General features: G+C 55.3%; 56 protein-coding genes, 4 tRNA genes, 1 other RNA gene and 1 riboswitch (2 of these 62 cut by a window edge). Of the genes, 35 read left to right on the top strand and 26 right to left on the bottom strand.

What is annotated here, in order from left to right; genetic code table 11:
* Positions 1-387 carry the 5' portion of a curli major subunit CsgA gene (gene csgA / locus L2Y28_RS07860; RefSeq protein ID WP_003858043.1) on the bottom strand. The gene continues 69 nt to the left of window position 1, outside the view, so 387 of the gene's 456 nt are visible here — the first part of the coding sequence; it begins with the start codon at positions 385-387; its stop codon lies off the left edge, out of view.
* A 39-nt stretch (positions 388-426) separates the two neighbouring features.
* The gene (gene csgB, locus L2Y28_RS07855) at positions 427-882 is read right to left on the bottom strand and encodes a curli minor subunit CsgB (RefSeq protein WP_022647701.1); all 456 of its coding nucleotides are present in this window, start codon (positions 880-882) and stop codon (positions 427-429) included.
* Positions 883-1,625: 743 nt separating this feature from the next.
* On the opposite strand from csgB, the gene csgD reads away from it, so the two are divergent.
* The 4 genes from csgD to csgG are packed head-to-tail and all read left to right on the top strand — an operon-like array spanning position 1,626 to position 3,973.
* Complete coding sequence (gene csgD / locus L2Y28_RS07850; RefSeq protein WP_006809293.1) at positions 1,626-2,276, top strand: biofilm master transcriptional regulator CsgD; 651 nt, start codon at positions 1,626-1,628, stop codon at positions 2,274-2,276.
* 4 nt (positions 2,277-2,280) lie between these two features.
* On the top strand, positions 2,281-2,670 hold the full coding sequence (csgE, locus tag L2Y28_RS07845) for a curli production assembly/transport protein CsgE (RefSeq protein ID WP_003858052.1): 390 nt from the start codon (positions 2,281-2,283) through the stop codon (positions 2,668-2,670).
* A gap of 26 nt (positions 2,671-2,696) precedes the next feature.
* Positions 2,697-3,113, top strand: a complete 417-nt coding sequence (gene csgF, locus L2Y28_RS07840; protein WP_003858054.1) for a curli production assembly/transport protein CsgF — start codon at positions 2,697-2,699, stop codon at positions 3,111-3,113.
* A gap of 26 nt (positions 3,114-3,139) precedes the next feature.
* Positions 3,140-3,973 (top strand): curli production assembly/transport protein CsgG, encoded by an 834-nt coding sequence (csgG, locus tag L2Y28_RS07835; protein WP_022647700.1) that lies wholly within the window; start codon positions 3,140-3,142, stop codon positions 3,971-3,973.
* Between the two features lie 43 nt (positions 3,974-4,016).
* Here csgG and L2Y28_RS07830 read toward each other — a convergent pair whose 3' ends face one another.
* The 4 genes from L2Y28_RS07830 to ghrA all read right to left on the bottom strand — a co-directional run bounded on the left by L2Y28_RS07830 (position 4,017) and on the right by ghrA (position 6,930).
* The gene (locus tag L2Y28_RS07830; RefSeq protein ID WP_072202167.1) at positions 4,017-4,499 is read right to left on the bottom strand and encodes a DUF1097 domain-containing protein; all 483 of its coding nucleotides are present in this window, start codon (positions 4,497-4,499) and stop codon (positions 4,017-4,019) included.
* Between the two features lie 96 nt (positions 4,500-4,595).
* On the bottom strand, positions 4,596-5,150 hold the full coding sequence (locus L2Y28_RS07825) for a molecular chaperone (RefSeq protein WP_022647698.1): 555 nt from the start codon (positions 5,148-5,150) through the stop codon (positions 4,596-4,598).
* A 19-nt stretch (positions 5,151-5,169) separates the two neighbouring features.
* On the bottom strand, positions 5,170-5,907 hold the full coding sequence (locus tag L2Y28_RS07820) for a phosphatase (RefSeq protein WP_022647697.1): 738 nt from the start codon (positions 5,905-5,907) through the stop codon (positions 5,170-5,172).
* Between the two features lie 84 nt (positions 5,908-5,991).
* Positions 5,992-6,930, bottom strand: a complete 939-nt coding sequence (gene ghrA, locus L2Y28_RS07815; protein WP_022647696.1) for a glyoxylate/hydroxypyruvate reductase GhrA — start codon at positions 6,928-6,930, stop codon at positions 5,992-5,994.
* A gap of 229 nt (positions 6,931-7,159) precedes the next feature.
* On the opposite strand from ghrA, the gene L2Y28_RS07810 reads away from it, so the two are divergent.
* Both L2Y28_RS07810 and L2Y28_RS07805 read left to right on the top strand, forming a co-directional pair.
* Positions 7,160-7,247 (top strand) — tRNA-Ser (locus tag L2Y28_RS07810).
* Positions 7,248-7,291: 44 nt separating this feature from the next.
* Positions 7,292-7,428: non-coding RNA, RtT sRNA (locus L2Y28_RS07805), on the top strand.
* 109 nt (positions 7,429-7,537) lie between these two features.
* Here the strand turns inward: L2Y28_RS07805 and L2Y28_RS07800 are convergent.
* Complete coding sequence (locus L2Y28_RS07800; RefSeq protein WP_032622131.1) at positions 7,538-8,443, bottom strand: LysR family transcriptional regulator; 906 nt, start codon at positions 8,441-8,443, stop codon at positions 7,538-7,540.
* Positions 8,444-8,552: 109 nt separating this feature from the next.
* Between L2Y28_RS07800 and L2Y28_RS07795 the strand changes: the two genes are divergently transcribed.
* The 3 genes from L2Y28_RS07795 (at position 8,553) to L2Y28_RS07785 (ending at position 10,336) form a co-directional block, all read left to right on the top strand.
* Positions 8,553-9,413: a pirin family protein gene (locus L2Y28_RS07795; protein ID WP_022647694.1), complete on the top strand. Its 861-nt coding sequence runs from the start codon at positions 8,553-8,555 to the stop codon at positions 9,411-9,413.
* A gap of 20 nt (positions 9,414-9,433) precedes the next feature.
* A complete protein-coding gene (locus L2Y28_RS07790; protein ID WP_003858068.1) occupies positions 9,434-10,111 on the top strand; it encodes an isochorismatase family protein in 678 nt (225 codons plus the stop codon).
* 137 nt (positions 10,112-10,248) lie between these two features.
* Positions 10,249-10,336 (top strand) — tRNA-Ser (locus L2Y28_RS07785).
* A gap of 213 nt (positions 10,337-10,549) precedes the next feature.
* Here L2Y28_RS07785 and L2Y28_RS07780 read toward each other — a convergent pair.
* The 5 genes from L2Y28_RS07780 to efeU all read right to left on the bottom strand — a co-directional run bounded on the left by L2Y28_RS07780 (position 10,550) and on the right by efeU (position 17,052).
* Positions 10,550-12,055: a sodium:alanine symporter family protein gene (locus tag L2Y28_RS07780; RefSeq protein WP_022647693.1), complete on the bottom strand. Its 1,506-nt coding sequence runs from the start codon at positions 12,053-12,055 to the stop codon at positions 10,550-10,552.
* Positions 12,056-12,471: 416 nt separating this feature from the next.
* Positions 12,472-13,263, bottom strand: coding sequence for a phosphate starvation-inducible protein PhoH (gene phoH, locus L2Y28_RS07775; RefSeq protein ID WP_017384762.1), 792 nt, complete (start codon positions 13,261-13,263; stop codon positions 12,472-12,474).
* A gap of 499 nt (positions 13,264-13,762) precedes the next feature.
* Complete coding sequence (efeB, locus tag L2Y28_RS07770) at positions 13,763-15,046, bottom strand: iron uptake transporter deferrochelatase/peroxidase subunit (protein ID WP_022647691.1); 1,284 nt, start codon at positions 15,044-15,046, stop codon at positions 13,763-13,765.
* A 3-nt stretch (positions 15,047-15,049) separates the two neighbouring features.
* A complete protein-coding gene (gene efeO / locus L2Y28_RS07765; RefSeq protein WP_022647690.1) occupies positions 15,050-16,177 on the bottom strand; it encodes an iron uptake system protein EfeO in 1,128 nt (375 codons plus the stop codon).
* A 41-nt stretch (positions 16,178-16,218) separates the two neighbouring features.
* Entirely contained in the window at positions 16,219-17,052 is an 834-nt protein-coding gene (efeU, locus tag L2Y28_RS07760; protein WP_022647689.1) for an iron uptake transporter permease EfeU, read from the bottom strand.
* Between the two features lie 251 nt (positions 17,053-17,303).
* Between efeU and L2Y28_RS07755 the strand changes: the two genes are divergently transcribed.
* Complete coding sequence (locus L2Y28_RS07755; RefSeq protein ID WP_022647688.1) at positions 17,304-18,488, top strand: NupC/NupG family nucleoside CNT transporter; 1,185 nt, start codon at positions 17,304-17,306, stop codon at positions 18,486-18,488.
* A 70-nt stretch (positions 18,489-18,558) separates the two neighbouring features.
* Here L2Y28_RS07755 and L2Y28_RS07750 read toward each other — a convergent pair whose 3' ends face one another.
* A complete protein-coding gene (locus L2Y28_RS07750) occupies positions 18,559-18,978 on the bottom strand; it encodes a DUF3574 domain-containing protein (protein WP_022647687.1) in 420 nt (139 codons plus the stop codon).
* A gap of 72 nt (positions 18,979-19,050) precedes the next feature.
* Positions 19,051-20,559 carry a sodium/proline symporter PutP gene (gene putP, locus L2Y28_RS07745; protein ID WP_022647686.1) on the bottom strand — a complete coding sequence of 503 codons (1,509 nt, stop codon included), beginning with the start codon at positions 20,557-20,559 and terminating at the stop codon, positions 19,051-19,053.
* A 422-nt stretch (positions 20,560-20,981) separates the two neighbouring features.
* On the opposite strand from putP, the gene putA reads away from it, so the two are divergent.
* Entirely contained in the window at positions 20,982-24,944 is a 3,963-nt protein-coding gene (gene putA, locus L2Y28_RS07740; RefSeq protein ID WP_022647685.1) for a trifunctional transcriptional regulator/proline dehydrogenase/L-glutamate gamma-semialdehyde dehydrogenase, read from the top strand.
* Between the two features lie 101 nt (positions 24,945-25,045).
* Positions 25,046-25,441, top strand: a complete 396-nt coding sequence (locus tag L2Y28_RS07735) for a lysozyme inhibitor LprI family protein (protein ID WP_022647684.1) — start codon at positions 25,046-25,048, stop codon at positions 25,439-25,441.
* Here the strand turns inward: L2Y28_RS07735 and rutR are convergent.
* Positions 25,438-26,076, bottom strand: a complete 639-nt coding sequence (rutR, locus tag L2Y28_RS07730; protein WP_022647683.1) for an HTH-type transcriptional regulator RutR — start codon at positions 26,074-26,076, stop codon at positions 25,438-25,440. The two genes, L2Y28_RS07735 and rutR, sit on opposite strands and share 4 nt — an antisense overlap.
* Before the next feature lie 245 nt (positions 26,077-26,321).
* Between rutR and rutA the strand changes: the two genes are divergently transcribed.
* From rutA to rutG, 7 genes are read left to right on the top strand one after another with little or no spacing between them, the layout of a single operon-like run.
* On the top strand, positions 26,322-27,413 hold the full coding sequence (gene rutA / locus L2Y28_RS07725; protein WP_022647682.1) for a pyrimidine utilization protein A: 1,092 nt from the start codon (positions 26,322-26,324) through the stop codon (positions 27,411-27,413).
* Positions 27,413-28,102 carry a pyrimidine utilization protein B gene (rutB, locus tag L2Y28_RS07720; protein WP_022647681.1) on the top strand — a complete coding sequence of 230 codons (690 nt, stop codon included), beginning with the start codon at positions 27,413-27,415 and terminating at the stop codon, positions 28,100-28,102. Before rutA ends, rutB begins: the two co-directional genes overlap by 1 nt.
* An 11-nt stretch (positions 28,103-28,113) precedes the next feature.
* On the top strand, positions 28,114-28,500 hold the full coding sequence (gene rutC / locus L2Y28_RS07715; RefSeq protein ID WP_015570870.1) for a pyrimidine utilization protein C: 387 nt from the start codon (positions 28,114-28,116) through the stop codon (positions 28,498-28,500).
* Between the two features lie 7 nt (positions 28,501-28,507).
* Positions 28,508-29,308 (top strand): pyrimidine utilization protein D, encoded by an 801-nt coding sequence (gene rutD / locus L2Y28_RS07710; RefSeq protein ID WP_022647680.1) that lies wholly within the window; start codon positions 28,508-28,510, stop codon positions 29,306-29,308.
* A 9-nt stretch (positions 29,309-29,317) separates the two neighbouring features.
* Positions 29,318-29,908 carry a malonic semialdehyde reductase gene (locus tag L2Y28_RS07705; protein WP_022647679.1) on the top strand — a complete coding sequence of 197 codons (591 nt, stop codon included), beginning with the start codon at positions 29,318-29,320 and terminating at the stop codon, positions 29,906-29,908.
* Between the two features lie 9 nt (positions 29,909-29,917).
* The gene (gene rutF / locus L2Y28_RS07700; protein WP_022647678.1) at positions 29,918-30,412 is read left to right on the top strand and encodes an NADH-dependent FMN reductase RutF; all 495 of its coding nucleotides are present in this window, start codon (positions 29,918-29,920) and stop codon (positions 30,410-30,412) included.
* A 21-nt stretch (positions 30,413-30,433) separates the two neighbouring features.
* Positions 30,434-31,750, top strand: a complete 1,317-nt coding sequence (gene rutG, locus L2Y28_RS07695; protein WP_022647677.1) for a pyrimidine utilization transport protein G — start codon at positions 30,434-30,436, stop codon at positions 31,748-31,750.
* Positions 31,751-31,852: 102 nt separating this feature from the next.
* On the opposite strand, the gene L2Y28_RS07690 is transcribed toward rutG, so the two are convergent.
* Both L2Y28_RS07690 and L2Y28_RS07685 read right to left on the bottom strand, forming a co-directional pair.
* Positions 31,853-32,773, bottom strand: coding sequence for a DMT family transporter (locus L2Y28_RS07690; protein WP_022647676.1), 921 nt, complete (start codon positions 32,771-32,773; stop codon positions 31,853-31,855).
* Positions 32,774-32,889: 116 nt separating this feature from the next.
* Entirely contained in the window at positions 32,890-33,060 is a 171-nt protein-coding gene (locus L2Y28_RS07685) for a general stress protein (protein WP_001273664.1), read from the bottom strand.
* 391 nt (positions 33,061-33,451) lie between these two features.
* Here L2Y28_RS07685 and wrbA point away from each other — a divergent pair, with 391 nt between their 5' ends.
* Both wrbA and L2Y28_RS07675 read left to right on the top strand, forming a co-directional pair.
* Positions 33,452-34,048: an NAD(P)H:quinone oxidoreductase gene (gene wrbA, locus L2Y28_RS07680; protein WP_022647675.1), complete on the top strand. Its 597-nt coding sequence runs from the start codon at positions 33,452-33,454 to the stop codon at positions 34,046-34,048.
* Positions 34,049-34,066: 18 nt separating this feature from the next.
* Positions 34,067-34,294 carry a YccJ family protein gene (locus L2Y28_RS07675; protein WP_022647674.1) on the top strand — a complete coding sequence of 76 codons (228 nt, stop codon included), beginning with the start codon at positions 34,067-34,069 and terminating at the stop codon, positions 34,292-34,294.
* Positions 34,295-34,326: 32 nt separating this feature from the next.
* Here L2Y28_RS07675 and agp read toward each other — a convergent pair whose 3' ends face one another.
* Positions 34,327-35,568: a bifunctional glucose-1-phosphatase/inositol phosphatase gene (gene agp, locus L2Y28_RS07670; RefSeq protein WP_022647673.1), complete on the bottom strand. Its 1,242-nt coding sequence runs from the start codon at positions 35,566-35,568 to the stop codon at positions 34,327-34,329.
* Positions 35,569-35,673: 105 nt separating this feature from the next.
* Positions 35,674-36,174 (bottom strand): DedA family protein, encoded by a 501-nt coding sequence (locus L2Y28_RS07665; RefSeq protein ID WP_022647672.1) that lies wholly within the window; start codon positions 36,172-36,174, stop codon positions 35,674-35,676.
* 158 nt (positions 36,175-36,332) lie between these two features.
* Positions 36,333-36,502, top strand: a riboswitch (M-box (ykoK) riboswitch).
* A gap of 60 nt (positions 36,503-36,562) precedes the next feature.
* On the opposite strand from L2Y28_RS07665, the gene L2Y28_RS07660 reads away from it, so the two are divergent.
* Complete coding sequence (locus L2Y28_RS07660) at positions 36,563-37,564, top strand: magnesium transporter (protein ID WP_003858115.1); 1,002 nt, start codon at positions 36,563-36,565, stop codon at positions 37,562-37,564.
* A gap of 42 nt (positions 37,565-37,606) precedes the next feature.
* Here L2Y28_RS07660 and L2Y28_RS07655 read toward each other — a convergent pair.
* Positions 37,607-37,694: transfer RNA gene (locus L2Y28_RS07655), tRNA-Ser, on the bottom strand.
* A 384-nt stretch (positions 37,695-38,078) separates the two neighbouring features.
* On the opposite strand from L2Y28_RS07655, the gene L2Y28_RS07645 reads away from it, so the two are divergent.
* Complete coding sequence (locus L2Y28_RS07645; RefSeq protein WP_050483678.1) at positions 38,079-38,822, top strand: hypothetical protein; 744 nt, start codon at positions 38,079-38,081, stop codon at positions 38,820-38,822.
* Between the two features lie 17 nt (positions 38,823-38,839).
* The gene (locus tag L2Y28_RS07640; RefSeq protein ID WP_022647669.1) at positions 38,840-39,367 is read left to right on the top strand and encodes a LuxR C-terminal-related transcriptional regulator; all 528 of its coding nucleotides are present in this window, start codon (positions 38,840-38,842) and stop codon (positions 39,365-39,367) included.
* A 31-nt stretch (positions 39,368-39,398) separates the two neighbouring features.
* Here the strand turns inward: L2Y28_RS07640 and L2Y28_RS07635 are convergent, their stop codons facing one another.
* The gene (locus L2Y28_RS07635; protein ID WP_022647668.1) at positions 39,399-41,012 is read right to left on the bottom strand and encodes a mechanosensitive ion channel family protein; all 1,614 of its coding nucleotides are present in this window, start codon (positions 41,010-41,012) and stop codon (positions 39,399-39,401) included.
* 173 nt (positions 41,013-41,185) lie between these two features.
* Between L2Y28_RS07635 and L2Y28_RS07630 the strand changes: the two genes are divergently transcribed.
* The 3 genes from L2Y28_RS07630 to L2Y28_RS07620 are packed head-to-tail and all read left to right on the top strand — an operon-like array spanning position 41,186 to position 44,054.
* Positions 41,186-42,193: an ABC transporter substrate-binding protein gene (locus L2Y28_RS07630; protein ID WP_023330131.1), complete on the top strand. Its 1,008-nt coding sequence runs from the start codon at positions 41,186-41,188 to the stop codon at positions 42,191-42,193.
* Complete coding sequence (locus tag L2Y28_RS07625) at positions 42,190-43,221, top strand: iron ABC transporter permease (RefSeq protein WP_022647666.1); 1,032 nt, start codon at positions 42,190-42,192, stop codon at positions 43,219-43,221. Before L2Y28_RS07630 ends, L2Y28_RS07625 begins: the two co-directional genes overlap by 4 nt.
* The gene (locus L2Y28_RS07620) at positions 43,218-44,054 is read left to right on the top strand and encodes an ABC transporter ATP-binding protein (RefSeq protein WP_022647665.1); all 837 of its coding nucleotides are present in this window, start codon (positions 43,218-43,220) and stop codon (positions 44,052-44,054) included. The genes L2Y28_RS07625 and L2Y28_RS07620 overlap by 4 nt, the downstream gene beginning before the upstream one ends.
* Here the strand turns inward: L2Y28_RS07620 and L2Y28_RS07615 are convergent.
* A tRNA-Ser gene (locus L2Y28_RS07615) sits at positions 44,041-44,128 on the bottom strand. The two genes, L2Y28_RS07620 and L2Y28_RS07615, sit on opposite strands and share 14 nt — an antisense overlap.
* A 144-nt stretch (positions 44,129-44,272) precedes the next feature.
* Positions 44,273-45,901, bottom strand: a complete 1,629-nt coding sequence (locus L2Y28_RS07610) for an ABC transporter substrate-binding protein (protein ID WP_022647664.1) — start codon at positions 45,899-45,901, stop codon at positions 44,273-44,275.
* 270 nt (positions 45,902-46,171) lie between these two features.
* On the opposite strand from L2Y28_RS07610, the gene yccA reads away from it, so the two are divergent.
* Complete coding sequence (gene yccA / locus L2Y28_RS07605; RefSeq protein WP_003858127.1) at positions 46,172-46,831, top strand: FtsH protease modulator YccA; 660 nt, start codon at positions 46,172-46,174, stop codon at positions 46,829-46,831.
* Positions 46,832-46,919: 88 nt separating this feature from the next.
* Positions 46,920-47,249, top strand: coding sequence for a sulfurtransferase TusE (gene tusE / locus L2Y28_RS07600; protein ID WP_003858129.1), 330 nt, complete (start codon positions 46,920-46,922; stop codon positions 47,247-47,249).
* Here tusE and yccX read toward each other — a convergent pair.
* Complete coding sequence (gene yccX, locus L2Y28_RS07595) at positions 47,246-47,527, bottom strand: acylphosphatase (RefSeq protein WP_003858131.1); 282 nt, start codon at positions 47,525-47,527, stop codon at positions 47,246-47,248. The two genes, tusE and yccX, sit on opposite strands and share 4 nt — an antisense overlap.
* A gap of 93 nt (positions 47,528-47,620) precedes the next feature.
* Between yccX and rlmI the strand changes: the two genes are divergently transcribed.
* Both rlmI and hspQ read left to right on the top strand, forming a co-directional pair.
* Entirely contained in the window at positions 47,621-48,811 is a 1,191-nt protein-coding gene (gene rlmI, locus L2Y28_RS07590; protein ID WP_022647663.1) for a 23S rRNA (cytosine(1962)-C(5))-methyltransferase RlmI, read from the top strand.
* Positions 48,812-48,871: 60 nt separating this feature from the next.
* Complete coding sequence (gene hspQ, locus L2Y28_RS07585) at positions 48,872-49,189, top strand: heat shock protein HspQ (protein WP_003858136.1); 318 nt, start codon at positions 48,872-48,874, stop codon at positions 49,187-49,189.
* 32 nt (positions 49,190-49,221) lie between these two features.
* Here the strand turns inward: hspQ and L2Y28_RS07580 are convergent, their stop codons facing one another.
* On the bottom strand, positions 49,222-49,635 hold the full coding sequence (locus L2Y28_RS07580) for a CoA-binding protein (RefSeq protein WP_006809337.1): 414 nt from the start codon (positions 49,633-49,635) through the stop codon (positions 49,222-49,224).
* A 171-nt stretch (positions 49,636-49,806) separates the two neighbouring features.
* Here L2Y28_RS07580 and L2Y28_RS07575 point away from each other — a divergent pair, with 171 nt between their 5' ends.
* Positions 49,807-50,469, top strand: coding sequence for a DUF2057 family protein (locus tag L2Y28_RS07575; RefSeq protein ID WP_022647662.1), 663 nt, complete (start codon positions 49,807-49,809; stop codon positions 50,467-50,469).
* Positions 50,470-50,549: 80 nt separating this feature from the next.
* Positions 50,550-51,008 (top strand): methylglyoxal synthase, encoded by a 459-nt coding sequence (mgsA, locus tag L2Y28_RS07570; RefSeq protein WP_003858146.1) that lies wholly within the window; start codon positions 50,550-50,552, stop codon positions 51,006-51,008.
* 53 nt (positions 51,009-51,061) lie between these two features.
* Here the strand turns inward: mgsA and helD are convergent, their stop codons facing one another.
* Positions 51,062-53,116, bottom strand: coding sequence for a DNA helicase IV (gene helD / locus L2Y28_RS07565; RefSeq protein ID WP_022647661.1), 2,055 nt, complete (start codon positions 53,114-53,116; stop codon positions 51,062-51,064).
* 122 nt (positions 53,117-53,238) lie between these two features.
* Between helD and L2Y28_RS07560 the strand changes: the two genes are divergently transcribed.
* Together L2Y28_RS07560 and yccS are read left to right on the top strand one after the other, a co-directional pair.
* Positions 53,239-53,685, top strand: a complete 447-nt coding sequence (locus L2Y28_RS07560) for a YccF domain-containing protein (RefSeq protein WP_022647660.1) — start codon at positions 53,239-53,241, stop codon at positions 53,683-53,685.
* An 18-nt stretch (positions 53,686-53,703) separates the two neighbouring features.
* A protein-coding gene (yccS, locus tag L2Y28_RS07555; protein WP_022647659.1) for a YccS family putative transporter crosses the window boundary here: on the top strand, positions 53,704-55,377 show its 5' portion. Its footprint extends 489 nt past the window's final position; the window shows 1,674 of its 2,163 coding nt (coding positions 1-1,674); its start codon is at positions 53,704-53,706; the stop codon falls past the right edge of the window.

The following is a 55,377-nucleotide window of genomic DNA, read 5'->3' as shown; positions in this document are numbered from 1 at the left end:
TGTCTGGTCTACCGCCGCGCCGTTGCCGCCGCCGAACTGTTTCACGTTGATAACAGAATCTTTGCTATTCCACTGGTCGATGGTGGCGCTGTTACCAAAGCCTTTTTGCAGCAGATCGATAGAACTGTCATCAGAGCCCTGGCCAACGTCTGCGCCGTTACCGCCACCATGCTGGGTAATGGTCAATTCAGAATCTCGGGCGTCCGTCTGCAAAGCAAGCGCGGAGTTACCGCCGCCGTACTGGTAAATGCTCAGGGTTGAGTCAGGGCCGTTATTGCCGCCACCCCAGCCACCACCGTGACCGCCGCCAAATTGTGGTACCGCACCTGCGAAAGCACTGCCAGAAACTACGATTGCTGCAATAACTGCCACTTTGAAAAGTTTCATGGTAAACCCCCATCGGATTGATTAAGGCGTCACACATCGCTAGCGTTGAATAACGCGAATAGCCATTTGCGACTGTCTCTGTACTACAACTGCTGTTTTCTGCGTACCATACTGCGTTATATTCGCCCTGTTACCCGAGCCTTTCTGGATAATCATGGCGGTGTTGCCAAAAGCGCCCTGCTTAATACTCGCATCGTTGCCGTTGCCGGTCTGATCGATATAAGCAAGGTTATACGTCCCTGACTGATCAACATTCGCGCGGTTATTCCCGCCCTCCTGGGAAATAACGGACAGCAATTTAGAACCGCCCTGGCGTACATCAACATTATTTCCTGAACCCTGTTGACCAATAATGGCTGCCTGATTGTATGAAGCTTTACTTAATTCATTTATCGCAAAATTATATTCAGAACTGGCTAAATCTGAATCACCTGCGATTACAAACCCAGGCGCACCCAGTAATGTAAACATCATAAACAACGTTTTGTTTTTCATGCTGTCACCCTGGACCTGGCTATAAAAAAGGTATTCCTTACTCCGTTAACGCGATTCGTTTTGTTAACGCCGCGTTACGGAAAAGAGTATGTCTGCCGAAACATGTTTAATATCTCACCCGTGCGCCTTATTTTTATATTCCCCTTCACCTCAAAGTCGTAAATCTCGCCTGAAACGACGGGATACTCGCCTAAAGCAGAAACCAAAAATGTCTTCCTGCGCTTGTACAACAGCGAGACAGGCTGTCCAACCTGTACCGGCTTCTTCAGACAAAAACGACAATGCCCTTTGTCACGCGCGTGACACGAAGCAAGTTTTCTTAAGAAAAAATTCCGGCTTAGGGAAGTCTTATGTTTTTAGCAGAGTTCATACTTTTTACCGGCTGGCTTACAATAATAAAAAACCAGATAATACAACTCATTATAATATACCGTATGGTTTTTAAAATCTGTGCACGTTTATACACCTGTACAACTTTCCCCTTATCTTAAAATCTATTAACCCTGCAAAATACACAAATAAATATCGAATTTTACATTCTGTTACACGATTAACACTTGCTTTAAAGTTTGCAATAGCTAGATTGAAAACAGCAGTACGTTATTTGTTTTTAATTTTACCGCCTCCTTTGGAGGAAGGTTTTTTAACTACACACAGCAGTGCCACACCTGCAGTACTTCTGGTGCCCTTTTCAATAATACGAGGGCAACTGCCGGGTGTCATAAATAACGTGGGGTTTCATCATGTTTAATGAAGTCCATAGCTTACCCGGTCATACATTATTGTTGATCACAAAACCTTCCTTACAAGCGACAGCGTTATTGCAGCATTTAAAACAATGCCTGTCACTTAACGGGAAACTTCATAACATTCAACGTTCTTTTGATGATATCGCTCCTGGCAGCATCATTCTTCTCGATATGATGGAAGCGGATAAAAAACTGATCCATTACTGGCAAGATAATTTAAGCAGGAAAAACAATAATATCCGCGTGTTGTTATTGAATACGCCTGATGAGTATCCTTTCCGCGAAATTGAGAGCTGGCCGCATATTAACGGCGTGTTTTACGTTACAGAAGAAGAAAACCGTGTCGTGGAGGGTTTGCAGGGCATATTGCGGGGGGAGTGTTATTTCTCGCAAAAACTGGCCAGCTACCTCATTACCCACTCCGGAAATTATCGCTATAACAGTTCGGAATCGGCCCTTCTGACGCACCGTGAGAAAGAGATCCTGAACAAACTGCGTATTGGTGCTTCAAATATTGAAATCGCCCGTTCGTTATTTATAAGCGAAAATACGGTTAAGACGCATCTTTATAATCTTTTCAAAAAGATAGCTGTTAAAAATCGCACGCAGGCGGTGTCGTGGGCAAACGATAACCTCAGGCGTTAATAGCATGAAACGCACCCTAAGTTGGATTGCCGCCGCAGGCATTATGCTTGCTGCCGGAAACCTTCAGGCTGTTGAGGTGGAAGTTCCTGGACTGTTGACCGACCACACCGTCACCTCTGTCGGACACGATTTTTATCGTGCCTTCAGCGATAAGTGGGAAAGCGATTATCCGGGTAATTTAACCATCAACGAACGGCCCAGTGCGCGGTGGGGAAGCTGGATCACAATAACCGCTAATCAGGACGTTATTTACCAGACTTTTTTATTCCCAACGAAAAGAGACTTCGATCAGAACGTCGCTTTCGCACTGGCACAAACAGAAGAAGCTATTAACCGCCTACAGTTAGATAAAGCCCTTTTGAGCACAGGCGATTTAGCAAAAGATGAGTTCTAGCAACGACACCTATTTCGGAGGCTGTAATGCGTCTCGCACACACAGTGATTTCGTTAATGCTCATTGCGCCGTTGAGTTGGGCCGGAAATATGACATTCCAGTTCCGCAACCCTAATTTTGGCGGCAACCCGAATAACGGAGCCTTTATGCTTAACCAGGCGCAGGCTCAAAATTCCTATAAAGACCCCAGCTATGACGATGATTTCGGTATCGAAACCCCGTCAGCTCTGGATAATTTTACTCAGGCCATCCAGTCGCAAATATTAGGTGGCTTATTAACCAACATTAATACCGGAAAACCCGGCCGGATGGTCACTAACGACTTTATCGTCGATATTGCCAATAAAGACGGGCAGCTTCAGTTAAATGTGACAGACCGAAAAACCGGTAAGACGTCGACAATCCAGGTTTCCGGTTTGCAGACCAGTTCAACTGATTTCTAAACAACCCCGAAATAAGGACAATTATTATGCAGCGCTTTTTTATTTTAGTTGCAGTGTGCTTATTAAGCGGTTGTTTAACTGCCCCGCCAAAAGAAGCCGCTAAACCCACCCTAATGCCCCGTGCCCAGAGCTATCGGGATCTGACGCATCTGCCGGGCCCTACCGGGAAGATATTCGTCTCGGTCTATAACATTCAGGATGAGACGGGCCAGTTCAAACCGTATCCGGCCAGTAACTTCTCCACGGCCGTACCGCAGAGCGCCACCGCGATGCTGGTTACCGCCCTGAAAGATTCGCGCTGGTTTATCCCGCTGGAACGCCAGGGGCTGCAAAACCTGCTTAACGAACGAAAAATCATTCGTGCTGCACAGGAGAATGGTACCGTTGGCGTCAATAACCGCATGCCGCTACAGTCTCTCACCGCAGCCAATGTCATGGTGGAAGGCTCGATTATCGGCTACGAAAGTAACGTGAAATCGGGCGGCGCGGGTGCCCGTTACTTTGGTATCGGGGCCGACACGCAGTATCAGCTGGATCAGATTGCCGTCAACCTGCGCGTGGTTAACGTGAGCACGGGTGAAATTTTATCCTCCGTGACCACCAGCAAAACGATTCTCTCATATGAAGTGCAGGCGGGGGTATTCCGCTTTATCGACTACCAGCGTTTGCTGGAGGCTGAAATTGGCTATACCTCTAACGAGCCGGTCATGCTGTGTCTGATGTCGGCCATCGAAACCGGGGTGATTTTCCTGATTAATGACGGCATCGATCGCGGCTTGTGGGATCTTCAGAATAAAAGTGACGTGAGTAATGCGGTGCTGGTGAAATACCGTGAGATGTCGGTTCCGCCGGAGTCATGATTGGCGGCGTATAAAAAGGCGAGATTTTCGTCTCGCCTTTTTTTTATTTACTTACCACAGGAACGTTCTGGCTCTTCTCGCGTCGGGCTGCAAGCCAGAGACCGCTGTTCTTCATAGCGTAGCCAAACAGTAATCCCAGCATGAGCGAAGGGACCACCAGCTTCCAGTCCCCCTGGCCTGCAAAGGTCGCGCAGGCACCCATGAACGTGCCGGGCACAAAGGACAACAGCAGATGTTTTGCCTGAACGCACATCAGGAAAGCCACAATACCGGTCATGACGTACCCCAGGATTTCCACATGCGGCGCCAGCGCGCTGCCCTTCATAATGATCAGCGCCCAGACCACGCCACTCAGTAACGTGCTGCCTGAAATAAAGAGCCCTTTAAAACCACCCTGCGGACAGGCGAAATAGGCCGTGCAGCCAAGAAAACCGGCCCAGCTCAACAAACCGAGAGATACCGCCACCCAACCCCAGAGGCCGGAGAGGATGCCAGTCGTGATTGCAATACAAAGTAATATGTTCATGGTGCGCATCTTAGCAGATGCGCACCCTAGAAATGAGATCAGAAGCACGTTACGTGCAAGTTGAAATGTATCGTTGCAGGATTTTTGTGATTTAAATCACTCTTCACTCTCTTCTTCCAGCTCATCCCACATGGCAGCGATAGCGTCACGCGTCAGCGGAGCCAGCGTTCTCCAGAACGGGGAGGTGGCGTGGGCTTCAACTTTACCCAGGAAGGTTCCGACCCACGGCAGCAGATACGTTTCGAACAGGGTTTCAATCGCCTCATTCTCATCATCACCTGCTTTATCTTCAATCCATGAGGCCGCCAGCAACAGGGTACCGATATGATCGGCAGGCATATCCGTCAGCGGCATGCCGCGTTCTGAAAGAAACGCCCGAACTTCCGCTTCGGTCGCACCTTCCTGCCAGGCAGAACGATACGGCGACACGCGACACTCTTCCCCCACGAACAGCGCGTTGTAATCCGTTGAAATCTGCTGCATATCGCAACTTTTTTGCAAGCGTTCCAGCAACTCATCCTGTTCCAGCGGCCAGCTCTGCGCCAGTTTACCTTCACGAATCAGGGTAAACAGCGGAACCAGCAGCGGATCCTGCGGCTGGCGGTAATATAAGGTGCCCAGCACGCGGCAAAGGATGGAAAACTCATTCATGTTTTTATTCCGTTATTAATTAAAGATCGGCAAATTCATCAATCGGCGCCATACCGCGCGACTCAAGGAAGTCGAGCATACGACGCGGCGTGACGTTCAGGATCTGTTCTTCCGGGAAATTCACGTCCCGCAATATTTTCAGGCACTCGCTGAAATCACCCAGCGTGAAGGCCGTGTGTGAATCAGAGCCCAGCGCCACCATTCCGCCCGCGTCACGCACGGCCGCCGCAACGTCGCGGCAGTTGGCCTCACTGCCCTTACGCGAATGCACGAACGAGGAGTTGTTGATCTCCAGCGCCACGCGGTGCTTCGCTGCGGCCTGTGCCACGGCCTGAATATCGATCGGGTATTTCGGATTTCCCGGGTGGCTGATAATGTGCACATTGCCGCTGGCAATGGTGGCAATCATCGCCGCGGTGTTGGTCTCTTTATCCTGGGGCGCAAAGACCGGCTCGTGGAAGCCGGCGAGGATCAGATCTAACGAGGTCAGCATCGGGCCGGTGCAGTCAATTTCCCCGTCGGTATTTTTGATGTTCGCTTCGATGCCGCGCAGTATCCCGATACCGTCAACCAGACGTGGCCAGATACGCATATTCACAAAATGCCAGTAGTGCGGCGCATCCGCCATATCCGGACCGTGATCGGTTATCGCAAACAGCTTGATGCCTTTCAGCTTCGCCTGAGCGATATAATCATGGAGGTTACTGTAAGCGTGAGTACTGGCGACGGTGTGCATATGCAGGTCAACGGGATACATCTTTCTCTCCTCTGCGGTTTTTCCAAAGGATAGCAGTTATCAGCGGCGAATATTAGCAAAAACCCGGCGAACGCCGGGTTTCTCTCAGTAGCCTCGCTGTCTGTCGACCTGTCCGGTCACCGCGTTGCCCTTCTCTATTTCGCTGATGGTATGCGAGATATACGCCACGGCCTCCGCCGGGCGCGTCACGGCCGCAATATGGGGCGTCATCGCCATGCGCGGATGTGCCCAAAGCGGGCTGTCTGTCGGCAGCGGTTCGCGGCTATACACATCCAGCATTGCGCCTTTCAGTTTACCGCTATCCAGCGCTTTCAGCAGATCGTCTTCCACAACGTGTACCCCGCGCGCCAGGTTCATTAAGTAGCTATCTTCTGCCAACTGGTTGAGGAGCGTGCCATTGATAATGCCGACCGTTTCCGCCGTATTCGGCAGCAGGTTAATGAGAACGCGTGTCCCTTTCAGGAACGCCGTGAGTTCGTCCAATCCGGCAAAGCTCTCGACGCCCGGATAATCCTTACGGCTCCGGCTCCAGCAGCGCAGTGGGAAGCCCCACGGGGCGAGCGCTTCGGCGACTTTCGAACCCAGCACACCCGCCCCGAGGATGCCGATGGTGAAATCTTCACGCTGATAATCCGGGAGAGGTTCCCAGTGGGATTGCTGTTTAAACGCCTGATAATCGTCGAAGCGGCGGAACCAGTGCAGCACCTGGCTTACGGCGTATTCCTGCATCTGCTCCCCCATACCGGTATCTTCCAGACGAAACAGGGGAATATCTTCCGGCAGCATTTCAGGGTGAGCCTTCAGCTTACTGAGAATGGAATCCACCCCCGCACCAAGAGCAAACACCGCCTTCAAACGGCGTCCCTGTAGCATTTCGACCGGGGGATGCCAGACCAGCGCGTAGTCGGCATGTTCATTATCGCCCTGTTTCCATTCGCGAACGCGTGCGCCAGGCAGTGCCGCCGTGAGCGCCTTAATCCAGTAAGCCGTATCAAAAGTGGGGTGATAGAAGATAATATCCATAGTCATTGCCTTTTAGTGCGCTGTTTTATTTTCATTTTCAACTGGCTTGTCAGCATAACAAATTTATCGCTAAACCGCGTTGCTGATAAAAGAGGCGCTTTTTGCACATTTCGAAATCAGGTTGCCTGAAGTTTGTCTAAACACGCTAAATTACTGAAAAAGTGGGTTGACGGCAGTACGGCTTTTCCTTACATTAGCGCCCGTCCCGACAACAACGGGATGACAATATGGTGAGGTGTCCGAGTGGCTGAAGGAGCACGCCTGGAAAGTGTGTATACGGCAACGTATCGGGGGTTCGAATCCCCCCCTCACCGCCATATTCAAGACGAGAGCTCGTACGAAAGTACGGGCTTTTTTCTTTTATATTCTCTGCAAGGGGGGGATGAGAACCCCCGACCGGGGTTCGACAACTGGCGCAGCCAGTTGGACAGACTGAGAGCGTAGCGAACAGGCTGCCCGAAGGGCGAGCGAAGCGAGTCAATCCCCCCCTCACCGCCATATTTGAAGAAGAGCTCGCATGAAAATGCGGGCTTTTTTCTTTTATATTCTATTCGCTCCCTGCGCTCTTTATGTCGGGTGGCGCTACGCTTACCCGACCTACGAAAAGCTAGTCCTCAACCATCTTTGCATACTCTTCGGTGAGAAAATCCACCAGCGTCCTGACCGATGGCAGCAGGCCGCGCCGGGAAGGATACACCGCATGGATCACTTCCCTTCTGGGTTCCCAGGCATTCAGCACCCGAACAAGCTCACCTGAAGCCAGCTGATCCTTCACCATCAAAATGGGCAACTGTACCACGCCCACGCCCGCCATCGCTGCCTCCCGCAGCGCCAGCATATCGGTAGTCACCAGGCGCGGCGTGAAGTGAATGTCTGCTTTCGCCCCCTCCGGCCCGCTCAGCTCCCACTTATGCAGGTGTTTACCAGCGCCCATACTTAAACCCGGCCATTCGCTGAGCTCAGAAGGCATCGCCGGATTGCCCATCCGTTCAATCAGTGTCGGCCCGGCAACCAGACAGTGACCCCTGTCCGCCAGCACCCTTAATACCAAATCGCTGTCATCAAACGGGCGCGGACGAACGCGGATCGCCACATCCACCCCCTCCCCCACCAGATCGACCCGGCGGTTGGTGGCTTCAAGCTGGAGGTTAATTCCCGGATAGCGCGCCATAAACCTCGCCAGCATGGGCCCCACGTGAACGTGCAGTAGGGTTACGGGGCAAGTGATCCTGACCATACCGCGCGGCTCAGCCTGTAAAGCAGCCACCGCCTCCTCCGCAGCTTCAGCCTCCACCAGCATGGCTTTACAGTGCTGATAGAACGTCTGCCCCACTTCAGTCACCGCAAACTGCCGCGTGGTACGTTGTATCAACCGAACACCCAGGCGTTCTTCCAGCTGCGCAATCCGACGGCTCAGTTTCGACTTTGGCTGATCGAGCGCCCGCCCCGCCGCCGCAAAGCCGCCATGCTCCACCACCTTCACAAACCATACGAAATCATTGAGATCCTGCATACGCCCCCATTGTTCCATTTACGGAACAGTGAATGTCATTTTTGCTATCTACCGGGATATTAACCCTGAATATAAGCTAATTACATCAACAGGACATCAGGAGTTAATCATGAAAAACGTAACAGGCGTGTATACCGCACCTCGTCCGCACTGGGTCGGTGATGGTTTTCCGGTTCGTTCGATGTTTTCTTACCAGACGCACGGCGAACCGCTGAGCCCGTTCCTGCTGCTTGACTACGCCGGACCACATACCTTCCCGGCGGATGGCGCAAAACGCGGCGTGGGCGAGCATCCTCATCGCGGTTTTGAAACGGTGACCATCGTCTACTCAGGCGAAGTTGAGCACCGTGATTCCACCGGCAGAGGCGGCGTTATTGGTCCAGGCGATGTGCAGTGGATGACGGCAGGCGCAGGCATTTTGCACGAGGAGTTCCACTCCAGCGCGTTCTCGCAGAAAGGCGGTGAACTGAAAATGATGCAGCTGTGGGTCAACCTGCCCGCCAAAGACAAAATGGCGACGCCTGGCTACCAGAGCATCACTCAGGCGGATATCCCGGTGGTCACCCTGCCGGATAACAGCGGAACAATGCGCGTGATTGCTGGCCGCTTTGGAGAGGTAACCGGCCCGGCGCATACCTTCTCACCGCTTAACGTATGGGATCTCGCGCTGCACCAGGGCAGCCACCTGACGCTCAATCAGCCCGAAGGCTGGAGCACGGCGCTGGTTGTTGTTGAGGGCAGCGTGACGGTGAACGGCACCACGCCTGCGGGTGAGGCGCAGCTGGTCGTGCTGAGTCAGAGCGGCGACAAGCTGCATCTCGAAGCCAGCAGCGATGCCAAAGTGTTGCTGATGGCCGGGGAGCCACTGAATGAACCCATCGTGGGCTATGGCCCGTTTGTGATGAACAGTAAAACCGAAATCGCCGAAGCTATTCGCGATTTCAACTCCGGCCGCTTTGGCCAAATCTAAACGTAATAAAGGTGCGCATTATGTCTACCCCTGCAAACTTCAACGGTGCACGTCCCGTTATTGACGTCAATGATGCCGTTATGCTGCTTATCGATCACCAGAGCGGATTGTTCCAGACTGTTGGAGACATGCCAATGCCTGAGCTGCGCGCTCGTGCAGCAGCGCTGGCAAAGATCGCCTCGCTGGCGAAGATCCCGGTGATCACCACGGCATCGGTTCCACAGGGACCGAACGGCCCGCTTATCCCGGAGATCCACGCCAATGCGCCGCACGCACAGTATGTGGCACGCAAGGGTGAAATCAACGCCTGGGATAATCCGGAGTTCGTGGCGGCGGTGAAAGCCACCGGACGCAAAACGCTGATTATCGCGGGGACGATTACCAGCGTTTGCATGGCCTTCCCGTCCATCAGCGCGGTGGCGGACGGATATAAAGTGTTTGCGGTGATTGATGCCTCCGGCACCTACAGCAAAATGGCGCAAGAGATCACCCTGGCGCGCGTGGTGCAGGCAGGCGTGGTACCGATGGACACAGCGGCAGTGGCCTCAGAGATCCAGCGCACGTGGAACCGTGAAGATGCGGGAGAATGGGCAGAGGTGTACACACACATCTTCCCTGCCTACCAGCTGCTGATCGAAAGTTACAGCAAAGCGCAGGACGTCGTGAAAAACAGCGAAGTGCTCGATTCGCAGCGTTGATCCTGCGCGGTGCGCCATAAGCTGATTAAGGCTTAACCGAACAGGCACGAATGCAGAAAATCTGCTTGACCGCTTTCGCGCAACTCCCTATAGTAGCGCCCCGTTGCCCCCCAAGCGGTCAGGCAGCAAAACAATATGGTGAGGTGTCCGAGTGGCTGAAGGAGCACGCCTGGAAAGTGTGTATACGGCAACGTATCGGGGGTTCGAATCCCCCCCTCACCGCCATATTTTAAGAAGAGCTCGCATGAAAATGCGGGCTTTTTTTTCGCATGTTGCACGTCTGCGGGGGGATGAGAACCCCCGACCGGGGTTCGACAACTGGCGCAGCCAGTTGGACAGACTGAGAGCGAAGCGAGTCAATCCCCGCCGGTGCGGGTGATACCGCCTCACCCATAAAAAAAGCCCGCGCATAAGCACGGGCCCGTTTTAAACTATTCCTCAGTTATTCAACTTCCCCGCCGGCTGCTTTCCTTCAGGAGAAGAAACCTGCCCCGGCAATCCCCCCTCTTCATCTCTGCGCTCCCCCAGCCAGTAATCCGCATTTTTAATCCCAAGCCGAACCGGATCAAACTGTGGATCAATTCCCTGCGCATTCTGGGTTTCATAATCCTTCAGGCTGGCAAAGGCTTTTTTATGCAAGAGGACAATGGCAATAATGTTGAGCCAGGCCATCAGCCCTACCCCGATATCCCCTAATCCCCATGCCAGATCCGCGGTGCGGATTGTGCCATATACCGTGGAAGCCATCAGACATAATTTAAGCAGGAATGTCAGCCATGGACGGTGAATTTTACGGTTGATGTAGGCGATATTGGTTTCAGCGATATAGTAATAGGCAATGATGGTGGTGAAGGCAAAGAAGAATAGCGCGATGGCGACAAAGTAATTACCAAAGCCCGGCATCATACTTTCCATCGCTGTCTGCACATAGCCAGGACCCGCCGCCACGCCTGCAATACCGGTATAAAGGGCTGCGCCGTCGACGCCCTGAACATTATAAAGCCCGGTGATCAACAGCATAAACCCGGTCGCGGAGCAGACAAACAGCGTGTCGATATATACGGAGAACGCCTGAACCAGCCCTTGTTTCACCGGATGACTTACGGCTGCTGCCGAGGATGCATGTGGCCCGGTGCCCTGCGCCGCCTCGTTGGAATAGACGCCGCGTTTAACGCCCCACATGATAGCCTGGCCCAGAATAGCGCCAAATCCCGCTTCAAGGCCAAAAGCACTTTTCCAGATCAGCAGGATAACAGCAGGCAGTTTTTCAATATTGATCGCGATAATAACGCAGGCAACAATAATATAGCCGAGCGCCATAAACGGAACGACCATACTGCTAAAGCTGGCGATCCTTTTTACACCACCGAAAATAATGAAGCTTAACAGTACAGCCAGTATTGCCGCCGTAACGTTTGGGTTAAGACCGAAGGCAATATCCAGGCTGGCGGCAATTGAGTTTGCCTGTACGCCCGGAAGTAATAAACCGCAGGAGAAAATGGTCACAATAGCAAATAACCATGCGTACCACTTCACCCCCAACCCTTTTTCAATATAAAAGGCAGGTCCCCCACGATATTCGCCGTTAATTTTTTCTTTATAAACCTGACCTAACGTGGATTCAACAAAAGCAGAGCTGGCGCCTAAAAATGCCACTACCCACATCCAGAAAAGCGCACCGGGGCCACCAAAGGTAATGGCGGTCGCCACACCGGCGATATTCCCTGTCCCTACGCGGCCCGCCAGCGTCATCGTCAACGCCTGAAACGATGATACGCCGGCATCGGTAGCCCCGCCCTGAAACATCAGGGTAATCATATGTTTTATATGACGTAATTGTAGAAAACGACTACGCAGTGAGAAATAGAGACCGACACCCAGACATAAAAATATTAACGCAGGGCTCCAGATAACACCGTTAATTGCACTAACCAGTTCGTTCATGTATGACCCTCAGCGTGATGTTCCAGAGGAAACGATCCCCTGGTGTGTTTCTTCTTAGAATTTAATTTGAACAAGTACGAAACATAGATAATTACCCAAAAGACACCAACTTAATTTTTACTGCTTAGTCATGTTCTGTGACAATATTCACGTTTAATTTTCACCTAACAATTAGCGCGATCATTATATTCACAGGTATTTTGTGGGTATTGTAAATACATATCACATTTTTGCGACCTGTATAAAAAGCGTTCGCAGCAAATTAACAGTAATATTATTACCGCAAAACGGTGCGTAAATGCCGTTGAATGCTATAGGAAATAAATATGATTTAAAAAAAGCCATGCGAACAGAGGGAATAAAAGAAGCTTCCCGGCATGACGCCGGGAAGAAATGACTTAAAATGTGAAATGATCTTAGTCGGAGTACACTTCCAGCGTTCGTTGACACAGCGCTGAGCGGACGCAGTCCTCTTTTGTGAAGCGGACCACCCCTATCATCTCATCTTCCTCAAAACGTGACATGGCATCGCTCAGGCCGGACTTCACGCCCGACGGCAGGTCACACTGGGTAATATCGCCGTTGACGATAACCGTCACGTTCTCCCCGAGGCGCGTTAAAAACATCTTCATTTGCGCAGCGGTCACGTTCTGAGCCTCGTCAAGAATAACGACCGCATTTTCAAATGTACGTCCGCGCATATAGGCGAACGGCGCGATTTCCACCTTGCCAATCTCTGGTCGCAGGCAGTACTGCATAAAGGAAGCGCCCAACCGCTTCACCAGCACGTCATAGACGGGCCTGAAGTACGGGGCAAACTTCTCAGAAATATCGCCGGGCAGGAAGCCCAGATCTTCATCCGCTTGCAGTACCGGACGGGTAACGATGATCCTTTCCACGTCCTTATGAATCAGCGCCTCCGCCGCTTTGGCGGCACTGATCCAGGTTTTCCCGCATCCGGCTTCCCCGGTTGCAAAGATGAGCTGTTTACTCTCGATAGCATTCAGGTAGTGCGCCTGAGCTTCATTCCGCGCCACTATTGGCGATGCATCGCGGCTGTCCCGCGCCATGCCAATGGATTCTACGCCGCTCATCTGCACAAGCGAGGTGACCGATTCTTCTTCACGCTGTTTATGGCTACGTGAATCCCGTCTCAGCACACGTTTTGCTTCGCGACGAGCTTTGATCACTGCTTTCTGTCTTCCCATGGATAGCACCTTGAGTTGTTGGTATTCATCACACGCGCCAGCATCGGCACGATTATGCGCACGAACATCAGAGGGTTGGCTTCCTTGTAAGCCATTGCTTGCATTACCGGATGACGATACAGAACGGCTACGCGCACCGTTATGCACGTCGGTAGAAATCGTATTTAGAGGTGGAGGGGAGAATTTTGTGGTGAGGAAATCGCTGCCGGAGTCTGAGCCTCCGCGCCGGGTGCTGCGGTTGATGTGTTTACCTTGTCCAGTACAGGACGCAACCATTCGCGATCTCCATAGTGAGTCAGTATCACTGCCGGGAACTACCGCTGTCTTATCTTAAGTACATCAGGAATTATCATAAATGCAACATTTATTTTACCTAGATGCAACCTTTAAGACTGCTCCTGCAGCGGAATCAGTCTCATATATGAATATTACAGAAATATAACAACAAGATAGTCATATGGAAAAATAATGTCCCCGCGAACTGTCGCAGGGACGATTATCAGGCTTCTATCAGACCCTGAGCGAGCCAGGTCTTCGCGTCACGCGCGCCGGGCAGGGCAAAGAAATAGCCGCCGCCGATGGGCTTGATGTACTCCTCCAGCGCTTCACCGTTGAGCCGCTTCTGCACGGTGAGGAACCCTTTCTCCAGATCGTGCTGATAGCAGACAAACAGCAGTCCCATATCAAGCTGACCGGAATTGGTCACCCCCAACGAGTAGCTGTAGCCCCTGCGCATCATCAGACTGGACTGGGTCTCTTTGGTGCGAGGATTAGCGAGACGAATATGGCTGTCCAGCGCGATGACATCTCCGTTCGGATCGCGGGCGTAGTCGGGTTCATCGTGCTCGTGCTTCATGCCGAGCGGTGCGCCGGTTTGCTTATCGCGGCCGAAGATCGTCTGCTGCTCTTTCAGCGGCGTGCGGTCCCAGAACTCCACGTGGAACTGAATGATACGCACCGCCTGATAGCTGCCACCCACCGCCCAGGCCGGTTCGCCCTGATCCTCCGTCACCCAGACCACGTTTTTCATCAACACGGTATTGCTGCTGTCCGGGTTGGCGGTACCGTCTTTGAAGCCCAGCAGGTTGACCGGCGTCTCTTTCCCTTTACTGCGCGCGGCGTGGTCAGAGATAAAACCTTCCCGCTTCCAGCGCACGCTGAGCAGATCCGGAGTGTGCTTGATGATATCGCGCAGGGCGTGGATCACCGTATCCTGGGTATTGGCGCAGATCTGCAACAGCAGATCGCCGTGGCACAACGCCGCGTCGAGAGAGTCATTCGGGAATCGCGTCATTTTTTGCAGCGCTTTCGGCTTCTGCTTCGCCAGACCGTAGCGATCATCAAACAGCGATTCCCCCACCGACACGGTGATGGTCAGATTATCGGGAGCGATAAACGCCCCGAGGATCCCGGAATCCATCGGCGGCAGGCGCGGATTCGGTGTTTCCGGTGCCGGACCGCCCGCCGTAAGGAAGGCAATGCGCGTGGTCAACAGCCTGAACAGACGCTCAAGGTCTGCCTTATCACTCGCCAGCGAATCGAAAGCCACCAGCATCATCGAGGCCTGCTGCGGCGTCAGGATTCCTGCCTGGTGCTCACCATAAAATGGCTGCGTTTCCATACGCGCATCCGGGGAGAGCGTGCCGGGGGCACTTTGCGGTTTTGCCGCATGCGCCACCGGACAGCCGCCCGCCAGGGCAAACGCGCCGCCCAGCGCCCCTACCCCTTTTAACAACCGACGTCGGGAAGGTTCCGCCACGTCGTACTCATCATGCTTGTTCATCGCTTAGTCCAGACCCAGAACGCCACGCAGCAGGGAGAGATCTTCCGCCAGCGTCGTAATCGGGCCTTTCAGCGCGTTACGGTCAGCATCGGTCAGCTTGTCGTAGGTTTCGAACCCGTCTTTGGTACGGTATTTCGCCAGGATGGCGTCAACTTTCTTAAAGTTGGCATCCACTTTCGCCAGCAGTTCGCCGTTCTCTTTTTGCAGCTGGGGCCGCAGCAGATCGACAATTTTTTGTGCGCCGTCGACGTTTGCCTGGAAGTCCCACAGGTCGGTGTGGCTGTAGCGATCTTCTTCGCCGCTGATTTTGCTCGCGGCCACTTCTTCAATCAGACCCGCAGCACCACCCACCACTTTCGACGGCGGGAAGGCCAGCTCGCTGATGCGTTTTTGCAGCTCCAGCACGTCGCTGTTGAGCTGATCGGCGTATTTCTCCATCCCTTTGGTGGAGCTATCGCCAAACAGGGCTTTTTCCAGGCGGTGGAAGCCGGTGAATTTCGGATCGGCGGCCTTCTGCTCGTAGTCATCTTCGCGGGCGTCAATGCTGCCATCGAGGTCAGAGAACAGCTCGGCAATCGGCTCGATGCGCTCGTAGTGCTGACGTGTAGGCGCATACAGGGATTTCGCTTTTTCGATATCGCCCGCTTTCACCGCGTCGGTAAAGGCTTTGGTGCCTGCCACCAGGTCAGCCGTCTCTTTGGTGACGTAGGCTTTATAGGCGGTAATGGCGTCGCCGAGGCTCAGCAGCGCGGTGCCTTTGGCCGCGTCCGCCGTCGCTGCGCCTTTGACGATCAGCTTACCTTTCGGGTTAGTCAGCAGGCCGCAGGTCATGTCATATTCCCCCGGCTGAAGATTAGCGGTCATTTTCTGGCTGAAGCCAGGCGCGATATTTTCACGCTCTTCTACCACCATCACGCCTTTCAGGATCTCCCACTCCAGCGCTTTCTGGCTGTGGTTTTGAATAATAAACTGGGTTTTACCGCTGTTAACCGTGATGGTCATCGGCTCGCACTGTTTATCGTTGACGGTGACTTTTACCTGCGGAATATCTGCTGCCTGAGCGGCGAAGGCAGACGCGAACAGCGCTGCCACACCAACCTGTAACGCGCTACGACGGAATTGAATAGCCATGTCTCTTCCCTTTAAAGTATGTTGTAACTAAACAAAGCGCTTCACGGCGCAGTACGCGACGGCTGAGCGCTGGGGCGCGATGGCATGAAGAACAGCACCAGCGCCGGAATAAGATAGATAAAGTACATCGCCACCTCGCTGACGCTCGGCGTTTCCTGATAGCCGAAGATACCTTCAAGGAGCGTGCCGGTCAGTGAGTGGGTGGAGAGAACGTTACTAAGATCAAACGCCATGTCCTGGAAGTGGTTCCACAGGCCCGCTTCATGGAAGGCGCGGATCGCCCCTGCCGCCAGCCCCGCGGCCACCAGCAAAATAAACAGGCTGGTCCACTTGAAGAACGCGCCCAGGTTAAGACGAATTCCGCCCCAGTAGAGCAGGAAGCCAAGCACAACCGCCGTGGCCAGCCCAAGCATCGCGCCCAGCGGCGGCCAGATGCCCACGTCCTGCTGAAAAGCCGCGAGCAGGAAGAACACTGACTCCAGGCCTTCACGCGCCACGGCGAAAAAAACCATCATGATCAGCGCCCAGCCGTGGTGGTTGCCTTTTTGCAGGGCGTTATCCACCGCCTGCTCAAGCTGTACCTTCACGTTACGGGAAACTTTGCGCATCCAGAACACCATCCAGGTGAGGATCACCACCGCTATTACGGCAACAATGCCTTCAAAAAGCTCTTGCTCTTTCTGAGGAAATTCTCCTGTGGTTTCGTTGATAAGAATACCCAGCCCCAGGCAGAGCGCCGCGGCCAGGAAGACGCCAACCCACATCACGCCGATCCAGCGTCCACGCTGGGTGCGCTTCAGATAACTGGCGATAAGGCTAACAATCAGGGCCGCTTCAAGGCCTTCACGTAACATAATGAGAAAAGGAACAAACATGCAGACACCTTAAATGTTTATCGCGGTCAACTGATGCAAAGAAAGGTAAATTCTTGTGATAGTGATTATCATTACGGCTACAAGAAAAACAAGCGAAATATGTGGAGTTTTGATGACCAGATGTAAACGCATTGCGGAATAATAATTGCCTGAGTAACCGTTGCGTTTATAAGGTATAACGAAAATGCCCATTTACGGTTAACCGGGGCTGTGGCTAAATGTCCGCCTCGAAAACCAACTGAAAATAAACCATGTTTAAAATTGTCCATTTCCTGCTGGCGCTGGTGATTATTCTTGCGCTTGCCTGGCTGGTGAGTTTCGACCGCCGAAAAATTCGCATTCGTTTCGTTTTACAGCTGATCGTGATTGAAATCGCGCTGGCATTCTTTTTTCTGCATGCAGAAAGCGGCCTGTTCATTATTAAACATGTCTCCGGTTTCTTTGAATCACTGCTTAAATTCGCTGCCGAAGGGACGAATTTTGTCTTTGGCGGGATGGGTGAAAAAGGGCTGGCGTTCATTTTCCTTGGCGTGCTCTGCCCCATTATTTTTATCTCGGCGCTGATTGGTATTCTGCAGCACTGGCGTATTCTGCCGATCTTTATTCAGGTTATCGGGACGCTGCTGTCAAAACTGAACGGCATGGGCAAGCTGGAATCCTTTAACGCGGTGAGCTCACTGATACTCGGTCAGTCGGAAAACTTCATTGCCTACAAGGGCGTGTTGGGCGATCTCTCCTCACGCCGCCTGTTTACGATGGCTGCAACGGCGATGTCGACGGTTTCGCTGTCGATTGTCGGTGCCTATATGACCATGCTCGACGCCAGATTTGTCGTCGCGGCACTGATCCTGAACATGTTCAGCACCTTTATTATCCTTTCGGTCATTAACCCGGCCCGCCCGGAAGCCGAACCCGATATCAAACTGGAAAAGCTGCATGAATCCCAGAGCTTCTTTGAAATGCTGGGCGAATATATTCTGGCCGGTTTTAAGGTGGCGATGATTATTCTGGCGATGCTGATTGGCTTTATCGCCCTTATTAGCGCCGTTAATGCCCTCTTCTCCAGCGTATTTGGCCTGAGCTTCCAGCAGATTCTGGGTTACGTGTTTTATCCGCTGGCGTGGCTTATTGGTATTCCGCTGAGCGATGCCTTAAACGCGGGGAGTATTATGGCAACAAAACTGGTGGCGAATGAATTTGTGGCGATGATTGAGCTGCAAAAAATAGCCCATCAAATGTCCTCGCGCGGTCTGGGTATTTTGTCCGTGTTCCTGGTGTCGTTCGCTAACTTCGCCTCGATTGGCATTGTAGCGGGGGCAATAAAAGGCCTGAACGAGCAACAGGGTAACGTGGTGTCGCGGTTTGGTCTGCGCCTGGTATACGGTGCGACGCTGGTGAGCCTGCTGTCGGCGAGCTTTGCGGGGTTGGTGCTCTGATGCAATGCCGGGTGGCGCTTCGCTTACCCGGCCTACAAAACAACAACGGCGGGAATTCCCGCCGTTCTCATTAAAACTGCACGCACACCGGCTGGTCGACCCGCATCACCGATTCCTGCGCGAAACGAGACTTATAGATCCCGCGCAACGCTTCGATGTTCTTCTCGCTCTGCGCGTCTTTACCATGGATGAGCATTAACGCTTTGCTGGGTTCACGCGCCACTTTTCCGTCGTTCCCCAGCCACTGCCCGCGGGCATCAACCACCGTTAAGCCATCGCGAAAACGCGGCGTCACGTCCTGGTCGACAAACTGCTGCCACTCGCTGCCGGTAATCTGCGCCCCTGCCGGGCGATTCAAGCCAAAATAGAGCGTAGTCTGCTGCATCTGGTTATCCGCTTTGCAGGTCTCCACCGCCGCATGCTGCGTGGGAGCGTTACAGCCCGCCAGCATCACGTATGCTGCCACCATTAGCCCTGTTTTAATTCTCATTGATGAAGACTCACATAGGTGAAAGGACTATCCCCTCTCCCCACCGGGGAGAGGGTTAGGGTGAGGGGGAAATTACTCAGCCTGGAGCTTAGACGGCGGCGCTGAGTGGTAATGCGCATCCGCTTCCGCAAAGCGCTTCTGCATAGATGCAGACGGCGCTTTACCCAGCAGGCTAAACACCACAATACCGAGGCTGCCGAAGATGAAGCCCGGGATAATTTCGTACAGGCCCAGCCACGCGAACTGTTTCCAGACGATAACGGTAACCGCACCGATGATCATCCCCGCCAGCGCGCCGTTGCGGGTCATGCGTGACCACAGAACGGAGAATAGCACCACCGGACCAAATGCGGCGCCAAAGCCCGCCCACGCGTAGCTCACCAGCCCCAGCACGCGGTTTTCCGGGTTAGCCGCCAGCGCAATCGCCACCAGCGCCACCAGCAGCACCATAAAACGCCCTACCCACACCAGCTCTTTCTGGCTCGCGCCCTTACGCAGGAACGCTTTGTAGAGGTCTTCGGTGATGGCACTGGAGCACACCAGCAGCTGACAGCTCAGGGTGGACATGACTGCCGCCAGGATCGCGGAGAGCAGGATACCGGCAATCCACGGGTTGAACAGGATCTGCGCCAGCTCGATGAACACGCGCTCGGCGTTCTGGTTCACCGCGCCCGCCTGCGCCGGGTTGTTGTTGAAGTAGGCGATACCGAAGAAACCGACCGCGCACGCCCCCGCCAGACACAGGATCATCCACGTCATGCTGATGCGACGCGCGTGAACGATGGTGTGGTGAGAATCCGCCGCCATAAAGCGCGCCAGAATGTGCGGCTGACCAAAGTAGCCCAGGCCCCATCCCATCAGGGAGACGATGGCCACGAAGTTCAGCCCTTTCAGCATATCGACGTTTTCGATGCTCTTCTGCTTGATCACTTCCAGCGATTCGCCAAAGCCGCCGACGGTAAAAATCACAATTATCGGGGTCAGGATCAGGGCGAAAATCATCAGACTCGCCTGCACGGTATCGGTCCAGCTTACCGCCAGGAATCCGCCCACGAAGGTATAGAGGATGGTCGCGGCCGCACCGGCCCACAGCGCCGTTTCATAGCTCATGCCGAAGGTGCTTTCGAACAGACGCGCGCCCGCCACAATGCCGGAGGCACAGTAGATGGTGAAGAACAGCAGGATCACCACCGCAGAGATAATACGCAATATGCGGCTGTTATCTTCAAAGCGTCCGGTGAAGTAATCCGGCAGCGTCAGGGCGTTGTTGTTGGCTTCGGTATGCACACGCAGACGGCCTGCTACCAGCTTCCAGTTAATCCACGCGCCAACGGTCAGGCCGATGGCGATCCAGCTTTCGGAGATACCCGAGATGAAAATCGCGCCCGGCAGCCCCATCAGCAGCCAGCCGCTCATGTCGGATGCGCCCGCTGAGAGTGCGGTGACCATCGGGCCCAAGCTGCGCCCGCCGAGGATGTAGTCGTCAAAGTTTTTAGTGGAACGCCATGCCAAAAACCCTATCAGGATCATGCCAAAAATATAAACGAGAAATGTCACCAGCATCGGTGTGCTAATAGCCATTCAAATTCTCCAAAATGTCGAGCGACAGCCGTCCGGGCTGCCTTGTTATGTCATCACCGGAACGTAGTGATGTGTGTATGTGTTTCCGTTGGGCGCGCTATCCTGCCGTATACGCATCCCACTGACAAACGATTTAACACTGCATTTACATGAATTTCATCCCTGGTTTTATACGTCTTTCCTATAGGTTGCACTCGCTCACGCTTTTATGGGTTGCACCTTTAAAAAGTGTTAAGCACCGCATAAAAACTGGGCTCAGAAACCGCCGCGCGTTCTTTTTCACAGCTAACTAATCGTTAACAATCCATTCATTTTCCAGCTTGCAGACCAGGTCACATTTAACACGGTTGCACAAAGTTGCAACATGGTGGATATTTCACGCTATCAACAGAACGCTATTACAGAACAACAGGAGTTTTGGCATGGGGATGACCACCATGGGGGTTAAGCTGGATGACGCTACCCGCGAACGGATTAAAACCGCTGCGACCCGTATCGACCGCACGCCGCACTGGTTAATTAAGCAGGCGATTTTTAACTATCTGGAAAGACTGGAGAGTGAAGAAGGTCTGCCGGAGCTGCCTGCCCTGCTGGCGGGCGCTGTGAACGAAGGCGAAGAGGCCGCGACGGCCGCTGATGAGAACCACCAGCCGTTCCTGGAATTTGCCGAGCAGATCCTGCCGCAGTCCGTCAGCCGCGCCGCCATTACCGGCGCCTATCGCCGTGCCGAAACCGACGCCGTGCCGATGCTGCTGGAGCAGGCGCGCCTGCCGGAAGCCGTTGCCGCTCAGGCGCACAGCCTGGCGTATCAGCTCGCCGACAAGCTGCGTAATCAGAAAACCGCCAGCGGACGCGCCGGCATGGTGCAGGGTCTGTTGCAGGAGTTCTCCCTCTCCTCGCAGGAAGGCGTGGCGCTGATGTGTCTGGCGGAAGCGCTGCTGCGTATCCCAGATAAAGCCACCCGCGATGCCCTGATCCGCGACAAAATCAGCAACGGCAACTGGCACTCCCACATTGGCCGCAGTCCGTCCCTGTTCGTGAACGCCGCCACCTGGGGCCTGCTGTTTACCGGCAAGCTGGTCTCCACCCATAACGAAGCCAACCTGTCGCGTTCCCTGAACCGTATTATCGGCAAGAGCGGCGAGCCACTGATCCGCAAGGGTGTGGACATGGCGATGCGCCTGATGGGCGAGCAGTTCGTCACCGGGGAAACCATTGCCGAAGCGCTGGCGAACGCCCGCAAGCTGGAAGACAAAGGCTTCCGCTACTCCTACGACATGCTGGGCGAAGCGGCGCTGACCGCCGCCGACGCGCAGGCCTACATGGTCTCTTACCAGCAGGCGATCCACGCCATCGGTAAAGCGTCCAACGGTCGCGGTATTTATGAAGGGCCAGGCATCTCTATCAAGCTTTCCGCTCTGCACCCGCGCTACAGCCGCGCGCAGTACGACCGGGTGATGGAAGAACTCTACCCGCGCCTGAAGTCCCTGACCCTGCTGGCGCGCCAGTATGACATCGGCATCAACATCGACGCCGAAGAGGCGGATCGTCTGGAGATCTCCCTCGATCTGCTGGAAAAACTGTGCTTCGAGCCGGAGCTGGCGGGCTGGAACGGGATTGGTTTCGTTATCCAGGCCTACCAGAAACGCTGCCCGTTCGTCATTGACTACCTGATTGACCTGGCCAGCCGCAGCCGTCGCCGCCTGATGATCCGTCTGGTGAAGGGTGCCTACTGGGACAGCGAAATCAAACGCGCCCAGATGGAAGGACTGGAAGGCTATCCGGTCTATACCCGCAAGGTCTACACCGACGTCTCTTACCTCGCCTGCGCGAAAAAACTGCTCGGCGTGCCGAACCTGATTTATCCGCAGTTCGCCACCCACAACGCCCACACCCTGGCGGCGATCTACAGCCTGGCGGGTCAGAACTACTATCCGGGCCAGTACGAGTTCCAGTGTCTGCATGGCATGGGTGAACCGCTGTACGAACAGGTGACCGGTAAAGTGGCCGACGGCAAGCTGAACCGTCCGTGCCGTATTTATGCCCCGGTAGGTACTCACGAAACCCTGCTGGCCTACCTGGTGCGTCGTTTACTGGAGAACGGGGCGAACACCTCCTTCGTTAACCGCATCGCCGATACCACCCTGCCGCTGGACGAACTGGTGGCCGATCCGGTACAGGCCGTAGAGAAGATGGCGGCGCAGGAAGGCCAGATTGGTCTGCCGCATCCGAAGATTGCCCTGCCGCGCGAGCTGTATGGTGCAGGTCGCGTCAACTCGGCGGGTCTGGATCTCGCCAACGAACACCGTCTGGCGTCGCTCTCTTCTGCCCTGCTTAACAGCGCATTGCAGAAGTGGCAGGCCAAACCGATCCTTGAGCAGTCCGTTGAAGACGGTGAAATGCAGCCGGTGATCAACCCGGCAGAGCCGAAGGATATCGTCGGCTACGTGCGCGAAGCCACAGAAGCGGAAGTGGATCAGGCTTTGGAGAGCGCGGTGAACAACGCGCCAATCTGGTTTGCCACCCCGCCGCAGGAGCGTGCCGCCATTCTGGAACGCGCGGCGGTGCTGATGGAAGATCAGATGCAGCAGCTTATCGGCATTCTGGTGCGTGAAGCGGGTAAAACCTTCAGCAACGCCATCGCCGAAGTGCGCGAGGCGGTCGACTTCCTGCACTACTACGCCGGTCAGGTGCGCGATGATTTCGACAACGAAACGCACCGTCCGCTCGGCCCGGTGGTCTGTATCAGCCCGTGGAACTTCCCGCTGGCAATCTTCACCGGCCAGATTGCCGCGGCCCTTGCCGCAGGCAACAGCGTGCTGGCAAAACCGGCAGAGCAGACTCCGCTGATTGCCGCTCAGGGCATCAACATTCTGCTGGAAGCGGGCGTACCGGCGGGCGTGGTGCAGCTGTTGCCGGGGCGCGGTGAAACGGTGGGTGCCAAACTGACCTCCGATAACCGCGTGCGCGGCGTGATGTTTACCGGTTCGACCGAAGTAGCCTCCCTGCTGCAACGCAACATCGCCACCCGTCTGGATGCGCAGGGCCGTCCAACGCCGCTGATCGCTGAAACCGGCGGCATGAACGCCATGATCGTGGACTCCTCCGCGCTCACTGAGCAGGTCGTCGTTGACGTGCTGGCCTCTGCCTTCGACAGCGCGGGTCAACGCTGTTCCGCCCTGCGCGTGCTGTGCTTACAGGATGACGTGGCTGACCACACGCTGAAGATGCTGCGCGGTGCGATGGCGGAATGCCGCATGGGCAACCCGGGCCGTCTCACCACCGATATCGGGCCGGTGATCGACGCGGAAGCCAAAGCCAACATCGAAAACCACATTCAGACCATGCGTGCCAAAGGCCGTCCGGTGTTCCAGGCGGTGCGTGAGAACAGTGAAGATGCCCGCGAGTGGCAGACCGGCACCTTCGTGCCGCCAACGCTGATTGAGCTGGCAAGCTTCGACGAGCTGAAAAAAGAGGTCTTCGGCCCGGTACTGCACGTTGTGCGCTACAACCGTAACAACCTCAACGAGCTGATCGATCAGATCAACGCCTCGGGTTACGGCCTGACGCTCGGCGTGCATACCCGTATCGACGAAACCATTGCCCAGGTGACCGGCAATGCTAAAGTCGGCAACCTGTACGTCAACCGTAATATGGTCGGCGCAGTCGTGGGCGTGCAGCCGTTCGGCGGCGAAGGCCTCTCCGGCACCGGTCCGAAAGCGGGTGGCCCGCTCTACCTGTACCGTCTGCTGGCTAACCGTCCGGAGAACGCCCTGGGCGTGACCCTGGCGCGTCAGGACGCACACTATCCGGTGGATACGCAGGTGAAAACCGTGCTGACCCAGCCGCTGGAGGCGCTGATTAAGTGGGCAGAAAACCGCCCTGAACTGCGTGCAATTGCGCAGCAGTACGGCGAGCTGGCGCAGGCCGGTACCCAGCGCCTGCTGCCGGGTCCAACCGGTGAGCGCAACACCTGGACGCTGATGCCGCGCGAGCGCGTACTGTGCGTGGCCGATAACGAGCAGGACGCGCTGGTGCAGCTGGCTGCCGCAATGGCAACCGGTTGTGAAGTGCTGTGGCCGGAAGATGCGCTGCATCGCGATCTCGCCAAACAGTTGCCAAAAGCGGTCTCGGCCCGCATTCGCTTTGCGAAGGTCGATGCGCTGCTGACCCAGCCGTTTGATGCGGTGATCTACCATGGTGATTCCGACCAGCTGCGCGAACTGTGTGAGCAGGTTGCGGCCCGCAGCGGTGCCATCGTTTCCGTGCAGGGCTTTGCGCGCGGGGAAACCAACCTGCTGCTGGAGCGTCTGTACGTGGAGCGCTCGCTCAGCGTCAACACCGCGGCGGCAGGCGGTAACGCCAGCCTGATGACAATCGGTTAATCGTGTAAACTTTCCCCGGTGACGCTACGCTTACCGGGGCTACAAAATCACCGTAGGCCGGATAAGCGCAGCGCATCCGGCTTTTTTACACGGAGGGAATGATGAAAAGAGTATTTCTCGCAGGCGCAGCACTGCTGCTCAGCGCCAGTGCGCTTGCCGACGAGTGCGACAAAGCGACCACCCAGACAGAACTCAGTGCCTGTGCGGCAGAGCAGTACCAGGCTGCGGATAAAAAGCTCAACCAGACGTACCAGGCCGCCATCAAACGCGCGGCAGCCCCTCAGCGCGACCTGCTGAAAAAGGCGCAGCAGGCGTGGATCGCCCTGCGTGACGCAGACTGTAAATTGATGGGTTCAGGAACCGAAGGTGGCACTATTCAGCCGATGATTATCAACCAGTGCCTGACGGAGAAAACAGCGGAGCGCGAAGCCTTTCTGGCCTCGTTGATGCAGTGTGAAGAGGGCAATTTAAGCTGCCCTTTCCAACCGGCTGATTAACGCACGCGGATCCCTTCAATAATCATCCGCTGCACGTTTTCCAGGGTGCTCTGGAAAAACGCCTCGTCCTGGAGCGTTTTACCGGTTACCGCCTCGACCTGGGCCGCGAAGTCAGCGTAGTGCTGGGTTGAGGCCCAAATCATGAATATCAGATGCTGCGGATCGACGGGCGCCAGTTTTCCGCTGGCGACCCATCCGGCAATAATGGCCGATTTTTCGTCCACCAGCTGCTTTAGATCTCCCGTCAGCTCCGCCTGCAACAGCGGCGCGCCCTGTAACATCTCCAGACAAAACAGCCTCGATGCCTGGGGATAATCACGCGATACCTCCAGCTTCAGGCGTATGTACTCCTCTATCGCAACCAGCGGGGCCAGCTCTTCGCGAAATGCTTTAAGCGGTGCGAGCCAGATATCCAGGATCTGCTGCATCACCGCCACATATAGCGCCTCTTTCGACGGGTAGTAGTAGAGCAGATTGGTCTTGGACACCCCGGCCTGCTCCGCCACCTGCTCAAGGCGTGTACCGTGAATACCAAACTGCGAAAATGTCTCCAGCGCGGCGCTGAGGATCGCCTGTTTCTTGGCGCTCACCGCCTGCGAACGTTTACCGGGTGTTTTCACTGCGCCTTGTGTCATTTTCGCTCTCCATTTTCTGTCCTGCGCTCAGCATAGCAAAACCCCCGTCTCGCCACGACCTTCTGCACCCTCAGCGCGCATGAGTGCCTGTTTTCTGTGCAATGATTTTGACCACTTAGTCCACATTTTCGCTGTTAAATTTAACAGCCACCAGTTAACACCCTAATAACAAAGTATTTTTCAAAACTGGCACTCCCTTTGCAAAAACGTCGTGACACCTGCGACGTAATGAAGAGAGGTTCGTGATGAAAATTGGCGTATTTGTACCGATCGGCAACAACGGCTGGCTTATCTCGACCACGGCCCCGCAATACATGCCGACCTTTGAGCTGAATAAAGCCATCGTGCAGAAAGCGGAGCATTACCACTTCGACTTTGCGCTCTCGATGATCAAGCTGCGCGGTTTCGGCGGTAAGACCGAATTCTGGGACCACAACCTGGAGTCCTTTACCCTGATGGCGGGCCTGGCGGCGGTAACCTCGCGCATCCAGATTTACGCCACCGCCGCCACCCTTACCCTTCCCCCGGCAATCGTGGCGCGGATGGCCTCCACCATCGACTCCATCTCCGGCGGGCGCTTTGGCGTCAACCTTGTCACCGGCTGGCAAAAGCCGGAGTACGAGCAGATGGGGATCTGGCCGGGTGACGATTACTTCTCCCGTCGCTACGACTACCTGACTGAATACGTGCAGGTGCTGCGCGATCTGTGGGGCACCGGCAAAAGCGATTTCAAAGGCGACTTCTTCACCATGAACGACTGCCGTGTCAGCCCCCAGCCGTCGGTGCCGATGAAGGTGATTTGCGCCGGGCAGAGCGACGCGGGGATGGAATTCTCCGCCAAATACGCCGACTTCAACTTCTGCTTCGGCAAAGGCGTTAACACCCCTGCCGCCTTCGCGCCCACCGCGGCACGCATGAAATCGGCCGCCGACAAAATCGGGCGCGACGTGGGCTCCTACGTGCTGTTTATGGTGATTGCCGACGAAACCGACGACGCCGCGCGCGCCAAATGGGAACAATATAAGGATGGCGCCGACGAGGAAGCCCTGAGCTGGCTGACCGAGCAGAGCCAGAAGGATACCCGCTCCGGCGCGGACACCAACGTTCGCCAGATGGCCGACCCGACGTCTGCCGTCAATATCAACATGGGCACCCTGGTTGGCTCGTATGCCAGCGTCGCCAGAATGCTCGACGAAGTGGCTGCCGTGCCCGGCGCCGAAGGCGTGCTGCTGACCTTCGATGATTTTCTCACCGGCGTGGAAACCTTCGGCGAGCGTATTCAGCCGCTGATGCAGTGCCGCGCCCACATCCCTGCCGTGACGAAGGAGGTGGCGTAATGACGACCCTCAACGCTCGCCCGGAGGCCATCACCTTTGACGCGCAGCAGAGCGCGCTGATCGTGGTGGATATGCAAAACGCCTATGCCAGTAAAGGCGGGTATCTGGATCTGGCCGGGTTCGACGTCTCGGCCACGCAGCCGGTGATTGAGAATATCAAAACCGCCGTGAGCGCCGCGCGTGCTGCGGGCATGCTGATCGTCTGGTTCCAGAATGGCTGGGACGACCAGTACGTCGAAGCTGGCGGTCCCGGCTCACCCAACTTTCACAAATCCAACGCCCTGAAAACCATGCGCCAACGGCCTGAACTCCAGGGCACGCTGCTGGCGAAAGGCGGCTGGGATTATCAGCTGGTGGATGAGCTGGTACCGGAAGCTGGCGATATCGTACTGCCGAAACCGCGCTACAGCGGCTTTTTCAATACCCCGCTCGACAGCCTGCTGCGCAGCCGGGGCATTCGTCATCTGGTCTTTACGGGCATTGCCACCAACGTCTGCGTGGAGTCCACCCTGCGCGACGGCTTCTTCCTCGAGTATTTTGGCGTGGTGCTGGAAGACGCTACCCATCAGGCCGGGCCGGATTTTGCCCAGAAAGCCGCCCTGTTCAATATCGAAACTTTTTTTGGCTGGGTCAGTAACGTCAATGATTTCTGCGACGCGCTGGATCCCCCGCTCGCCCGCATCGCCTGAGGAGAACCGCTATGCCGAAATCCGTGATTATTCCGCCGGGCACCAGCACCCCGATAGCCCCGTTTGTCCCCGGTACCCTCGCCGACGGCGTGGTGTATGTCTCAGGCACGCTGCCGTTTGATAAAGACAACAACGTGGTGTTTATCGATGACCCAAAGGCGCAAACCCGCCACGTGCTGGAGACGATCAAAACCGTGATCGAAACGGCGGGTGGCACGATGGAGGACGTGACCTTCAACAGCATCTTTATCACCGACTGGAAAAACTACGCCGCGATTAACGAGATCTACGCGGAGTTTTTCCCCGGCGATAAACCGGCGCGATTTTGCATCCAGTGCGGGCTGGTAAAGCCTGAAGCGCTGGTTGAAATTGCCACCGTTGCGCACATCGCGAAGTGAGGCCGCCATGAAACTGTCCATTTCCCCGCCCCCCTTTGCGGGCGCGCCCGTGGTGGTGCTGATTGCCGGGCTCGGCGGCAGCGGGAGCTACTGGCTGCCTCAGCTCGCCGTGCTGGGGCAGGAGTATCAGGTGGTGTGCTACGACCAGCGGGGCACGGGGAATAACCCGGATACCCTGCCGGAAGACTACACCCTCGCACACATGGCCGACGAGCTCGCGCTGGCGTTAGCCGGGGCCGGGATCGCCCGTTACTGCGTGGTCGGCCACGCGCTGGGGGCGCTGGTCGGCCTGCGGCTGGCTATCGATAAGCCTGACGCCCTCACCGCGCTGGTTTGTGTCAACGGCTGGCTGACCCTCAATGCCCATACCCGACGCTGTTTTGACGTTCGCGAACGTCTACTGCATGCGGGCGGGGCTCAGGCGTGGGTAGAGGCACAGCCGCTGTTTCTTTACCCGGCAGACTGGATGGCTGCCCGCGCTCCGCGGCTGGAGGCCGAGGAAGCGCTGGCGCTGGCCCATTTCCAGGGCAAAGCCAATCTGCTGCGCAGGCTGCATGCGCTGAAACAGGCCGATTTCAGCCGCCACGCTGCACGCGTTCGCTGCCCCGTGCAGATTATTTGTTCCACCGACGATCTGCTGGTGCCGTCCGTCTGCTCCGCGGAACTGCACGCCGCCCTCCCGCACGCCCGCAAAACGGTCATGCGCCAGGGCGGGCATGCCTGCAACGTGACCGCGCCGGACATCTTTAACACGCTGCTGCTGAACGGGCTTGCCAGCCTGCTGCACAGCCCTGAACCCGCTTTGTAAGGAGCCTGAATGAGCGAAGCCATCACGCCCGCCGCGCTGGAAACGCTGTTTACCGGCGCACGTACCCATAACGGCTGGCTGGATATACCGGTCAGTGACGAGACGCTGCGCGAGATTTATGACCTGATGAAATGGGGGCCGACGTCCGCCAACTGTTCCCCGGCGCGCATTGTCTTTGTGCGAAGCCCGGAAGGAAAAGAGAAGCTGCGCCCGGCGCTCTCCAGCGGCAACCTTGAGAAAACGCTCACCGCCCCGGTCACGGCAATTGTCGCCTGGGACAGCGAGTTTTATGAGCGCCTGCCTGTACTGTTCCCGCACGGCGATGCCAGAAGCTGGTTTACCTCCAGCCCCGCACTGGCGGAAGAGACCGCCTTTCGCAACAGCTCGATGCAGGCCGCGTACCTGATTTTCGCCTGCCGCGCGCTCGGGCTCGACACCGGGCCGATGTCCGGCTTTGACCGGGAAAAAGTGGACGCGGCCTTTTTCACGGGCACGCTGCTTAAAAGCAATCTGCTGATTAACATCGGCTATGGCGATATGAGCAAAGTCTATGGGCGCTTACCGCGTCTGACCTTCGAAGACGCCTGCGGGCTGGCGTAAGGAGCCATCATGACGACACCCGATCAACAAACCTTCCGTGATGCCATGGCCTGCGTCGGTGCGGCGGTCAATATCATCACCACCGACGGCCCTGCGGGAATGGCGGGCTTTACCGCCAGCGCGGTATGCAGCGTGACCGATTCCCCGCCCACTCTGCTGGTTTGCCTCAACCGTGGCGCGTCCGTCTGGCCGATTTTCAACGAGAACCGCACCCTGTGCGTTAACACGCTGAGTGCCGGACAGGAGCCATTATCCAACCTGTTTGGCGGTAAAACGCCGATGGAGGACCGCTTTGCCGCTGCCCGCTGGCAGACAGGCGACACGGGCTGTCCACGTCTGGAAAATGCCCTGGCCTCGTTCGACTGCCGCATCAGCCAGGTGGTTAGCGTCGGCACCCACGACATTCTGTTTTGCGACATCGTATCCATCGTTCGCCACCCGGCACCGCAAGGGCTGGTGTGGTTCGACCGCGGCTATCACGCACTTATGCGACCCGCCTGTTAATCCGCATTCAGGAGACAGAACATGTTCGGACTTCCCCACTGGCAGTTGAAATCGACCTCCACAGAAGCAGGCGTGGTCGCGCCGGATGAAAGGCTCCCGCTCGGGCAGACAATGGTGATGGGCGTGCAGCATGCGGTCGCGATGTTTGGTGCGACGGTGCTAATGCCCATGCTGATGGGGCTGGATCCTAACCTCGCCATTTTGATGTCGGGTATGGGTACCCTGCTGTTCTTTTTTGTCACCGGCGGGCGCGTGCCCAGCTATCTGGGCTCCAGCGCCGCCTTTGTGGGAGTCGTTATTGCAGCGACCGGGTTTAACGGTCAGGGCATTAACCCCAACCTGAGCGTGGCCCTCGGCGGCATTATCGCCTGTGGGCTGGTCTACACCCTGACCGGTCTGGTGGTGATGAAAGTCGGCACGCGCTGGATCGAGCGGATGATGCCCCCCGTCGTCACCGGGGCGGTGGTGATGGCGATAGGCCTGAACCTCGCGCCGATTGCGGTGAAGAGCGTATCCGGCTCGCCGTTTGAAAGCTGGATGGCGGTGATTACGGTGCTGTGCATCGGCGTGGTGGCGGTCTTTACGCGCGGGATGATCCAGCGGCTGCTGATCCTGGTCGGGCTGATTGCGGCCTGTCTGATCTACGCGCTGCTGGCGAACGTGTTTGGTCTCGGCAAGCCGGTTGATTTCACACTGATTCACCAGGCCGCCTGGTTCGGGATGCCGCACATGACCTCGCCCACCTTTAACGCTCAGGCGATGATGCTCATCGCGCCTGTCGCGGTGATCCTGGTGGCTGAAAACCTGGGCCACCTGAAAGCCGTAGCGGGAATGACCGGGCGCAATATGGACCCGTATATGGGGCGGGCGTTTGTGGGAGACGGTCTGGCGACCATGCTCTCCGGCTCGGTCGGCGGCAGCGGCGTGACGACCTACGCGGAAAACATCGGCGTGATGGCAGTGACCAAAGTCTACTCGACGCTGGTCTTCGTGGCGGCGGCGGTGATGGCGATACTGCTCGGCTTTTCCCCAAAATTCGGCGCATTGATCCACACCATCCCGGCACCCGTGATTGGCGGCGCCTCGATTGTTGTATTTGGTCTGATTGCCGTCGCGGGGGCACGCATCTGGGTGCAGAATCATGTTGATCTGAGCCAGAACGGTAACCTGATCATGGTGGCGGTCACGTTGGTGCTGGGCGCAGGCGACTTCGCCCTGACGCTGGGCGGGTTTACGGTGGGCGGGATTGGTACGGCGACCTTCGGCGCGATCCTGCTCAATGCCCTGCTTAGCCGCCGCAAAGGGGATAAAGCGCAAGCGGAAGCCGTCACCCCCTGATCCTGAAATAGCCGGTTGACGCTACGCTTACCCGGCCTACATGCCAATTGTAGGCCCGTGCAAGCGAAGCGCCGCCGGGCAAAACGGACAGCGTGCGCGTTGTTAGCTATCTGCCCCTTGTTCAGTGCCCAACCCGGCAGTCGCCTTACGTCGTTTTTTTAACTTTAACTCGCTCACCAGCACCCCGGCGACAATAAATGCCGCGCCCACCAGCGCCAGCAGCGGCAGACGCTCACCGGCGAGTCGCCCGAAAATACCCGCCCACACCGGTTCACCGGTATAGATGACCGTCGCCCGTGTCGGAGATACGCTGCGCTGCGCCCAGTTCATGGTGACCTGAATAATGGCGCTAAAAAAGCCCAGCCCCAGCGCCACGACGATAAGCCCGGTAGACATCGGCGGGACGGACTCCCCTGCTGGCACCATCGTCGCGAACGCCACCAGCGACGCGGTGGCAAGCTGCACGACCGTCACCCGCTTGACGTCCACTTTTCCTGCCCAGGCGCTAATCAGAATAATTTCAGCCGCAATGGCAACGGCCCCCACCAGCGTGATGATCTCTCCCGGCCCCAGCGCCAGCAGATTATTTCCCGGCCCGGCTAATAAAATGAGGCCGATGAACGCCAGCACGATACCAATGCACGACATCAGGCCCGGTATTCTGCCCAGGCACAGCCACTGCAACAGCGGCACCAGCGGTACGTACATGGCGGTGATGAAGGCGGATTTACTGCTGGAGATAGACTGGAGCCCCCACGTTTGCAGGCTATAGCCCATGGCAATCGCCACGCCAATAGCGACACCCGCTTTAAGCTCTCTCAGGGTCAACCCGCGCAGGGTTTTCAGCGAAATAAGCGCCACGGCAACCGCCGCGGTTGCAAAACGCAGCCCTACAAAGAAAAACGGATCGCTCATCGTGACCGCGTACTGAACGGCAAGAAAGGTTCCGCCCCAGAACATGGTGATCAAAATCAGGATGGCTTCCTGAGGCTTAATGGAGAAAGTAAAACGGGAAACGGACATGGGACACCAGCACGAAGAATCAATCCTGTAGTGTGCGATGCCTTTGATTACAGTTCAATGTAGCAGACATAAAAAAACCGCCGGGAAACCCGGCGGCAGAGAGTTAACCCGGCGTACTACTTGTTGCTGCCGTGGCTATTTTTACCCCCTTTTTTACCAGCCTCTGATGCGCGCTGAGGGTCGTTTTTAAAATTGCCCCCGCTAGACTGGCCACCTTTACGACCTGCTTCTGATGCTCTTTCACGGTCTTCAGCGAAATTACCTGAACCACCACGATGGTTTGCCATCTCTAACCTCCAGAGTGTGAAACATTAGACATCATATTGCATTCAGTAAAAGAGGATTCTTTCACCTCGCGGCTCAAGGACAGTGCCTTTATCTGTGCCGCGTGAAACTAAGCTTAGTGTAATGCGGCTATCCGGCAAGCGAGAGGTAATATTCTGCAACATGATCTCAGCCTTTCGTATGAAATATTGAGGAGGTCATCCATAAGCCATTCTTATATTTTGAAAAATCAGCGCCGCTAAAGTTGTTTCATTTTGCTACAAAGCACGTAATGAAAAGATATTGTTATATATCAAATAAATGCCGTTCATTTTTGCAGTCTGGCCGTGATGTCATATCTTTAAAGTAACGCAGCGATCCGCTGTAAGAAAAACCAACGAGGAGTGATGCAAAATGGCAAAAGTTCTGGTGCTCTATTATTCCATGTATGGACACATTGAAACCATGGCTCACGCAGTTGCAGAAGGCGCAAACAGAGTAGACGGCGTTGAGGTTGTGGTTAAACGCGTACCGGAAACCATGCAGGCGGAAGCCTTCGCCAAAGCCGGGGGAAAAACACAAAACGCCCAGGTCGCCACCCCGCAGGAGCTCGCGGACTATGATGCCATTATCTTCGGCACCCCGACCCGCTTCGGCAATATGTCCGGCCAGATGCGCACCTTCCTCGACCAGACGGGCGGGCTCTGGGCCTCCGGCGCGTTATACGGCAAGCTGGCCAGCGTTTTCAGCTCTACCGGCACAGGCGGCGGCCAGGAGCAGACGATCACCTCAACCTGGACTACCCTTGCACATCATGGGATGGTGATTGTGCCGATTGGCTACGGCGCGCAGGAACTGTTTGATGTTTCCCAGGTCCGTGGCGGGACACCGTATGGCGCGACAACCATTGCCGGTGGGGATGGTTCACGTCAGCCAAGCAATGAAGAACTTTCGATCGCCCGCTATCAGGGTGAATACGTCGCGGGTCTTGCCAAAAAACTGAACGGCTAACCCAACAGGAGGACAAGTATGCCAACTCAAGAATCCAAAGCTCACCACGTGGGCGAATGGGCAAGTTTACGCAATACCTCTCCGGAGATTGCAGAAGCCATCTTTGAAGTCGCCAGGTATGACGAAAAGCTGGCTGAGCAGATTTGGGAAGAAGGCAACGATGAAGTGCTGGTTCGCGCCTTCGAAAAAACCGACAAAGACTCGCTGTTCTGGGGCGAGCAAACCATCGAACGTAAAAACGTCTGAATGTTCCCCCCGCCCGCGCGGGGGGTTTTCTTCTATTTCGCCGCGTTGTTCATCACCGCATTGAATTTATCGATCGGACAGAAGCCGTTGCCATCTACCGGACAGCCCTTCAGCTCCAGCGTCACGCGCTGCGCAGGAGATTGCAGCGACAGCACGCTGGCATTACGCAACTGCTCTGAACTCTGGTAGACATACTCAATTTTCATCAGCTCCTGGTTAGTGTTTTTGTCATGCCAGCGCTGGAAGACAATTTTACCGCCAATCGGGGTTCGTTCCTGCTGGTCGTGCAGCTGATAAGGCCTGAAATCCAGCGCGGTCAGCAGCGAGGCAATGTTGGAGTCGTGCCCCACCAGCAGGGTAATTTTTGGCGCTTTGGCCTGTTCGGTCACCAGCGCTTTATCAATGTACTTCACCAACGGTTTAGCCACGTTCTGCGCCACGTCCGTCGAGGTAAACAGCGAGTCCTGGTAGCCGTTTTTCAGCTTCGACAGCACGCGCCACTGCTGATCGGTTTTGATTTCCCCCCATGCCACCTGGTCTGCCGGGAATCCTTCGTAATACTGTAGGGTGAACGCATCCACCAGCGAGTTACCCACTTTCAGCGGCCCGGAGACGCCCGGCTCTTTTTCATAATCGGCGCTGAACGTATCTTTCGCCTCCGTCAGGGAACAGACTTTTTTCTCCTTGCAGGACGGCGAGTCGCTATAGTTTGTCAGCAGCTCCAGCAGTTTGTAGCTTTCATCCAGCTGCATTTTCTGCCGTTCTGTCTCCATCGCTTTCAGCGCTTTCTCACGAAACTCAGGGGATTTATCGGTAATGACCGGATTGAAGGTGGGGTCCATGGTGCCCATTTTTTCCTGATGATGCACAGGCACATCGCACCCCGGGAACGCGCCGGTGATAAAGAACTGCGCGGTCGCCACGGTGCGCTGGAGGCTGTTGGCGTAGGCATAGACGGTATCCGCTTGCGGGCATTCACCCGTCTTCACCATCCCCTGCTCTGCCAGCCACTCGCGTATATAGTGACCCATATACACTTCCAGTACGCCCCCTTTGGTGGTGAGCTGTCCACCCGGGACGTCCCACTCCGGCCACTGCTTCGGCGTGGACTGCTCCAGCACGCTGCCGTTATTGGCGAGCGGCGCACGCAGGTTGTGGCGGCTCATGATGAGTACCTGTTCCAGCTGATAGCCGTCCGGTGTGTCCTGCGCCTGTGCGCCAAAGGTCACGGCAAGGGTACCTGCCACGGCAACTGCGAGTAGTGCTTTTCTCATCCCTAATTCCTCACACGTTTTTTTAATGTCGCTTTGAGTGTGACAGATTCGTGACAGGTTTTTCGGGAAGCATTTCTCAAACTGATGAATACGTGACTCGCTGATTCAGAGGCTGATGCTGGTGACGATGCCGACATACAGCGCCGCCCATGCGCAGGCTGAAAGCAGGCTGATGGCGTAAACCTTTATCGCGCTCAGCCTGAGCATGCCCGCCGCCAGCGGCACGATATAGCGCAGTACCGCCAGGAAACGCGAGGTGAACAACACCAGCACGCCATTTTTATGCAGCTGGTGCTGTACCCGCAAAAACTTCCCGGCATGTTTTGCCGTGAAGCGTGACACTCGCCGGGTATGCCCCATCAGCTGGCCGATATGGTAATTCAGCACCGATCCTGCCGTAGCGCCCATCACCACCGCCAGCCACGTCAGCGCCGGATGCATACTCGACTGGCTGACGGCAATCCCCGCCAGCAGCATGACCGATGCGGGCGGGAGCACGGAAGAGATCAGTACCGTTGATTTACTCAGTGCCATAACAACGAGCAACGCGAAGAGATGCGTTGGATAATGCGCAAAATGATCCAGCAGCGTGTCCAGCCATGCCATTTTACTCTCCCCGGTAACATCAGAATTCCCCATTAGAAGTGAAAATAGTTAAATAAAACGTCAACATTCATTCAATAATATTCATTTAAACCATACTTAAACATTATTAAAATTCCTCAGCAGCCATTTTAAATAAGCGTATTATCCCTCACGTTTTACAACGATCTCGTTATGGCGAGGCTCCTGTACAAATACACGTTATCGCTCTGGTGGGTTCGAGAGAACCGGCACAGGGTAAAACAGGCACTGTCGAATCAAGGCTTTGCCAGTATAACTTCCCTTACGGGATACGGTGTACAGTGCTGAACCCAGGACGTGGGGATCTCCTTTCCGACATGCCCTGTCTTGCTCGCCCCTGAGAGATTTTATTATTCAAAGGGAAGTTACAATGTCTTACGCTATTCACAACCAAAATCTGGCTTTTAACGACAGCGCCATCGCGCAATATATGAATACCGATTTTATCGTTATTGATATTTCATTATGCGTGGCTCTGGCACGCGAGCAGTTCTTTGAAAAATTAAAAGATGATGATATTCCGTCACATATTTTTATCGAAGACAACGGTCGCCTCGCGGGTTTGATTGCCGTACGTAAATTATTGCAGGCCACGGATACCGTACAGCCCGTTAAGGGGCTGATGATATCGGATTTTATCCAGCTTAAACCGGAAGATGAGCGGGCGGATGTCGCCGGGTTACTGGCGCACGCAGGTGCGGATGTCGTACCGGTGGTGACCCACGGCAAGCTGGTGGGCTGCCTTACCGAGCGTGAAATCGCCCATCTGCTGGAAGATGACGTTACTGAAGATGCCCAGCTTCAGGGGGCAACGCTGCCGCTGGAGAAGCCCTATCTGGAAACCAGCGCCTTTAGCCTGTGGAAGAAACGCTCCGTCTGGCTGCTGCTGCTGTTTGTCGCGGAAGCGTATACCAGCTCGGTGATCCAGCATTTTGAAGAGGCGCTGGAATCCGCCATTGCGCTGGCGTTCTTTATTCCGCTGCTGATTGGCACCGGCGGAAACAGCGGGACGCAGATTACCTCGACGCTGGTGCGCGCCATGGCGCTGGGTGAAGTCCACCTTCGCGACGTGGGTCGCGTGCTGCGCAAAGAGATGAGCACCTCGTTAATGATTGCCGCCACGCTGGGCCTGGCGGGCTGCGTTCGTGCCTGGATGATGGGCATTGGGATGGAAATCACGCTTATCGTCAGCCTGACGCTGGTCTGCATTACGCTGTGGAGCGCCATTGTCTCATCGGTGATCCCGATGGTATTGAAACGTTGCAAAATCGACCCGGCGGTCGTTTCCGCGCCGTTTATCGCCACGCTGATCGACGGTACCGGGCTCATTATCTACTTCAAAATCGCACAGTATACGCTTGGGCTGGAATAACGAAAAAACCCTGCGATATTGCTATCGCAGGGTTTTCGAATTTGGCGGAAGCGTAGAGATTCGAACTCTAGAACCCTTTCGGGTCGCCGGTTTTCAAGACCGGTGCCTTCAACCGCTCGGCCACGCTTCCAAAGTGAGGCGCACTATAAACATCTCTGAGCATGATGTAAAGCAGGAAATTGCATTACGTTGAGCTTCTTGCGTCATTCCCTTCCGCTCCGATCACTTCTTCGTCATCGGCTGGCTAAAATGTAAACATTTATTTTTACATCACATAAACTTATTAGAATGAAAGTTTGTGATCTAGACTCTTTTTCATACACCGCAGCTTATCCGTGCAACATTACCACCTCAATATGCCCTTGTAAGACCCTATTCACGCAGGTCACTGCGATAAGAGATTTTCCATGAAATTATTCGATACCGATAACTACAGACTTATTCTCTGGCGTAAATTTCTGCCGTGGCTGATCCAGAACGGTGCGCAAAAAAAAAACCGCATGACTATTTTCTGGTGTACTTAAAAGATGCCGACAATACGCGTTATATTCTGAAGAAGCACGAAAGCAGCAACGTTGTCCTCTGCCCGATGCATAAAAGCGAAGATGTCAGTATGAGCGTGGAAGATATCAGCGAAATGCAGGCTGAAATCATTCACTATAAGCGCAATGGGTTTCAGGCTTACAAAGGCATTATCCCGTTTGCCTTTGACCATTATACGAAAATCATCACCTTAAAAACGGCCCTTGCTCGTCTGAAAGGGCGCTGTATTTCTGGCCTGAAATCTGATTCAGAAACCATCAGCCGGGACCGTTACAACTTGCTCAGGCTGCTGGTGACCGACTACGTCAACCAGCGCCCTTCGCGCGTTTCGTCTGGTTTCACCCAGCGGGAAGTGATCGCCATGCTTTACGGCACACTTTGGTATAAACATATCAAAAATGAGTCGTTTAGCAGAAAAATCGCGCTCTTACTTGAGTCGCTCGTGATCACGGGCGATCTCAGCGAAGAGGGTAAGGTGTACTACGTGCAGGGCCAGGCTATTACCACCATGGTCGAGTATGAAAAAGAGGACCAGCGGGTAACGCATCAGCAAAAAATGCAGAAAAAAATTACGCGTTTTATGTTTGCGATAACGCTATCTACGCTGCTGATTATTCTGGTTCTGCTGTCGATGGCCGGGGTCGTCGACCTCGCCGCTGTCTGGCAGAAAATACTACAGATTAAGCCTCTTAGATTTTTAATGAATTTTATCTAAAACCCTGCCCATTAATTATGAATTATATTTTTATCAGCGATAACTATTACCTTTGCCACGGTGTCTCAAGCTCACTGACATCTACCCATTTGATTCGCGATGAGGAGGATATTCACCATCTTTATGAGGTCGATCCCGAGCTGGATTTTATCATTGCGGTTGAACAGGATAAGTTACGCAATAAAACCATTCAGCAGGTCAAAAAAGTCAAGCGTGATTACATTGTCCTGATGCATGAGATAGAAGCCAACAGCGCGGTGAGAATTGATAATATTATCTATTCGTCGATGCATTTTACTGCTCACCCTTTTCAGCAGCTGATGCGTTTTTATCGGGCGCTCAGGACACACTCCTTTACCCGACGCGAATATGACGTGCTAAAGCTTTTCCATATGGAAAATCATGAAATCGCGAAAAAGCTGCAACTATCACAAAAAACGACCAGCACCTACCGCGTGAGGATCCTCGAGAAATTGAATATGCGTTCAAAAAATATTCTGGCGATGACCCGTATAAAATCGGCGATTGTCGATCAGAAACTGTGATCTTTTGCCTTACCTCGAGAAAACCGGGGCCTCAGGTTTCGCCCTGAGGGGGTTTGGCGGGCGCGGTATACCAGTTCTCTTTGGCAACCATTACGCTGCCCTCTGGCTGCATAACAAAATTCGGAGACATGATCTGCACGTTAAATTCGTTAAACACATCCTGTATCTGGCTATGCAGTTCATTGCGGGCAACCGCGAGGGACTGGTCGGGCAGCAGACGAACCTGCAACTCGTAGGCGATATACCAGTCCATTAACCCTAACTGGCGCACCAGCGGCGGCTCAGAAAGATCAATCCCTTTTGCCCGTTTCGCGGCCAGCTCCAGCATGGCATGCACCTGACGCCATGGGGTGTCATAACCAATAGTGACGCTGACCGTCAGATTGAGGCTGCCATCAGGCTGTAGCGCGCTAAGGTTGGTGATCTTACCGCTCACCACCACCGCATTGGGCACGGTAACGACATAATTTTCCCGGGTAATAATTTTGGTCGCCAGCATGCCTATTTCACTTACCTTACCTTCGTTATCCGCCACCCGAATGACATCGCCTTTACGCAGTGCGCGGGAGTAAATCAGGACCAGACCGCTCATGGCATGGTTCATCACCCCTGCCGAACCCAGCGTTAACATCAGGCCGAAGAAGACGCTAATACCTTTAAACGCCAGTGAGTTTGCGCCGGGCAGAAACGGCCAGGCAGCGGAGAGAGCAAATAGCCAGACGGCGACGGAAATGAGCTTACGGGTTGCCCCCACGGTTTCCGGATGTACGCCGGGAAGTTGCAGACGACCAGCCTCCACCTGATTCAGCACCATCCTCAGAAGCTTCAGAATAAAAGCGGTAATGAGGAAAATGATCAGAACAATCGTCAGCCCCGGCAAAGCCGAGACAATCGCCAGGGCAATTTGCTGCACCACGCGAAGCGACCAGTCTCCCAGCGACGTGCCCCACACCCGCGTCCACGGAAACAGACTCAATGCCCAGCTCAGCCAGACGTAAAAGCCAATCAAACCCAGCAGGAACATCAGCAAGGCGTAAAGCCGAATCTCAATGGCGCCAATGTACCGCCGCCAGCTTTGCGGCACCCGGCTGCGATTCTCCACAATACGCAGACGGTAGACGCGTCGAAACCAGCGCCAGGATCGCCAGGCGCCATAGCAGAGCAGCAAAAGCGCCAGCAGGCCAGCGGCAGCTTTTACCGTCGACAGCGCCAGCCAACCGGTATCGTATTGATCGCGCAGGGCCATTCTCTGCGCTTCCATGCGCGCCAGCACGCGCTGCGCGGCCTGATCGAGGGTGAGATCGTCCCCTTCGTCCAAATCCCCTTCCGTCAGCAGCATCACGGGCTTACCGTTCATCACGATCAGCCGCCCCTGCTGGTTATAGCGGGTCACGGGGACGATAGTGAGCGGCTCACGCACGTCCGCCTCGGTAAAATTGCGCAGGGTGTTGCGGATGCGTAAAACGCGCTCCTCCGGCGTGGTCAGGCCAAATTTCGCCTGAAGCATGACGATCGGCTGATGAAAAATATAGACCGTCCGGGCGCGCTCCTGCTCAGAAGGCGCCTGGCGGGGCTCAGCGGCATACGATGAGAAGGCGCTCAGGGAGGCAAAACAGAACGCAAACGCGAGCAGGATCTTTTTCATCCTCACTACCCCAGATCAGAAATCTTGTTGTTTTTCAGGCAACCCGCGAATGCCAGGTGGGTATGTTGAGAATAGTCCAGCCTTTCGTTTCTGCAACAAGCGACGGTGAGCGTGTTGCTCTCAATCACAATATATGTATTATGTTATAACATAACAATTTGGGATTGTGTTCTATGTTACTTAAAAAAGGGTTATTTCTGGCTTTATTGCTCTCCACGGCGCCTGCCGCTTTCTCAGCAACCTCATGGCCCCTCACGTTTGAAAATTGCGGCGTAAAGCAGACCTTTGCGCAGGCTCCTCAGCGCGTCGTGACCGTGGGACAGCATGAAACAGAATTACTGCTCGCACTGGGGCTGGAGAAAAAGATCGCCGCAACGTCGGTCTGGTTCGGCAAGCTCCCGGATCCGCTGGCAGATGCCGGGAAAAATATCCCCCGGCTTGCAGATAATTCCCCCTCCTTTGAAGCCGTGGTGGGACAGAAACCTGAGCTCGTTCTCGCGCAGTATCACTGGCACATTGGTCCGCAGGGAGAAGTGGGAACCCGTGAGCAGTTTGCCTCGCTGGGGATTAATACGTGGATCTCTCCTGCCGACTGCACGGATAAAGCGGTGACGGAAAAGTCAAACGCAGACGGAGCACGCAGCGCGCCGTTTTCGCTGGCCGAAATCACACGGGAAGTGACAGATCTGGCGACGATATTTGATGTTTCCGCGCGAGGTGAGCAGCTTAATCATACGCTGACGGAACGTATCAAAAAGGCCCAGGCGCGCGTCTCAGCGAAACCGCTTCGCGTCGTATTCTGGTTCTCAAGTAGCCGTCTGAATGGCGATCCCTGGGTGGCGGGGAATTACGGCGCGCCTGGCTGGATCAGCCGCACGCTGGGGTTGAAGAACATTATTGACTCTCATGACGAATGGCCGGCTGTAACCTGGGAACATATTGCCCAGTCGCAGCCGGACGTGATTGTTATCGCCGGGATGTCCCGCAGGCTTTACCCTGCCGATGACGTTGAGGTAAAAAAAGCATTCTTGCGTAATGACCCGGTGACGAAGAACATGCCTGCGGTCAGGAACAACCACATTATTGTGGTGCCGGCGATGTCGTTAAACCCTTCATTACGTAACGTCGATGCGGTTGAGCTTATCAGCGAGCGGCTGGCTTCTTTCCAGGATGAACAATGAGTCATTTCGCTTTTGACCGCCGCCAGCAAGGTTTACTGGCAGCAGGCGTCATGGCGCTGCCGCTAATGCTGGTTTTTGCCGCCAGTATCGGTGATATGTCGGTGTCGTATGCCAGTACCGGGAAAGCGATCCTCAACGGACTGGGTTTGACCTCTTATGCGTTGCCACAAACGGAGGAGGGTATCGTCTGGCAATATCGCATGAGCCGGGCAGTGATGGCCGCGTGCAGCGGCGGTGGCCTGGCGCTGTGCGGGCTGGTGTTACAGTCGATCCTGCGTAACCCTCTGGCTGAGCCTTATCTGCTGGGGATTTCCGCGGGCGCCTCGCTGGGGGCCGTCTGCGTGATGCTTCTTGGCATGGGGGGAAGCGTGATTGGCGTGAGCAGCGGTGCGTTTGTCGGCTCCTGCGCCGCCTTTGCGCTCATCATGGTGATTACAAACGGGATGAGTGAAAGCCCGTCGCGCATTTTGCTGGCCGGTATTGCGGGCACCCAGCTCTTCAACGCCATGACCGCGTACGTCGTCAGCACGTCCGCCAATGCCGAGCAGTCCCGTAGCGTCATGTTCTGGCTGATGGGGAGTCTGAGCGGCGTGCGCTGGCCTGACGCGCTGCTGGCGCTGGCCGTTACGCTTGCGGGTTTACTGGTGGTATTGCTCTTTTCCCGGGCGCTGGACACCTTCACCTTCGGGGATGAGGTCTCCACCACGCTGGGGATCCCGGTTACCGCCGTGCGTATTGTCTTATTGCTGACCTGTGCCGTTGTCACCGCCACGTTGGTGAGCGCTACAGGCGCAGTGGGGTTTGTCGGGCTGGTCATTCCCCATGTGACGCGCATGCTATGCGGGCCGGGCCATCGCCGCTCGATCCCGCTGACGTTTCTCATCGGCGCCCACTTTATGATCCTTGCCGATATCGTCTCACGCACGCTGATCGTGCACCAGGTTCTGCCCATCGGGGTGGTGACTGCGCTGGTGGGCGCCCCCGTCTTTGTGGCGTTGCTTTATCAAAACCGAAAGGAGCATCCATGAATATTACAGTGGCCGGGTTAACCGTAACCCGACAGGCGCAGACGGTGCTTAAGGATATCGATCTCGACCTGCCATCCGGGCAGATTGTCGGCCTGTTAGGGCCAAACGGCTCAGGCAAGTCGACGCTGCTGCGCTGCCTCGCCGGGCTGTTTCCACGACACAGCGAACGTGTTGCGCTTAATGGCACAACGCTTGGCTTGATGCCGCTGAAAATACGGGCGCAGCACATGGCGTTTGTCCCGCAACATGCTGAGGTCGACGGGGAACTGACCGTTGAGGATATTGTCAGGCTGGGGCGTACGCCCTACCGGAAAACATTCCAGAGAACCACGCGCGACGATGAGGCTGCGGTTGAACAGGCGATTGGCCTGATGCAGTTATGCAGCTTACGCCAGCGGCGATGGCACTCTTTGTCAGGCGGAGAACGACAGCGAAGTCAGATTGCCCGCGCGCTGGCCCAGCAGCCGCAGGTGCTGTTGCTCGATGAACCGACAAACCACCTGGACATTCAGCACCAGCTGGAGCTGATGCGGCTCGTTTCACAGCTGCCGCTTACGGTGGTGGTTGCACTGCACGATCTCAATCTTGCGGCCAATTATTGCCAGCGTCTGATCCTCCTGAAGGCCGGGCAGATCGCAGCCACGGGCGCGCCCGAAGCGGTGCTGACGCCCTCGAACATCGCGGATACCTGGTGCGTAAAAGCTCAGGTCTGTAAGGCCGACGCCGGGATCACGATAAGCTATAACATGGGTAACATGGCGGAGAGCCAGAACAAAAGCAAAAACCCCTGCGATATTGCTATCGCAGGATTTTCGAATTTGGCGGAAGCGTAGAGATTCGAACTCTAGAACCCTTTCGGGTCGCCGGTTTTCAAGACCGGTGCCTTCAACCGCTCGGCCACGCTTCCTAAGTGAGGCGAACTATAAACACCTCACCGCGCGCTGTAAAGGGTGCGCGCATTCGTTCGCTTTAAAAATAGCCAAAATGCGTTTAATCGGTTGAATAGACAACAGATTGGCCGTTTTACCAGCATAATATCCACCGCGGATCGTTAGTGCTTTTTGATGTACATATCTTTGGTGTAGTAGTAGCCAAGCTTATCCGGCGTGAAGCCCCCTACCCACGGTTTCACCAGGTGCGTGCGCACGTAGTGATAGACAGGGATCGCCGGCACATCGCGCCCCAGCAGATCTTCTGCCTGCTGGTAGAACTTACCGCGCTCCTCCGCCGTTTTCGCCTTCGCCGCATTCACCAGAGCCAGATCGTATTCCGGATTGCTGTACTGAGTGGTGTTTTGGCTGTCACCGGTACGGAAGTTATTCAGGAAGGTTGCGGCGTCATCGTAATCAGCAATCCAGGCGTAGCGCACCGCGTCAAAGTTATGGGTGTGCATGGTATCAAGCATGGTTTTCCACTCCTGGTTTTGCAGCTTCGCCTCTACGCCGAGGTTCTTCTTCCACATCGAGCTGGCGGCAATTGCAATACGCTGGTGCGATTCCGAGGTGTTATAGAGGAGATTAAAGCTGAGCGGATGGCTGTCGTTAAATCCGGCTTCGGCCAGCAGTTTTTTCGCCTCGGCAATGCGTTTATCCATCGGCCAGCTGGCGTAATCAGGGTTCTGTAACTTGACGCCGCCAATATCCGGCTGGCTGATGAGCCATGCCGGGCGTTGCCCCTGCCCTAAAACTTTCCCGGCGATAATATCTTTATCCAGCGCCAGATTCAGCGCCTTACGCACGCGGGCGTCGCTGAACGGCGGCCGGGTGGTGTTGAATTCGTAATAATAGGTGGCAAGCTGCGGCGATACGTCCAGCTCGTTCCCCAGCGTTTTCTTCAGCTGAGCAAACTGGTTGATCGGCACCGTGTAGGCGATGTCGATTTCGCCCGCTTTGTAGCGGTTGACGTCAGCGGCTTCGGAGGAAATGGGCAGATAGGTCACCTTGTTGATGACGGTATGTGCGTTATCCCAGTATTTCGGGTTTCGCACCGCCACAATGCGTTCGTTCACCACCCACTGTGACAGTTTATAGGCCCCGCTGCTGACGAAGTGCTCCGGTTTGGTCCACTTATCACCGAAACGACCTACCAGGACTTTATCTATCGGCACCAGAGACGGGTGAGCCAGCATCGCCAGGAAAGCAGCATTTGGCTGGGTGAGCGTCACTTCCAGCGTGGTGTCATTGATGGCTTTCACGCCCAGCGACTCGGGTGCTTTTTTGCCTTCTGCGATATCAGTGCCGTTGACGATACGCATACTGCCGGGATAGCTGGCATACGGAGAGACGGTTTTCGGGTCGACCAGTCGCTGCCAGCTCCAGACAATATCTTCCGCGGTGATGGGGGTGCCATCGCTCCAGGTTATGCCCGGGCGCAGATGGAAAGTCCAGACGGTGTTATCTTTATTTTCCCATTTCTCCGCCAGGCGCGGCTGGATTTCACCTGCCGGAGAGACGCTGACCAGCCCGTCGAATAAATCGCTGATAATATTGAATTCGACATCGCTTTCGACTTTATGCGGGTCGAGCGAGGCGGGTTCACTGCCGTTGTTCCTGACCAGTTCCTGCTTATCTGCCAGCTGGGTTCCTGCTGGCACGTTAGCCGCCCAGGTTGCCGTGCTGGCGCACAGGACCCCTGCGGTTAACAAAGAGAGCGTAAAGTGCATGCGTGTTTGTGGTTTCATTTCCTTCGCCTTATTGTCTGTTTTTATGACGATCCGGAAATAACTCTTAGCGGCCTTAGGGAAATAACGCAATATTTTTCAGTGACCTATAAGAGGTTGATCTGAATACGCCTTGCATACCGCACTTCATTCTGAGTACAAAGGCTTTACCAGAATAAAAAACCAGCATAATCCCTAAGGGGCTGAGTAAAGATGGGTAAAACCACTTTGCGTCTGCCGCGCCGTTTCCTATTCTTTGCGCTAATTACATCTGTCATAAGAGAGTGACTCATGGATCGTATAATTACTTCTTCACGCGACCGCACATCGCTACTCAGCACCCATAAGGTGCTGCGCAATACCTATTTCATGCTCAGCCTGACGCTGGCGTTTTCGGCGATCACCGCGACGGCCAGCACCGTACTGATGCTGCCTTCTCCGGGCCTGATCCTGACGCTGGTGGGTATGTATGGTCTGATGTTCCTGACCTATAAAACCGCGGATAAACCGGTGGGTATTCTCTCCGCTTTCGCCTTCACCGGCTTCCTGGGCTACATCCTGGGGCCAATCCTGAACGCCTATCTGTCTGCCGGAATGGGCGACGTGATTGGTATGGCGCTGGGCGGTACCGCGCTGGTGTTTTTCTGCTGCTCGGCCTACGTGCTGACCACCCGTAAGGACATGTCCTTCCTCGGCGGTATGCTGATGGCGGGTATCGTGATTGTGCTGGTCGGTATGCTGGCGAACATCTTCCTGCAATTGCCTGCTCTGCATCTGGCAATCAGCGCGGTGTTTATCCTGATTTCATCCGGCGCAATCCTGTATGAAACCAGCAACATCATTCACGGCGGTGAGACGAACTATATCCGCGCCACCGTGAGCCTGTATGTGTCGCTGTACAATATTTTTGTCAGCCTGCTGAGTATCCTGGGCTTCGCCAGCCGCGATTAACTCACCGTGCTGTGAACAAAGCCCCGCTTATGCGGGGCTTTGTTTTTTTGGTAGACTGAGGCGGTTTTTGACTAACGCGTGAATGAATATGTTGAGTTTTGAAGGCAAAGAGATCGAAACCGATAACGACGGTTATCTGAAAGAGAGCAGCCAGTGGAGCGAAGCGCTGGCGGAGAAAATTGCGGAAAACGAAGGAATTACCCTCTCCCCGGAACACTGGGAAGTGGTGCGCTTTGTGCGCGAATTCTACCTCGAATTCAACACCTCTCCGGCTATCCGCATGCTGGTCAAAGCCATGGCGAATAAATTTGGCGAAGAGAAAGGCAACAGCCGTTATCTGTATCGCCTGTTTCCGAAAGGCCCGGCTAAACAGGCGACAAAAATTGCCGGCCTGCCAAAGCCGGTAAAATGCATTTAATAGCGAATACTGAAGTCAGCGTATTCCCGGCCGGGTTGATGCGGTTCCGTTAGCACCTTATCAACCCGCGCGCTGCGCGGTCCGCCCGCTTTCAGCCACGCCACCAGCTTCTCTACCCGATCCGCCTCACCGCAGGCCACAACCTCCACGCTGCCATCATCCATGTTACGCGCATACCCCGTCAGTCCGAGCTGAAGGGCTTCGCGCTGGGTGCTGTAGCGGAATCCGACGCCCTGTACAAGGCCATGGACCCAGGCAATGGTGCATACATTTGACATCATCCTTCTCCTTATCCGACTGGCGCGTTGCATTTCCTCGCTGAAGTCGGGAAAATGGCGGCCATTTCATTGGAATCGACAGAATAGCAAATTATGAGTGTACGTTTAGTGTTAGCCAAAGGGCGCGAGAAGTCATTACTGCGCCGCCATCCCTGGGTCTTTTCCGGCGCGGTTGCCCGCATGGAAGGTAAAGCCAGCCTCGGTGAAACCATCGATATTGTTGACCATCAGGGGAAATGGTTAGCACGCGGCGCATACTCGCCTGCATCTCAGATCCGCGCGCGCGTCTGGACGTTCGATAAAGAAGAAGCCATCGATATCGACTTCTTTGTCCGTCGTCTGCAACAGGCGCAGCAGTGGCGCGAGTGGCTGGCAAAGCGTGACGGGCTGGACAGCTATCGTCTGATTGCCGGTGAATCCGACGGGCTGCCGGGCGTGACCATTGACCGCTTCGGCAATTTCCTGGTGTTGCAGCTGCTGAGCGCCGGGGCGGAATACCAGCGTGCCGCGCTAATTAGCGCCCTGCAAACCCTGTGCCCGGAATGTGCCATTTACGACCGCAGCGACGTGGCGGTACGTAAAAAAGAGGGCATGGAGCTGACGCAGGGCCCGGTCACCGGCGAACTGCCGCCTGCCCTGCTGCCTATCGAGGAGCACGGCATGAAGCTGCTGGTGGACATCCAGGGCGGCCATAAGACCGGTTATTATCTCGACCAGCGTGACAGCCGTCTGGCAACGCGCCAGTACGTTGCCGATAAGCGCGTGCTGAACTGCTTCTCCTATACCGGCGGCTTTGCGGTCTCTGCCCTGATGGGCGGCTGTGCCCAGGTTGTGAGCGTCGACACCTCACAGGAAGCGCTGGATGTGGCGAAACAGAACGTTGAGCTGAACAAGCTGGATCTGAGCAAAGCGGAGTTTGTGCGCGACGACGTGTTCAAACTGCTGCGTAAATACCGCGACCAGGGCGAGAAATTTGACGTTATCGTGATGGACCCGCCGAAGTTTGTAGAAAATAAAAGCCAGCTGATGGGCGCCTGCCGTGGCTATAAAGACATCAACATGCTGGCGATCCAGCTGCTGAACCCGGGCGGCGTTCTGCTGACGTTCTCCTGCTCTGGCCTGATGACGACAGATTTATTCCAAAAAATCATCGCCGATGCCGCAATAGATGCGGGTCGTGATGTACAATTTATAGAGCAGTTCCGTCAGGCCGCCGATCACCCGGTGATCGCTACCTACCCGGAAGGGCTGTATCTGAAAGGGTTTGCCTGTCGCGTCATGTAACTTGAAAAGAGAAATATTGCCCGCACATAGTGTGTATGTAATGTTTCCCGGGAGGTGACTATGATTGCCAGCAAATTCGGTATCGGCCAGCAGGTCCGCCACACCTTGCTTGGATATTTGGGTGTGGTCGTGGATATCGACCCGGAGTATTCCCTTGATGAACCGTCAGCAGACGATCTGGCCGTTGACGCAGAGCTTCGCGCCGCGCCCTGGTATCATGTGGTTATGGAGGGCGACGATGGTCAGCCTGTCCATACCTATCTTGCCGAAGCGCAGCTGAGTGGTGAACTACAGGATGAGCATCCGGAACAACCCACTATGGACGAGCTTGCTCAGACCATCCGCAAACAGTTACAGGCGCCCAGACTGCGTAACTAAAGGTGTAAAAAAGCCCGTCAAGCGGGCTTTTTTTATTTTGCCAGCCCCAGACGGGGGATGTCGATTGCCGGACAGCGATCCATCACCACCTTCAGCCCGGCATCGCGTGCCAGCACGGCCGCCTGCTCATTAATCACGCCCAGCTGCATCCACAGCGTTTTCGCGCCGATGGCAATCGCCTCCTGCGCCACGCCCCAGGCCGCCTCTGAATTACGGAAAACGTCCACCATATCCACTTTTTCCGGCACGTCCGCGAGCGTCGCATAGCCCTGCTGACCCAGCAGCGTTTTCCCCGCCACCTTCGGCGAGACCGGGATCACGTGATATCCCTGGTCCAGAAGGTATTTCATGACCCGATAGCTTGGGCGATCCGGTTTATCGCTCGCGCCGACCAGCGCGATAGTGCGCGTGGACGTCAGAATCTCGACAATGTCGTTCTCTTTCATGCTGTTCCTCCTGGTTTTTTTCAAAGTGTACGTCAAAGCAGACATCTCAACCACGCATCCCATACAGAAGTATGAGGGCAAAACGGCAAAATATGTCTATATGTTAGTAAACGTGTTTATCGAAAAATTTTGATACATTCTTACCGGGTAGTTTGTCTACAGGAGTCTGCTATGAAAACCGGCATTGTCTGGGCTGTGGTTGCGTTAATCATGCCGGTTTGTGTTTTCGCAACCACCCTCAGACTCTCAACCGACATTGACCTGCTGGTGCTGGACGGGAAAAAAGTCTCCAGCTCCCTGCTGCGGGGCGCAGACAGCATCGAGCTGGATAATGGCCCGCATCAGGTGGTTTTTCGGGTTGAAAAGACGATTCGCCTCGCCGACAACGAACAGCAGGTGTACATTTCGCCTCCGCTGGTGGTCAGCTTTAATACCCAACGCATCAGCCAGGTCCATTTTCGTCTCCCGCACCTTGAAACAGAAAAAGAGTCACTGGCATTTGATGCCTCACCGCGCATTGAGCTGGTGGACGGGGATTCTATGCCCATCCCGGTAAAGCTGGATATCCTGGCGCTGACAAAAAGTCCAAAAGGAACAGATTACGAAGCGGACACGGAGATCTATAACAGAGCCAGCAGGCGCGCCTCCCTGCCCCAGTTCGCCACTATGATGGCGGATGACAGTACCCTGCTTTCGGGCGTATCGGAGCTGGATGTACTCCCTCCTCAGTCGCAGACCCTTACTGAGCAACGCCTCAAATTCTGGTTCCAGAATGCCGATCCGGACACGCGCGCCCGTTTTCTGCAATGGGCGAAACGACAACCTTCGTCGTAAGCCACATTTTTTCGTCCTTTCTCTTGCAGCATCAGTCAGTTCCCGTCATCGTGTAGCGAGGTAACCTCACGGATAAGATTATGGAACTGACAACACGCACACTTCCGGCGCGCAAGCACATTGCTCTGGTTGCGCACGATCACTGTAAACAAATGCTGCTTAACTGGGTTCGTCGCCATCAGCCTCTTTTACAGCATCATGCCCTTTCTGCCACGGGAACAACCGGCAACCTGATCCACCGCGAAACCGGTCTGGAAGTGAATGCCATGCTGAGCGGCCCGATGGGGGGTGACCAGCAGGTCGGCGCTCAGATTTCGGAAGGTAAAATTGACGTTCTGATATTCTTCTGGGATCCGCTGAACGCGGTTCCACATGATCCGGACGTTAAAGCGCTGCTGCGTCTGGCGACGGTATGGAACATTCCGGTAGCCACCAATCTTTCAACGGCAGATTTCATCATTGAATCGCCGCAGTTTAACGATCCGGTGGAGATTTTGATCCCGGATTATCAGCGTTATCTTGCGGAGAGACTGAAGTAGTTTTTTGCCCGGTGGCGCTGCGCTTACCGGGCCTACAGAATTTGCCCGGCGCGTTACGGCTTTCTCGCCACCGGCACGTCAATACTTTTCAAAATATCGACAAACACCGACGGCTCCTCTTTGTTGAACAAGAGCCACACGCGATGGCGCGCGCGGGTTATCGCCACGTACAGTAAGCGCCGCTCCTCTGCATCCGGGAAATCTTCCGGAACAGGCAATAACGCCTCTTCCATCACGGATTCCCGCGCCGGTGCCGGGAAACCGTCGCTCCCCTCTTTCAGCCCCACCACAATTACGTAGTCGGCCTGCTGCCCTTTACTGGCGTGAATGGTCATAAAATCGAGCTGTAGTTTTGGCCAGCGCGTTGCCGCTTTTTCCAGCGCCGTCGGCTTGAGGTGGTGATAACGCGCCAGGACCAGAATCCGTTCATCCGGTTTCGCATAGCCGCTCAGTTTATCCAGCAGCGGTTCCAGCTGATCGTCCGCCAGCAGCGTGACGGCCTTTTTATCCCCCGACGTCAGGCTGTTAAGCGGCTTCGACAGCTGATGTGGGTTCTGCTGAATAAAACGGTTGGCAATTTCACCAATCCGCGAGTTGAAGCGGTAGGTGGTGTCCAGATCGCTGCGATCGCCTTCCCCAAAATAGTGATGGAAGGCCGTCGTGAGGGAAAGTTGCGCCCCGCTGAAGCGGTAGATAGCCTGCCAGTCATCGCCCACGGCAAACAGCGACGTGTGTTTATTCTGCGCCCGCAGCGCCGAAAGCAGCGCAGCGCGCTGCGGCGAAATATCCTGAAACTCATCCACCAGAATGTGTTTCCACGGACTGACGAAGCGCCCTTTCTCCAGAATGATAATGGCCTGATGGATTAGCCCGGAAAAATCGACCGCGTTTTCGTCTTTCAGCGCGGTTTTCCACGCTTTCAGCATCGGCGCCATTAGCTTTACCCGCTTAGAAAACACGGCGCGGATCGCTTCCGGTGCGCTTTCTATCATCTCCGCCTGAGAGCCGCCGTGCATGCGCATCAGGCTTACCCACCGGTCGAGACGAGAGCCCAGCCGGCGCGCCAGCTTTTCATCCTGCCAGAAGCTGCCCTCCGGCACCTCCCAGTTGAGTTCCTCTTCAAGCCACTGACGCCAACCTTTCGCCTGCGCCTTTTTTTCACTGCACTGCTGACGCCATGCCTTGATAAACAGCGCCTGGCGAGCCTGAGCATCATTCTCCAGCTTGCTGACAACAGGGACTTTTTTGCTGCCCTGTTGAATGATGTGTAAAGCCAGGGAGTGGAACGTGCGCGCCGAGATATCCTGGGTATGCAAACGCGCCTGAATGCGCTCATCCATCTCCTGCGCCGCCTTGCGACCAAAAGCCAGCAGCAAAATCTGGTCGGCAACTGCCTCGCCCGTTGTCAGAAGCCAGCCCGCGCGCGCCACCAGCACCGACGTTTTGCCGCTCCCTGCGCCTGCCAGCACCAGTAAAGAGTGCTCGCCATTCACCACTGCGCGCGCCTGGGCAGGATTGAGAGGCGATGATTCCACCGTACTGAAGAAATCGGCATATTGCGTACGCATCGCCTCAGTCCAGGCCTGGTTATGCGCCAGACGGCTTTTCTCGATATCGCTAAGCCAGGCCTGACACTTCCGCCACGCATCGCGACAGTTATCAAATTCCTCAAGCCGCGCCACCGGTAAAGGCAATGCCGTCAGCGCCTGGGTGATTTTTTGCTGAAGCCCGGCGGTTTGCTGGCGCGTCAGCCACTTCTGCTGCGTATTGCTTAGCGCGATATCGTCCAGCACCTGATGCAGCACCTGTGCGGCAATCACGCTCATCTCCTGGCTCCACTGGTGCCAGCGCATGTTCAGATGATGGTGGAAGCGTTGGGTTTCCGCCCACTCGGTCCCGTGGAGTCGCACCACTTTCTCTGCCGGTAAAACGAACTCCAGCTCCCCCCATACCAGCCCTCGTTTACAGTGAATGGCCAGTAGCTGATTAAACGGAATAAGGTATTCGTGGCGTTCACCGGAGACTTTCACTCCCGCATTAAGAAGCACAACCTTGTCGTAGGGGTGCTGCGCCAGGCGTTTGCCCATTGAAGTTGCTTTCAGTTCCATATCCTGCCGGATCCACGAGGTCATAATTTGTCAGACAGTTTAACTGCCAGTTTTAAGGTGCTCCAGCCCAAAAAAACGTTACAATCACCGGGCGTTAATCATATCGAAGGAAATGAGGGTTTATGCGTACCGTTCTGAATGTGTTGAATTTTGTCCTTGGCGGTTTTGCCACCACCCTTTCCTGGCTTTTTGCCACCCTGGTGAGCATCGTGCTTATCTTCACCCTTCCGCTGACGCGCTCCTGCTGGGAAATCACCAAACTGTCCCTCGTTCCTTATGGAAATGAAGCCGTGCACGTGGATGAACTGGAGCCGGAAAGAAAAAATGCCCTGATGAATACCGGCGGCACGCTGCTGAATATTTTATGGCTAATCTTCTTTGGCTGGTGGCTGTGTCTGATGCATATCTTCGCCGGTATCGCCCAGTGCATTACGATTATTGGCATTCCGGTTGGCCTCGCTAATTTCAAAATTGCCACCATCGCCCTGTGGCCGGTAGGACGCCGAGTTGTTCCGGTCGAAGTCGCGCAAGCCGCGCGTGAAGCCAATGCCCGTCGTCGTTTTCAGTAATAAGGACTGGCCGCTCTCATGCTAAGCCCCCTGCTTCGTCGCTATACATGGAACAGTAACTGGCTGTATAACGTCAGGATATTTATCGCCCTCTGCGGCACCGTCGCTCTGCCGTGGTGGCTGAATGATGTGAAGCTCACCATCCCCCTCACGCTTGGGGTGGTGGCCGGCGCGCTGGCGGATCTCGACGACCGCCTGGCCGGTCGTTTGCGTAATCTGGTCATCACGCTGGTCTGCTTCTTTATTGCTTCCGCCTCCGTTGAGCTGCTTTTCCCGTGGCCCTGGCTGTTTGCCTTAGGGCTGACGGTGTCCACCAGCGGCTTCATTTTGCTCGGCGGCCTCGGGCAACGCTACGCCACTATCGCGTTTGGCGCCCTGCTGATTGCCATTTACACCATGCTGGGCGTCTCTCTTTACGATCAGTGGTATCAGCAACCGGTCCTGCTGCTATTGGGCGCTATCTGGTATAACCTGCTGACCTTAACCGGGCATCTTATTTTTCCGGTTCGTGCCTTACAGGACAACATTGCCCGCAGTTACGAACAGCTGGCCCACTATCTGGAGCTGAAATCCCGGCTGTTTGATCCGGATATCGAAGAGGACAGCCAGGCGCCCCTTTACGATCTGGCGCTGGCAAATGGCCAACTGGTCGCCACGCTGAATCAGACCAAAGCGTCCCTGCTCACCCGTCTGCGCGGCGATCGCGGTCAGCGCGGTACCCGGCGCACCCTGCACTACTACTTTGTTGCCCAGGATATTCACGAGCGCGCCAGCTCCTCGCATGTACAGTACGCTGATCTGCGCGAGAAATTCCGCTACAGCGACGTGATGTTCCGTTTCCAGCGTCTGCTGTCGATGCAGTCTCAGGCCTGCCAGCAACTTGCGCGCTCAATACTGCTGCGCACGCCCTATCAGCACGATCCTCGCTTTGAACGCGCATTCAGCCACCTGGATGCGGCGCTCGATCGCGTTCAGGCCAGTGGAACTTCGCCGGAACAGTTCAAAGCCCTGGGATTCCTGCTCAACAACCTGAGAGCCATCGATGCTCAGCTCGCCACCATTGAGTCTGAACAGGCGATGGCGATGCCGGGCAATGACGCTGACAACCAGCTTGCCGACGACAGTCTCAACGGTTTCAGCGATATATGGCTGCGCCTGAGCCGTCATTTTACGCCGGAATCCGCCCTCTTTCGCCATGCGGTAAGGATGTCGTTGGTACTGTGCGTCGGCTACGCGTTTATCCAGATAACAGGATTGCACCACGGCTACTGGATCCTGCTGACCAGCCTGTTCGTCTGCCAGCCGAACTATAACGCTACCCGCCATCGGCTCGCGCTGCGTATTGTCGGGACATTAGTCGGGGTCGCCATCGGACTGCCGGTGCTCTATTTTGTGCCTTCAGTAGAAGGGCAACTGATCCTGATTGTGATTACCGGGGTACTGTTCTTCGCCTTCCGCAATGTGCAGTATGCCCACGCCACGATGTTCATCACGCTGCTGGTTCTGCTCTGCTTCAATCTGCTGGGTGAAGGCTTTGAAGTGGCCCTCCCCCGTGTGATCGACACGCTTATCGGCTGCGCCATCGCCTGGGCGGCGGTGAGCTTTATCTGGCCGGACTGGCGTTTCCGAAATTTACCGCGCGTGTCCGACAGAGCAATGAACGCCAACTGCCGCTATCTGGACGCCATACTT

This window comes from Enterobacter sp. JH25 (assembly GCF_021725435.1).
GTDB classification, from domain to species: domain Bacteria; phylum Pseudomonadota; class Gammaproteobacteria; order Enterobacterales; family Enterobacteriaceae; genus Enterobacter; species Enterobacter intestinihominis.
The sequence above is the reverse complement of the archived record's forward strand: the minus strand, read 5'-3'. Positions and strand labels throughout refer to the sequence as shown.

Coding starts and splice junctions, on each gene's coding strand:
- csgF (WP_003858054.1), top strand. CDS start 2,697: ATGCGTCTCGCACACACAGTGATTTCGTTAATGCTCATTGCGCCGTTG.
- L2Y28_RS07735 (WP_022647684.1), top strand. CDS start 25,046: ATGAAAAGAGTATTTCTCGCAGGCGCAGCACTGCTGCTCAGCGCCAGT.
- L2Y28_RS07750 (WP_022647687.1), bottom strand. CDS start 18,978: ATGAGAATTAAAACAGGGCTAATGGTGGCAGCATACGTGATGCTGGCG.
- L2Y28_RS07575 (WP_022647662.1), top strand. CDS start 49,807: ATGAAAACCGGCATTGTCTGGGCTGTGGTTGCGTTAATCATGCCGGTT.
- rutC (WP_015570870.1), top strand. CDS start 28,114: ATGCCGAAATCCGTGATTATTCCGCCGGGCACCAGCACCCCGATAGCC.
- yccX (WP_003858131.1), bottom strand. CDS start 47,527: ATGTCAAATGTATGCACCATTGCCTGGGTCCATGGCCTTGTACAGGGC.
- putA (WP_022647685.1), top strand. CDS start 20,982: ATGGGGATGACCACCATGGGGGTTAAGCTGGATGACGCTACCCGCGAA.
- L2Y28_RS07610 (WP_022647664.1), bottom strand. CDS start 45,901: ATGAAACCACAAACACGCATGCACTTTACGCTCTCTTTGTTAACCGCA.
- rutR (WP_022647683.1), bottom strand. CDS start 26,076: ATGACACAAGGCGCAGTGAAAACACCCGGTAAACGTTCGCAGGCGGTG.
- helD (WP_022647661.1), bottom strand. CDS start 53,116: ATGGAACTGAAAGCAACTTCAATGGGCAAACGCCTGGCGCAGCACCCC.
- L2Y28_RS07685 (WP_001273664.1), bottom strand. CDS start 33,060: ATGGCAAACCATCGTGGTGGTTCAGGTAATTTCGCTGAAGACCGTGAA.
- L2Y28_RS07780 (WP_022647693.1), bottom strand. CDS start 12,055: ATGAACGAACTGGTTAGTGCAATTAACGGTGTTATCTGGAGCCCTGCG.
- L2Y28_RS07820 (WP_022647697.1), bottom strand. CDS start 5,907: ATGTATCCCGTTGACCTGCATATGCACACCGTCGCCAGTACTCACGCT.
- efeU (WP_022647689.1), bottom strand. CDS start 17,052: ATGTTTGTTCCTTTTCTCATTATGTTACGTGAAGGCCTTGAAGCGGCC.
- L2Y28_RS07755 (WP_022647688.1), top strand. CDS start 17,304: ATGTTTAAAATTGTCCATTTCCTGCTGGCGCTGGTGATTATTCTTGCG.
- csgE (WP_003858052.1), top strand. CDS start 2,281: ATGAAACGCACCCTAAGTTGGATTGCCGCCGCAGGCATTATGCTTGCT.
- csgG (WP_022647700.1), top strand. CDS start 3,140: ATGCAGCGCTTTTTTATTTTAGTTGCAGTGTGCTTATTAAGCGGTTGT.
- L2Y28_RS07690 (WP_022647676.1), bottom strand. CDS start 32,773: ATGTCCGTTTCCCGTTTTACTTTCTCCATTAAGCCTCAGGAAGCCATC.
- rutB (WP_022647681.1), top strand. CDS start 27,413: ATGACGACCCTCAACGCTCGCCCGGAGGCCATCACCTTTGACGCGCAG.
- L2Y28_RS07630 (WP_023330131.1), top strand. CDS start 41,186: ATGTTACTTAAAAAAGGGTTATTTCTGGCTTTATTGCTCTCCACGGCG.
- efeB (WP_022647691.1), bottom strand. CDS start 15,046: ATGAACAAGCATGATGAGTACGACGTGGCGGAACCTTCCCGACGTCGG.
- L2Y28_RS07800 (WP_032622131.1), bottom strand. CDS start 8,443: ATGCAGGATCTCAATGATTTCGTATGGTTTGTGAAGGTGGTGGAGCAT.
- L2Y28_RS07660 (WP_003858115.1), top strand. CDS start 36,563: ATGTCTTACGCTATTCACAACCAAAATCTGGCTTTTAACGACAGCGCC.
- hspQ (WP_003858136.1), top strand. CDS start 48,872: ATGATTGCCAGCAAATTCGGTATCGGCCAGCAGGTCCGCCACACCTTG.
- L2Y28_RS07580 (WP_006809337.1), bottom strand. CDS start 49,635: ATGAAAGAGAACGACATTGTCGAGATTCTGACGTCCACGCGCACTATC.
- L2Y28_RS07675 (WP_022647674.1), top strand. CDS start 34,067: ATGCCAACTCAAGAATCCAAAGCTCACCACGTGGGCGAATGGGCAAGT.
- ghrA (WP_022647696.1), bottom strand. CDS start 6,930: ATGGATATTATCTTCTATCACCCCACTTTTGATACGGCTTACTGGATT.
- rutD (WP_022647680.1), top strand. CDS start 28,508: ATGAAACTGTCCATTTCCCCGCCCCCCTTTGCGGGCGCGCCCGTGGTG.
- rlmI (WP_022647663.1), top strand. CDS start 47,621: ATGAGTGTACGTTTAGTGTTAGCCAAAGGGCGCGAGAAGTCATTACTG.
- L2Y28_RS07640 (WP_022647669.1), top strand. CDS start 38,840: ATGAATTATATTTTTATCAGCGATAACTATTACCTTTGCCACGGTGTC.
- L2Y28_RS07625 (WP_022647666.1), top strand. CDS start 42,190: ATGAGTCATTTCGCTTTTGACCGCCGCCAGCAAGGTTTACTGGCAGCA.
- L2Y28_RS07620 (WP_022647665.1), top strand. CDS start 43,218: ATGAATATTACAGTGGCCGGGTTAACCGTAACCCGACAGGCGCAGACG.
- L2Y28_RS07705 (WP_022647679.1), top strand. CDS start 29,318: ATGAGCGAAGCCATCACGCCCGCCGCGCTGGAAACGCTGTTTACCGGC.
- rutA (WP_022647682.1), top strand. CDS start 26,322: ATGAAAATTGGCGTATTTGTACCGATCGGCAACAACGGCTGGCTTATC.
- rutF (WP_022647678.1), top strand. CDS start 29,918: ATGACGACACCCGATCAACAAACCTTCCGTGATGCCATGGCCTGCGTC.
- csgD (WP_006809293.1), top strand. CDS start 1,626: ATGTTTAATGAAGTCCATAGCTTACCCGGTCATACATTATTGTTGATC.
- putP (WP_022647686.1), bottom strand. CDS start 20,559: ATGGCTATTAGCACACCGATGCTGGTGACATTTCTCGTTTATATTTTT.
- yccA (WP_003858127.1), top strand. CDS start 46,172: ATGGATCGTATAATTACTTCTTCACGCGACCGCACATCGCTACTCAGC.
- L2Y28_RS07830 (WP_072202167.1), bottom strand. CDS start 4,499: ATGAACATATTACTTTGTATTGCAATCACGACTGGCATCCTCTCCGGC.
- rutG (WP_022647677.1), top strand. CDS start 30,434: ATGTTCGGACTTCCCCACTGGCAGTTGAAATCGACCTCCACAGAAGCA.
- mgsA (WP_003858146.1), top strand. CDS start 50,550: ATGGAACTGACAACACGCACACTTCCGGCGCGCAAGCACATTGCTCTG.
- tusE (WP_003858129.1), top strand. CDS start 46,920: ATGTTGAGTTTTGAAGGCAAAGAGATCGAAACCGATAACGACGGTTAT.
- efeO (WP_022647690.1), bottom strand. CDS start 16,177: ATGGCTATTCAATTCCGTCGTAGCGCGTTACAGGTTGGTGTGGCAGCG.
- csgB (WP_022647701.1), bottom strand. CDS start 882: ATGAAAAACAAAACGTTGTTTATGATGTTTACATTACTGGGTGCGCCT.
- L2Y28_RS07635 (WP_022647668.1), bottom strand. CDS start 41,012: ATGAAAAAGATCCTGCTCGCGTTTGCGTTCTGTTTTGCCTCCCTGAGC.
- L2Y28_RS07790 (WP_003858068.1), top strand. CDS start 9,434: ATGTCTACCCCTGCAAACTTCAACGGTGCACGTCCCGTTATTGACGTC.
- wrbA (WP_022647675.1), top strand. CDS start 33,452: ATGGCAAAAGTTCTGGTGCTCTATTATTCCATGTATGGACACATTGAA.
- L2Y28_RS07560 (WP_022647660.1), top strand. CDS start 53,239: ATGCGTACCGTTCTGAATGTGTTGAATTTTGTCCTTGGCGGTTTTGCC.
- phoH (WP_017384762.1), bottom strand. CDS start 13,263: ATGGGAAGACAGAAAGCAGTGATCAAAGCTCGTCGCGAAGCAAAACGT.
- agp (WP_022647673.1), bottom strand. CDS start 35,568: ATGAGAAAAGCACTACTCGCAGTTGCCGTGGCAGGTACCCTTGCCGTG.
- L2Y28_RS07665 (WP_022647672.1), bottom strand. CDS start 36,174: ATGGCATGGCTGGACACGCTGCTGGATCATTTTGCGCATTATCCAACG.
- L2Y28_RS07795 (WP_022647694.1), top strand. CDS start 8,553: ATGAAAAACGTAACAGGCGTGTATACCGCACCTCGTCCGCACTGGGTC.
- L2Y28_RS07825 (WP_022647698.1), bottom strand. CDS start 5,150: ATGAATGAGTTTTCCATCCTTTGCCGCGTGCTGGGCACCTTATATTAC.